General features: G+C 58.6%; 47 protein-coding genes, 4 tRNA genes and 1 pseudogene. 21 read left to right on the plus strand and 31 right to left on the minus strand.

Going from position 1 to position 50,620, the window contains the following annotated elements; translation table 11 throughout:
* Window positions 1–75: 75 nt before the first annotated feature.
* Entirely contained in the window at window positions 76–2,115 is a 2,040-nt protein-coding gene (locus EJA71_RS23295) for an NADPH-dependent 2,4-dienoyl-CoA reductase (RefSeq protein WP_158959864.1), read from the minus strand.
* A 207-nt stretch (window positions 2,116–2,322) separates the two neighbouring features.
* Here EJA71_RS23295 and EJA71_RS23300 point away from each other — a divergent pair, with 207 nt between their 5' ends.
* Both EJA71_RS23300 and EJA71_RS23305 read left to right on the plus strand, forming a co-directional pair.
* On the plus strand, window positions 2,323–3,453 hold the full coding sequence (locus tag EJA71_RS23300) for a nitrilase-related carbon-nitrogen hydrolase (RefSeq protein WP_158959866.1): 1,131 nt from the start codon (window positions 2,323–2,325) through the stop codon (window positions 3,451–3,453).
* Between the two features lie 3 nt (window positions 3,454–3,456).
* Complete coding sequence (locus EJA71_RS23305) at window positions 3,457–4,497, plus strand: AraC family transcriptional regulator (RefSeq protein ID WP_158959868.1); 1,041 nt, start codon at window positions 3,457–3,459, stop codon at window positions 4,495–4,497.
* A gap of 409 nt (window positions 4,498–4,906) precedes the next feature.
* Here EJA71_RS23305 and EJA71_RS23310 read toward each other — a convergent pair whose 3' ends face one another.
* The 11 genes from EJA71_RS23310 to EJA71_RS23360 all read right to left on the minus strand — a co-directional run bounded on the left by EJA71_RS23310 (window position 4,907) and on the right by EJA71_RS23360 (window position 15,384).
* Window positions 4,907–5,761: a DUF2242 domain-containing protein gene (locus EJA71_RS23310; protein WP_158959870.1), complete on the minus strand. Its 855-nt coding sequence runs from the start codon at window positions 5,759–5,761 to the stop codon at window positions 4,907–4,909.
* A gap of 226 nt (window positions 5,762–5,987) precedes the next feature.
* Window positions 5,988–7,859 (minus strand): SurA N-terminal domain-containing protein, encoded by a 1,872-nt coding sequence (locus EJA71_RS23315; RefSeq protein WP_158959872.1) that lies wholly within the window; start codon window positions 7,857–7,859, stop codon window positions 5,988–5,990.
* A gap of 228 nt (window positions 7,860–8,087) precedes the next feature.
* Window positions 8,088–8,360: an HU family DNA-binding protein gene (locus tag EJA71_RS23320; protein WP_003183171.1), complete on the minus strand. Its 273-nt coding sequence runs from the start codon at window positions 8,358–8,360 to the stop codon at window positions 8,088–8,090.
* 147 nt (window positions 8,361–8,507) lie between these two features.
* Entirely contained in the window at window positions 8,508–10,904 is a 2,397-nt protein-coding gene (lon, locus tag EJA71_RS23325; RefSeq protein ID WP_095189940.1) for an endopeptidase La, read from the minus strand.
* A gap of 163 nt (window positions 10,905–11,067) precedes the next feature.
* Complete coding sequence (gene clpX, locus EJA71_RS23330; protein WP_016775335.1) at window positions 11,068–12,351, minus strand: ATP-dependent Clp protease ATP-binding subunit ClpX; 1,284 nt, start codon at window positions 12,349–12,351, stop codon at window positions 11,068–11,070.
* Between the two features lie 113 nt (window positions 12,352–12,464).
* The gene (gene clpP, locus EJA71_RS23335; RefSeq protein ID WP_016775336.1) at window positions 12,465–13,100 is read right to left on the minus strand and encodes an ATP-dependent Clp endopeptidase proteolytic subunit ClpP; all 636 of its coding nucleotides are present in this window, start codon (window positions 13,098–13,100) and stop codon (window positions 12,465–12,467) included.
* A 92-nt stretch (window positions 13,101–13,192) separates the two neighbouring features.
* Complete coding sequence (tig, locus tag EJA71_RS23340) at window positions 13,193–14,503, minus strand: trigger factor (protein ID WP_158959874.1); 1,311 nt, start codon at window positions 14,501–14,503, stop codon at window positions 13,193–13,195.
* 400 nt (window positions 14,504–14,903) lie between these two features.
* Window positions 14,904–14,979, minus strand: a tRNA-His gene (locus EJA71_RS23345).
* Between the two features lie 77 nt (window positions 14,980–15,056).
* Window positions 15,057–15,141: transfer RNA gene (locus tag EJA71_RS23350), tRNA-Leu, on the minus strand.
* A 58-nt stretch (window positions 15,142–15,199) separates the two neighbouring features.
* Window positions 15,200–15,275, minus strand: a tRNA-His gene (locus EJA71_RS23355).
* Between the two features lie 32 nt (window positions 15,276–15,307).
* Window positions 15,308–15,384 (minus strand) — tRNA-Arg (locus EJA71_RS23360).
* 275 nt (window positions 15,385–15,659) lie between these two features.
* On the opposite strand from EJA71_RS23360, the gene folD reads away from it, so the two are divergent.
* Both folD and pbpG read left to right on the plus strand, forming a co-directional pair.
* Window positions 15,660–16,514 carry a bifunctional methylenetetrahydrofolate dehydrogenase/methenyltetrahydrofolate cyclohydrolase FolD gene (gene folD, locus EJA71_RS23365; protein ID WP_158959876.1) on the plus strand — a complete coding sequence of 285 codons (855 nt, stop codon included), beginning with the start codon at window positions 15,660–15,662 and terminating at the stop codon, window positions 16,512–16,514.
* 230 nt (window positions 16,515–16,744) lie between these two features.
* Entirely contained in the window at window positions 16,745–17,683 is a 939-nt protein-coding gene (pbpG, locus tag EJA71_RS23370) for a D-alanyl-D-alanine endopeptidase (protein ID WP_158959878.1), read from the plus strand.
* Window positions 17,684–17,736: 53 nt separating this feature from the next.
* On the opposite strand, the gene EJA71_RS23375 is transcribed toward pbpG, so the two are convergent.
* The 3 genes from EJA71_RS23375 to EJA71_RS23385 all read right to left on the minus strand — a co-directional run bounded on the left by EJA71_RS23375 (window position 17,737) and on the right by EJA71_RS23385 (window position 18,926).
* Window positions 17,737–17,946: a hypothetical protein gene (locus EJA71_RS23375; protein WP_158959879.1), complete on the minus strand. Its 210-nt coding sequence runs from the start codon at window positions 17,944–17,946 to the stop codon at window positions 17,737–17,739.
* A 12-nt stretch (window positions 17,947–17,958) separates the two neighbouring features.
* Window positions 17,959–18,165, minus strand: coding sequence for a DUF6021 family protein (locus EJA71_RS23380; protein ID WP_158959881.1), 207 nt, complete (start codon window positions 18,163–18,165; stop codon window positions 17,959–17,961).
* Between the two features lie 89 nt (window positions 18,166–18,254).
* Window positions 18,255–18,926, minus strand: a complete 672-nt coding sequence (locus EJA71_RS23385) for a peptidase C39 family protein (protein WP_158959883.1) — start codon at window positions 18,924–18,926, stop codon at window positions 18,255–18,257.
* A gap of 236 nt (window positions 18,927–19,162) precedes the next feature.
* Here EJA71_RS23385 and EJA71_RS27400 point away from each other — a divergent pair, with 236 nt between their 5' ends.
* Window positions 19,163–19,330 carry a hypothetical protein gene (locus tag EJA71_RS27400; RefSeq protein WP_178113741.1) on the plus strand — a complete coding sequence of 56 codons (168 nt, stop codon included), beginning with the start codon at window positions 19,163–19,165 and terminating at the stop codon, window positions 19,328–19,330.
* A gap of 79 nt (window positions 19,331–19,409) precedes the next feature.
* Here EJA71_RS27400 and EJA71_RS23390 read toward each other — a convergent pair whose 3' ends face one another.
* Window positions 19,410–20,159, minus strand: coding sequence for a TerC family protein (locus tag EJA71_RS23390; RefSeq protein WP_158959885.1), 750 nt, complete (start codon window positions 20,157–20,159; stop codon window positions 19,410–19,412).
* A 29-nt stretch (window positions 20,160–20,188) separates the two neighbouring features.
* Window positions 20,189–20,431: a hypothetical protein gene (locus EJA71_RS23395; protein WP_007965379.1), complete on the minus strand. Its 243-nt coding sequence runs from the start codon at window positions 20,429–20,431 to the stop codon at window positions 20,189–20,191.
* A gap of 133 nt (window positions 20,432–20,564) precedes the next feature.
* Here EJA71_RS23395 and nhaR point away from each other — a divergent pair, with 133 nt between their 5' ends.
* On the plus strand, window positions 20,565–21,464 hold the full coding sequence (gene nhaR, locus EJA71_RS23400) for a transcriptional activator NhaR (protein WP_158959886.1): 900 nt from the start codon (window positions 20,565–20,567) through the stop codon (window positions 21,462–21,464).
* On the opposite strand, the gene EJA71_RS23405 is transcribed toward nhaR, so the two are convergent.
* Window positions 21,459–22,622, minus strand: coding sequence for an MFS transporter (locus EJA71_RS23405; RefSeq protein WP_158959888.1), 1,164 nt, complete (start codon window positions 22,620–22,622; stop codon window positions 21,459–21,461). The two genes, nhaR and EJA71_RS23405, sit on opposite strands and share 6 nt — an antisense overlap.
* A gap of 306 nt (window positions 22,623–22,928) precedes the next feature.
* Between EJA71_RS23405 and sstT the strand changes: the two genes are divergently transcribed.
* Entirely contained in the window at window positions 22,929–24,161 is a 1,233-nt protein-coding gene (sstT, locus tag EJA71_RS23410; RefSeq protein ID WP_158959890.1) for a serine/threonine transporter SstT, read from the plus strand.
* A 160-nt stretch (window positions 24,162–24,321) separates the two neighbouring features.
* Here the strand turns inward: sstT and EJA71_RS23415 are convergent, their stop codons facing one another.
* A complete protein-coding gene (locus tag EJA71_RS23415; protein ID WP_158959892.1) occupies window positions 24,322–24,831 on the minus strand; it encodes a DUF1993 family protein in 510 nt (169 codons plus the stop codon).
* A gap of 125 nt (window positions 24,832–24,956) precedes the next feature.
* Here EJA71_RS23415 and EJA71_RS23420 point away from each other — a divergent pair, with 125 nt between their 5' ends.
* Window positions 24,957–25,604 carry a YceH family protein gene (locus tag EJA71_RS23420; protein ID WP_158959893.1) on the plus strand — a complete coding sequence of 216 codons (648 nt, stop codon included), beginning with the start codon at window positions 24,957–24,959 and terminating at the stop codon, window positions 25,602–25,604.
* A 116-nt stretch (window positions 25,605–25,720) separates the two neighbouring features.
* On the opposite strand, the gene EJA71_RS23425 is transcribed toward EJA71_RS23420, so the two are convergent.
* Both EJA71_RS23425 and EJA71_RS23430 read right to left on the minus strand, forming a co-directional pair.
* On the minus strand, window positions 25,721–26,239 hold the full coding sequence (locus EJA71_RS23425) for a cupin domain-containing protein (RefSeq protein WP_158959895.1): 519 nt from the start codon (window positions 26,237–26,239) through the stop codon (window positions 25,721–25,723).
* A 210-nt stretch (window positions 26,240–26,449) separates the two neighbouring features.
* Window positions 26,450–27,268, minus strand: coding sequence for a shikimate 5-dehydrogenase (locus tag EJA71_RS23430; RefSeq protein ID WP_158959897.1), 819 nt, complete (start codon window positions 27,266–27,268; stop codon window positions 26,450–26,452).
* Between the two features lie 256 nt (window positions 27,269–27,524).
* Between EJA71_RS23430 and EJA71_RS23435 the strand changes: the two genes are divergently transcribed.
* The 3 genes from EJA71_RS23435 (at window position 27,525) to EJA71_RS23445 (ending at window position 28,598) form a co-directional block, all read left to right on the plus strand.
* Window positions 27,525–27,884, plus strand: coding sequence for a hypothetical protein (locus EJA71_RS23435; protein ID WP_034154666.1), 360 nt, complete (start codon window positions 27,525–27,527; stop codon window positions 27,882–27,884).
* A 233-nt stretch (window positions 27,885–28,117) separates the two neighbouring features.
* Entirely contained in the window at window positions 28,118–28,312 is a 195-nt protein-coding gene (locus EJA71_RS23440; protein ID WP_158959898.1) for a hypothetical protein, read from the plus strand.
* Window positions 28,313–28,415: 103 nt separating this feature from the next.
* Complete coding sequence (locus EJA71_RS23445) at window positions 28,416–28,598, plus strand: hypothetical protein (RefSeq protein ID WP_158959900.1); 183 nt, start codon at window positions 28,416–28,418, stop codon at window positions 28,596–28,598.
* On the opposite strand, the gene EJA71_RS23450 is transcribed toward EJA71_RS23445, so the two are convergent.
* Window positions 28,595–29,656 (minus strand): AI-2E family transporter, encoded by a 1,062-nt coding sequence (locus EJA71_RS23450; RefSeq protein WP_158959902.1) that lies wholly within the window; start codon window positions 29,654–29,656, stop codon window positions 28,595–28,597. The genes EJA71_RS23445 and EJA71_RS23450 overlap by 4 nt on opposite strands.
* A gap of 155 nt (window positions 29,657–29,811) precedes the next feature.
* Here EJA71_RS23450 and yegQ point away from each other — a divergent pair, with 155 nt between their 5' ends.
* Complete coding sequence (gene yegQ / locus EJA71_RS23455; protein ID WP_158959904.1) at window positions 29,812–31,137, plus strand: tRNA 5-hydroxyuridine modification protein YegQ; 1,326 nt, start codon at window positions 29,812–29,814, stop codon at window positions 31,135–31,137.
* A gap of 173 nt (window positions 31,138–31,310) precedes the next feature.
* Here yegQ and EJA71_RS23460 read toward each other — a convergent pair whose 3' ends face one another.
* Together EJA71_RS23460 and EJA71_RS23465 are read right to left on the minus strand one after the other, a co-directional pair.
* Complete coding sequence (locus EJA71_RS23460; protein WP_158959906.1) at window positions 31,311–31,544, minus strand: hypothetical protein; 234 nt, start codon at window positions 31,542–31,544, stop codon at window positions 31,311–31,313.
* Window positions 31,545–31,636: 92 nt separating this feature from the next.
* A complete protein-coding gene (locus EJA71_RS23465) occupies window positions 31,637–32,350 on the minus strand; it encodes a FadR/GntR family transcriptional regulator (RefSeq protein ID WP_158959908.1) in 714 nt (237 codons plus the stop codon).
* A 346-nt stretch (window positions 32,351–32,696) separates the two neighbouring features.
* Between EJA71_RS23465 and EJA71_RS23470 the strand changes: the two genes are divergently transcribed.
* Window positions 32,697–34,043 (plus strand): MFS transporter, encoded by a 1,347-nt coding sequence (locus tag EJA71_RS23470; protein ID WP_158959910.1) that lies wholly within the window; start codon window positions 32,697–32,699, stop codon window positions 34,041–34,043.
* A 25-nt stretch (window positions 34,044–34,068) separates the two neighbouring features.
* Window positions 34,069–35,412 (plus strand): glucarate dehydratase, encoded by a 1,344-nt coding sequence (gene gudD, locus EJA71_RS23475; protein WP_158959911.1) that lies wholly within the window; start codon window positions 34,069–34,071, stop codon window positions 35,410–35,412.
* Between the two features lie 148 nt (window positions 35,413–35,560).
* Here the strand turns inward: gudD and EJA71_RS23480 are convergent, their stop codons facing one another.
* Window positions 35,561–36,433 carry a LysR family transcriptional regulator gene (locus tag EJA71_RS23480; protein WP_158959913.1) on the minus strand — a complete coding sequence of 291 codons (873 nt, stop codon included), beginning with the start codon at window positions 36,431–36,433 and terminating at the stop codon, window positions 35,561–35,563.
* A 160-nt stretch (window positions 36,434–36,593) separates the two neighbouring features.
* On the opposite strand from EJA71_RS23480, the gene ampC reads away from it, so the two are divergent.
* On the plus strand, window positions 36,594–37,760 hold the full coding sequence (gene ampC / locus EJA71_RS23485; protein ID WP_158959915.1) for a class C beta-lactamase: 1,167 nt from the start codon (window positions 36,594–36,596) through the stop codon (window positions 37,758–37,760).
* Window positions 37,761–37,912: 152 nt separating this feature from the next.
* Here the strand turns inward: ampC and EJA71_RS23490 are convergent, their stop codons facing one another.
* Entirely contained in the window at window positions 37,913–38,482 is a 570-nt protein-coding gene (locus EJA71_RS23490; protein ID WP_158959917.1) for a DUF4174 domain-containing protein, read from the minus strand.
* 294 nt (window positions 38,483–38,776) lie between these two features.
* On the opposite strand from EJA71_RS23490, the gene EJA71_RS23495 reads away from it, so the two are divergent.
* On the plus strand, window positions 38,777–39,070 hold the full coding sequence (locus EJA71_RS23495) for a GNAT family N-acetyltransferase (protein ID WP_256671786.1): 294 nt from the start codon (window positions 38,777–38,779) through the stop codon (window positions 39,068–39,070).
* Here the strand turns inward: EJA71_RS23495 and EJA71_RS23500 are convergent.
* The 3 genes from EJA71_RS23500 to EJA71_RS23510 form a co-directional block, all read right to left on the minus strand.
* On the minus strand, window positions 39,052–39,837 hold the full coding sequence (locus EJA71_RS23500) for a sulfite exporter TauE/SafE family protein (RefSeq protein WP_158959919.1): 786 nt from the start codon (window positions 39,835–39,837) through the stop codon (window positions 39,052–39,054). The genes EJA71_RS23495 and EJA71_RS23500 overlap by 19 nt on opposite strands.
* Before the next feature lie 227 nt (window positions 39,838–40,064).
* Window positions 40,065–41,279: an MFS transporter gene (locus tag EJA71_RS23505; RefSeq protein WP_158959921.1), complete on the minus strand. Its 1,215-nt coding sequence runs from the start codon at window positions 41,277–41,279 to the stop codon at window positions 40,065–40,067.
* A 218-nt stretch (window positions 41,280–41,497) separates the two neighbouring features.
* Entirely contained in the window at window positions 41,498–42,247 is a 750-nt protein-coding gene (locus EJA71_RS23510) for a hypothetical protein (protein WP_158959923.1), read from the minus strand.
* A gap of 344 nt (window positions 42,248–42,591) precedes the next feature.
* Here EJA71_RS23510 and EJA71_RS23515 point away from each other — a divergent pair, with 344 nt between their 5' ends.
* The 3 genes from EJA71_RS23515 (at window position 42,592) to EJA71_RS23525 (ending at window position 45,291) form a co-directional block, all read left to right on the plus strand.
* Window positions 42,592–43,740, plus strand: a complete 1,149-nt coding sequence (locus EJA71_RS23515) for an aldose epimerase family protein (RefSeq protein WP_158959925.1) — start codon at window positions 42,592–42,594, stop codon at window positions 43,738–43,740.
* Between the two features lie 232 nt (window positions 43,741–43,972).
* A complete protein-coding gene (locus tag EJA71_RS23520) occupies window positions 43,973–44,794 on the plus strand; it encodes an aldo/keto reductase (protein ID WP_158959926.1) in 822 nt (273 codons plus the stop codon).
* 26 nt (window positions 44,795–44,820) lie between these two features.
* Complete coding sequence (locus EJA71_RS23525; RefSeq protein ID WP_158959928.1) at window positions 44,821–45,291, plus strand: DUF1810 domain-containing protein; 471 nt, start codon at window positions 44,821–44,823, stop codon at window positions 45,289–45,291.
* Here the strand turns inward: EJA71_RS23525 and EJA71_RS23530 are convergent.
* Window positions 45,256–47,616 (minus strand): DNA polymerase II, encoded by a 2,361-nt coding sequence (locus EJA71_RS23530; RefSeq protein WP_178113742.1) that lies wholly within the window; start codon window positions 47,614–47,616, stop codon window positions 45,256–45,258. The two genes, EJA71_RS23525 and EJA71_RS23530, sit on opposite strands and share 36 nt — an antisense overlap.
* Window positions 47,617–47,814: 198 nt before the next feature.
* Here EJA71_RS23530 and EJA71_RS23535 point away from each other — a divergent pair, with 198 nt between their 5' ends.
* Entirely contained in the window at window positions 47,815–48,255 is a 441-nt protein-coding gene (locus tag EJA71_RS23535) for a CBS domain-containing protein (RefSeq protein ID WP_158959932.1), read from the plus strand.
* Window positions 48,256–48,383: 128 nt separating this feature from the next.
* On the opposite strand, the gene EJA71_RS23540 is transcribed toward EJA71_RS23535, so the two are convergent.
* Window positions 48,384–49,007, minus strand: a complete 624-nt coding sequence (locus tag EJA71_RS23540) for a glutathione S-transferase N-terminal domain-containing protein (RefSeq protein ID WP_158959934.1) — start codon at window positions 49,005–49,007, stop codon at window positions 48,384–48,386.
* 1,111 nt (window positions 49,008–50,118) lie between these two features.
* Here EJA71_RS23540 and EJA71_RS23545 point away from each other — a divergent pair.
* Window positions 50,119–50,620 (plus strand): annotated as a pseudogene (locus EJA71_RS23545) (energy transducer TonB); the annotation flags it as partial.

The following is a 50,620-nucleotide window of genomic DNA, read 5'->3' on the forward strand; positions in this document are numbered from 1 at the left end:
GGCTGCGATCTTTTGATCTTGATTAAAAACAAGAATCAAAAGATCGCAGCCTGCGGCAGCTCCTACAAAAGGGGATTACAGCTCAGCAGCGAGACGCGACCCTTGATTGATCGCACGCTTGGCATCCAGCTCTGCCGCAACATCGGCGCCGCCGATCAAGTGCACATTCTGCCCTGCTTCAACCAGACCATCATGCAGTTCACGCAATGGATCCTGGCCCGCGCAAATCACGATGTTGTCGACTGCCAGCAATTGTGGCTCGCCGGTTTCGCCAATGCGGATGTGCAAACCCTGATCGTCGATGCTCAGGTATTCGACGCTGTTGAGCATTTGCACCTGCTTGTTCTTCAAACCGGTACGGTGAATCCAGCCAGTGGTTTTACCGAGACCGTCACCGACCTTGGTTTTCTTGCGCTGCAACAGGAACACTTCGCGGGCCGGTGCGTGCGGCGCGGCTTTGATACCCGCGACGCCTCCGCGAGCTTCCAGTTGCGCATCGATGCCCCACTCTTTCCAGAACGCAGCACGATCCTGACTGGTGGCCACGCCTTCGTGAACCAGAAACTCCGAGACGTCGAAACCGATACCACCCGCACCAATCACTGCGACACGCTTGCCGACCGGTTTGCGTTCAAGGATGACGTCCAGGTAACTCAGCACCTTGGCATTCTCGACACCCGGAATCGCCGGCACACGCGGCGCAATGCCAGTGGCGAGAATGATTTCGTCGTAGCCGCCCTCGACCAGTTTCGCCACATCGACGCGGGTGTTCAGGCACACCTCAACGTTGGTGGTCTGCAACTTGCGTTTGAAATAGCGCAAGGTTTCGAAAAACTCTTCTTTGCCCGGCACACGCTTGGCGATGTTGAACTGGCCGCCGATTTCGCTGGCCGAATCGAACAAAGTCACCTGATGGCCACGCTCGGCGGCCACGGTGGCGGCAGACAGCCCGGCCGGGCCGGCACCGACCACAGCAATCTTCTTGATCTGTTTCACCGGCAAGTAGTTGAGCTCGGTCTCGTGGCAAGCACGCGGGTTGACCAGGCAACTGGTGAGCTTGCCGCCGAAGGTGTGGTCGAGGCACGCCTGGTTGCAGCCGATGCAGGTGTTGATTTCGTCGGCGCGACCTTCAGCGGCCTTGTTGACGAAGTCCGGGTCAGCGAGGAAGGGCCGCGCCATCGAGACCATGTCAGCATCGCCTTCAGCCAGGATCTGCTCGGCGATTTCCGGGGTGTTGATGCGGTTGGTGGTGATCAGCGGAATGCTCACCGAGCCACGCAGTTTGGCGGTGACCTTGCTGAATGCCGCGCGTGGCACCTTGGTGGCGATGGTCGGAATCCGCGCTTCGTGCCAGCCGATGCCGGTGTTGATGATGGTCGCACCGGCCTGCTCGATGGCTTTGGCCAGGGTCACGATCTCATCCCAGGTGCTGCCGCCCTCGACCAGATCGAGCATCGACAGACGGAAGATGATGATGAAGTTCGGGCCCACCGCCTCACGCACGCGGCGGACGATTTCCACCGGCAGGCGCATGCGGTTTTCGTAGCTGCCACCCCAGCGGTCGGTGCGGTGGTTGGTGTGCGCGGCGAGGAACTGGTTAATGAAATAACCTTCCGAGCCCATGATCTCGACACCGTCGTACTCGGCGGTTTGCGCCAGTACCGAGCAGGTAACGAAATCGCTGATCTGCTTCTCGATGCCTTCCTCGTCCAGCTCTTTGGGCTTGAACGGGTTGATCGGCGCCTGAATCGCGCTCGGTGCAACCTGTTTCGGGCTGTAGGCATAACGGCCGGCGTGAAGAATCTGCATGCAGATCTTGCCGCCCGCGTCGTGCACCGCGCGGGTAACGATGCGGTGCTTGAGCGCTTCTTCCTCGGTGGTCAGTTTTGCCGCGCCGGAGTACACCCCGCCCTCATCGTTCGGACCAATGCCGCCGGTGACCATCAGGCCAACACCGCCGCGCGCACGCTCAGCGAAGTACGCCGCCATGCGCTCGAAGCCACCCGGTTTTTCTTCAAGGCCCGTGTGCATCGAACCCATCAGGGTGCGGTTGCGCAGCGTGGTGAATCCCAGGTCCAGCGGGGCCAACAGGTGCGGGTAATGAGCGGCGGTCATCGGTAACTCCACAACGAACAATCACGGAAAAGTGCGGGAGCTCTGCGTCCCCCGTCAGTCATGTTCGACAGACTAAGAGTCGCACTGCTGTCACTCAATGACCGTAACTGACAACTTATTGATCCAAATGCGCAGCGCCCCTTGGCAACCCGCGCCATGAGCCCTACCCTAGTCGCCACACCCTGTACCCGGCTGTTGTTGGTTTTCATGCGCAAACTTTTGTACCTGACGTTTTCCATGGCCCTTGTGGCTGTCCTTGCTTCCTACGCCATGTGGGCGGCAGACCGGCCGGCGGGGCATTACCTGTCGGACCTGCGGATCAAACTCGCGGTCGACCAAGGCACGCCCGCCGACCGTGGCAATCTGCTGGGCATCCAGCCCGAGCTGTTCCCGACCGATTACCAAAGCCCCGAGCGTCTGCACCGCAAGCTCGCCGCCTATCTGCAGCAAGCCCAGGATCAAGGCTTGTTGAATGACAAAACCGTGGTGGTGCTGCCGGAGCATGTCGGCACCTGGCTGATGATCAGCGGCGAAAAGGATGAGCTGTATCAAGCACCCACCCTTGCCGAAGCGATGAACTGGCTGGCGGCGAGCAACCCGCTGCTGTTCGCCCGCGCCTGGCTCAGTGCCAAGGGCGCCAGTCGCCTTGACGATGCGCACCTGCGGATGAAGTCCAAGTCGATGGCCAAGGACTATCAAGCGCTGTTCGGTGGCCTGGCCAAGGAGTTTCACGTCACGCTGGTGGCGGGTTCGATCGTATTGCCCGAGCCGAGCATCCGCGATGGTCAACTCAAACCCGGCAGCGGCGCGCTGTACAACAGCAGCGTGGTGTTTGGTCGCGACGGCGTTCCGCTCGGTCAACCGCAGCGGCAGATGCACCCGATCTTCGATCAGCGCGAAGTGATCTCGGGCGAAGACAAACATGCGATCAACGTGGTCGACACCCCGGCCGGACGCCTCGGCATTCTGATCGGCAGCGACAGCTGGTATCCGGACAACTACCGCAAGCTTGATGAACAAGGCGCTCAACTGGTGGCGGTACCGGCGTTCGTGGTCGGTCACAATGTCTGGGATAAACCGTGGGGCGGCTACAAGGGCTCGAGCACCCCGGGCTCGGTCAGCCTCAAGCCCGGCGAAGTCAGCGAAGGTCAGGCCTGGCATCGCCTGACCCTGACCGCGCAACCGCCGAGCAGCAATGCCGTCGCCGGTGTCAGCGTGTTCCTGCGCGGGCAGTTCTGGGACAAGTTGAGCTCCGGGCAGAGTTTTCTCAGCGGCAATGGTCAGCAGTTCGCCGATGGCGATGCCCGTGGCGCACGCTTGTTGAACATCTGGTTGTAAACCATGAAGCCGCTGCCGATGCGCCTCGGGGATTTGTCGGTGGGTTTCGTGCACAGTCTCGCCGATGCCGTGCGCAGTCATGACGCCGACCCGCAGCCGCTGCTCGAGCAGTACGGGCTGGATGCCGCACGACTGGCCGAGGCCGGCGCACGCTTGTCGATTCCTCGTTACATGCGCCTGGGGCACAGCGCGATTCAGTTGACCGGTGATCCAGCGCTGGGTTTACGCATGGGCCAGCTCAGCCGCCTGAGCCAGGCCGGACTGGCCGGGGTCACGGCCTCACAGGCGCCCACCGTGCGTGAAGCAGCACGTTGCCTGATCCGTTTTGAACCGCTGTACGGCTCTAACTACCGTGGTCAATCAAGCTTCCATGAAGATGCCCAAGGCGCGTGGCTGCGGTTCTATTCCATCAGCCCCTACAACGCTTACAACCGTTTTGTGGTGGACTCGATCATCGCCGGTTGGCTGCATCAGCTCTCGGCCGTCAGCCGCGAACCATTGCGCGCCGAACGCATCGACATCGAATTCGACGAGCCGGATTATCGCCTGGCTTATGCGGCATTGGGCGATTGCCCGATCCAGTTTGGCGCCGAGCGCAATCAACTGCGCCTGGGGCTGAACAGCCTGGCTCAACGCAATCCCGAGCATTGCCCGAGTACCTGGCGGCATCTGCTGCAATTGTGTGAGCGGGAACTGGAGCAATTGACCCGCACCCGCAGCCTGCGCGAGCGCATCACGCAATTGCTTGGGCCGTTGCTCAATGGTGGTCGAGAACCCGACCTGGAAGAAGTGGCGGCACGCCTGAAACTGCCGACCTGGACATTGCGGCGCAAACTGACCGAGGAAGGCACGCAGTTTCGCGCGATCCTCAATGACACCCGCCGTGATCTGGCAATGACCTACATCCGCGACACCGAACTGGCATTCGGCGAAATCGCTTACCTGCTGGGCTTTGCCTCAGCCGAAGCCTTTCAGCGTGCGTTCAAACGCTGGAGCGGGCAGACACCCGGCGAATTCCGCCGTAGTCACCGCAAAACAGCTTAAAAGCAGCTGTGAGCTGCGAGCGGCAAGCCGCAAGTCAAAGCTCGGTGGCGTCGTCGGCAGGCTCGGGTTGATCCAGTTCAAAAGCCTGATACTCGAGCAGCTCTTCTTGATAATCATCCATCGCGTAATCCCCCTGCTGCTCTCTTGAATGGGCCTGAGCAAATACCCAGTGCCTCGAGCTTAACGTGCTCGTGTGAAGGAAAAGTGAAACCCGGCCTTCATGAATAAAACGTAGCAGCAGGTCAGGAAATTATCGCGGGACTTTTGTCCGGGGAATGTAACTAAATTTTAAGTCAGCCCCAAACGAAGTAGGAGTGAGCCTGCTCGCGATAGCGGAAGATCAGTCACATCGTTAATGACTGGTCTAGCGCTATCGCGAGCAGGCTCACTCCTACAGGGTATTACTGGATTATTGACCGGACGCTGGCATCGCCGGAATCGGCTCGGACGGCGGCGGGATATCCGGATTGGCCGGCGGCGTGATGGTTTCGGTTGCCGGTGCAGGCTCGGCCGTTGGCGCCGGGGTGATTGGCGCAGACTCCGTTGGTGGCACCACGGGTTCCGAACTCACTGGCGCCGCTTCTGCGGGTGCTGGCGCTGGTTCGGCAGCAGGCGCAGGGGTTGCGGCAGGCTCAGCGGCAGGCGTAGGCGTCGGCGTCAACGCGGCCGGCGCAGGCTTTGGCTCTGGCATCCCCAGATCGGCCTTCGGCTTCTCTTCGATATGCGCCGCCTTCTTCGCTTCAGCCGGCATGAACTGCTCGACCAGCGTGAAGAAACGCTCGTAGAACTTTTGTGCCGTCACTGTTTCGCTGGCGACCTTGACCATCGAATCGTCCGAAGAACCGATCGGCATCGACACCGAGCCCAACACGCCGACACCAAGGCTGGCGGAGTTGTTGGTTTTCTTCAGCGCATAACGATCCTGCAAGGCGTTGGCGAACATCGTGGCATGGTGCCCGGCGCTGCCGTCATCGGCGCAGACCACATTGAAGCTGATCTCCATATGGGTATCGCCGGTTTGCTGGAAACTCTTGTGGCCGCTGACGATTTTCGGGTCGCTGCTGGTGATGATGTAACCCTGACTGAGCAACGCGCGACGGGCTGCTTCGCAGCTGACCGCATCAGTCACCGGATAATTGCGCGAAAATGTACCGGAGTCATCGAAGTTCTCATGCTCGTACATCGGCTTGTCCTTCGAACAGCCGGCAACAGCGGTCAACAACAGCGCCAGCCCGAAAACACGCATGGGAGTGGAAATCAACATTGAACATCCTGAGGGAAAACAGTCCGGGGCGTATTGTGCAACAGATCGCGGCCCTGCGGCGTATGGATTAGTGTCTTAAAACGGTTACAACTCTATCGACAATGAATGGCAGGTAAAAGTCGCCCGCATCGTCGATCGATGAAGATCTGGTCATTAGCGGCCAGTCGACCACAAAAAAGCCCCGGCGTTGCGGCCGGGGCTTATTGTCTTGCGACTCAGTCGAGTATCAGAAACGCTTGATCTCGGCCTGAGCTTCCAACTGCTTGCGATACGCCGCGAAGTCTTGCTGACCTTCACGGGACGCGAGGAAGCGACGGTATTGAACCTTCTCTTCATCGGTCGGAGCCGCAGCTTCGTTGACGCCATTGAGGCGCACGATCATCAGGCTGCCGTCCGGCAGGGTCACGCTGGTGAACGTCGGCTTGTCCTTGGCAGCCGGTTTCGGCATGCGGAACAGGGCTTGCAGCACCGACGGATCAACGCCTTCCTGAGCGCGGGTAGCCGCTTCGGTGGCTTTCCAGTTCTGACCTTCAATTGCCTTGTCCAGCGGCGCCTTGCCATCGCGCAGATCAGCGATCAGCTTCTCGGCTTTGGTCTTGGCAGCCGCACTGGCGTGCTCTTTGGTCAGTTGAGTGCGGATGGCCGCATTCACGCTTTCCAGAGGCAGTTGCGCCGGCTTGAGGTGTTCCTTGGAACGCAACACGATCACAGTGTCCGGATCCAGTTCGATGGCGGTGCTGTTGGCACCCTCATCAATCACTTCGGTGCTGAATGCAGCAGTCACCACAGCGCGATTGGCTGCAACACCTTCGCCACCTTCACGGCCAAATGGCTTGGAGGTGTGCACGGTCAGTTTCAGGTCCGCTGCCGGTTGGGCCAGATCAGAGGCTTCAAACGCCGAGTCTTCCAGTTGCTTGGTCGCCTCGACAAAACGCTGCTCGACCTGAGCGGCTTTGAGGTCGCGGGTCAGCTTGTCTTTCAGGCTGGCCAGGGTCGGCACTTCAGGAGCTTCGACGCCCAGCAGCTTGATCAGGTGGTAACCGAAGTCAGTGCGAACCGGCTCGGAAACCTGATCCTTGTTCAGCGAGTACAAGGCTTTTTCGAAGGCAGGATCGTAAACGCCAGGACCTGCGAAACCGAGGTCACCGCCATTGTTGGCCGAGCCCGGGTCTTGCGAGAACTCTTTGGCCAGCGCTTCGAATTTCTCGCCCTTGGCCAGACGCGCCTGGACTTCTTCGATTTTCGCTTTCGCTTGAGCTTCAGTGGTCTTGTCGTTCACTTCGATCAGGATGTGGGCGGCACGACGCTGTTCCGACAGGTTGGCGATCTCTTTCTGATACGCCGCCTGCAGGTCTTCGTCCTTGACGGCAACCTGGTCGAAGAACGACGACTTCTTCAACTCGAGGTAATCGATGACCACTTGATCCGGGGTCATGAATTCCTTGGCGTGTTCGTCGTAGTAAGCCTTGACCTCATCGTCCGTCAGCTTGACGGCCGCAGGGTCAGCCTTGACGGTCAGGGTCGCAAAGTCGCGGGTCTGTTTTTCCAGACGGGCGAATGCCAGCACTTCGGCGTCAGTCACGAAACCGCTGCCCGCCACACCGGCGCGCAGTTGGCCGATCAGCATTTCCTGAGCCAGCATCTGGCGGAATTGCATGCGGCTGTAACCCAGTTGACGGATTACCTGGTCAAAACGATCGGAGCTGAATTTGCCGTCCACCTGGAATTCAGGCGTCATCAGAATCACCTGATCCAGTGCACCTTCGGAGAAAGCGAACTTGGCTTGTTCGGCGCCTTGCAGCAGCAGCTTGCGATCGATCAGACCCTTGAGGGCCGATTCACGCAGCATTTTTTCGTCGAGCAAGGAAGCATCGAAGTCCTTGCCCAGTTGTTGCATCAGCTGACGGCGTTGCATGTCAACGGCCTGGCTCAGCTCGTTCTGGCTGATTTCTTCACCATTGACCTTGGCCGCCTCATTCTTGTGAGTCGTGGCCTGGAAAATGGCGTCGAAACCGGTCAGGGCCATCAGTGCAACGATGACCCCGATAATGGTCTTGGCAATCCAGCCTTGTGAATTGTCCCTGATATTCTGCAGCATGCGTCCCCCAGAAACGGTTGAACTTCAAAATTAGGCAACCGTGGAGCGTGGGTAGAATCCGGATAGAAGAAAGGCGCATCCGAGGATGCGCCTTCTCGTAACTGGCGGAGCGGACAGGGCTCGAACCCTCGATCCCGGCGTTACAGGCAACTGTTTCAGCGACCTGCTCTACCGCTCCGCTGCCAAGTCAGGCTTGACCCCGACCCGGATGGGTAAAAACCTGAAAACTTAGTTAACAGCTTCTTTCAGTGCTTTACCGGCTTTGAAACCTGGCTTCTTGGCAGCCGGGATTTCCAGAGTCTTGCCAGTCTGAGGGTTACGACCGGTACGAGCCGGGCGATCGGTAACGGAGAAAGTACCGAAACCAACCAGAACAACGGAGTCGCCAGCCTTGAGAGCGCCAGTGACGGATTCGATTACAGCGTCCAGCGCACGGCCAGCAGCAGCTTTCGGGATATCAGCGGATGCAGCGATAGCATCAATCAGTTCCGACTTGTTCACTCTAAGTCCCCTTATATCTATTTTGAGATGATTCTAAGTTTTTTGGTGAAAGCAAAAACAGTGCTGAATGGCCTACAGACACTTAAGAGCCGCTTTATAACAAGGGCTCTAAAAAGCTGTCAAGGAAGCCCCCCAGGCAAAAACGTATTAATGCGTGCTAATTCTTTCCTTAGAGTCAGACTCACGTTTTTCGTCCTTGGCAACTATCTCGGGAGCCACATCCGGCAAGGGCTCCGGCGCGTATTGCAGCGCAATTTGCAGGACCTCGTCAATCCATTTAACCGGTTTAATCTGCAGATCCTGCTTGATATTGTCAGGAATCTCCTTCAGATCGCGCACGTTCTCTTCCGGAATAATCACAATCTTGATTCCGCCGCGATGTGCCGCGAGCAGTTTTTCCTTCAGGCCACCAATTGCCAGCACTTGACCACGCAGCGTGATTTCACCGGTCATGGCGACATCGGCACGCACCGGAATGCCGGTCAGTGCAGACACCAGCGCCGTGCACATGCCCACACCGGCGCTAGGACCGTCTTTCGGCGTCGCCCCTTCCGGCATGTGAATGTGGGTGTCGCGCTTCTCGTGGAAGTCCAGGGGAATGCCCAGGCTCTTGGCACGGCTGCGCACCACGGTGAGTGCTGCAGTGATCGATTCGACCATTACATCGCCCAGCGAACCGGTCTTGATCAACTGACCTTTACCCGGCACGACAGCGGCTTCGATGGTCAACAATTCACCACCCACCTGAGTCCAGGCAAGGCCGGTCACCTGACCGATCTGATCCTGTTGCTCGGCCAGACCGTAGCGGAATTTGCGCACACCGAGGAAGTGTTCCAGCAAATCAGCTGTCACTTTCACCGAGAAGCGTTTTTCCAGCGCGTGCTCTTTCACAGCCTTGCGGCAGACCTTGGCGATCTGACGTTCAAGGCCACGCACGCCAGCTTCACGGGTGTAGTAACGAATAATGTCGCGGATCGCCTCTTCGTCGAACTCCAGCTCGCCCTTCTTCAGACCATTGGCGGCGATCTGTTTTGGCGAGAGGTATTTGACGGCGATGTTGATCTTCTCGTCTTCGGTGTAGCCCGGCAGACGGATGACTTCCATCCGATCCAGCAGTGCTGGCGGGATGTTCATCGAGTTCGAGGTGCAGAGGAACATCACATCGGAAAGGTCGTAATCGACTTCCAGATAGTGATCGTTGAAGTTGTGGTTCTGCTCGGGATCGAGCACTTCCAGCAACGCGGACGCCGGATCGCCACGCATGTCGCTGCCCATTTTGTCGATTTCATCGAGCAGGAACAGCGGGTTGCGAACGCCCACCTTTGTCATCTTTTGAATCAATCTTCCCGGCATCGAACCGATGTAAGTCCGGCGGTGACCGCGAATTTCCGCTTCATCACGCACACCGCCGAGGGCCATACGCACGAATTTACGGTTGGTAGCATGGGCAATCGACTCTGCCAGCGAGGTTTTACCGACGCCAGGAGGACCGACCAGGCACAATACCGGGCCACGGATTTTCTTCACGCGCTTTTGCACGGCGAGGTATTCAAGGATGCGTTCCTTGACCTCTTCGAGGCCGTAGTGATCGGCATCGAGAATGTCTTCGGCACGGGCCAGGTCCAGACGCACTTTGCTCTGCGCTTTCCACGGCACTTGCACCAGCCAATCGATGTACGAGCGAACCACGGTGGCTTCGGCCGACATCGGCGACATCTGCTTGAGCTTGTTCAGCTCGGCGGTGGCTTTGGCCAAGGCGTCTTTTGGCAGACCGGCGGCATCGATGCGCTTTTTCAGCTCTTCGATTTCGTTGTGACCTTCGTCACCGTCACCCAGCTCTTTCTGAATGGCCTTCATCTGCTCATTCAGGTAGTACTCGCGCTGGCTGCGCTCCATCTGCTTTTTAACGCGACCGCGAATACGTTTTTCGACTTGCAGCAGATCGATCTCGGCATCCAGCAGCGCCAGAACGTGCTCGACCCGAGCCGACAAATCGATGATTTCGAGGATTTCCTGCTTCTGCTCGATCTTCAGCGCCATGTGCGCGGCCATGGTGTCTACCAGACGACCCGGCTCATCGATGCTGTTGAGAGACGACAGGACTTCAGCGGGGACCTTTTTGCCCAACTGCACATATTGTTCGAACTGCGATAGCAGCGTGCGCACGAACACTTCGGACTCGCGCTCAGCCGCGTCGACTTCTTCGATCAGCGACACTTCGGCACGGCAGTGGCCGTCGACTTCGCTGAAACGTTCAACGGTGCCACGCTGCTCACCCTCGACCAGAACCTTTACGGTGCCGTCAGGCAGCTTCAGAAGCTGCAGAACAGTGGCGATGGTACCTACGCGATAGAGAGCGTCTTCACCGGGATCATCATCGGCCGGGTTTCTCTGGGCCAACAGCAGGATCTGCTTGTCGCCCGTCATCGCGGCCTCGAGGGCTTCGATGGATTTCTCGCGCCCCACGAACAGCGGGATAACCATGTGCGGATAAACCACAACATCACGCAATGGCAGGAGAGGCAATTCGATGGTTGTCTTCATGATTTCGCCTCTACGGCGGCCATATGGCCGTAATCAGATGGAATTGAGCTTGAAACCAAGATGGGGGCTGCCTTGAAAAAAAACAAGCGCAAAGCGGATGTAAAAAATGACATAAAAAAAAAGAGGCCCGAAGGCCCCTTCTTTGTTGCGGCAGGGTGGACGCTTAAGCGTCCGGCGCTGCCTTGGCGGTCGGCTCACTGTTTTCGTAGATATACAGTGGCTTGGACTTGCCTTCGATCACGCTTTCATCGATCACGACTTTGCTCACCTCGGACTGCGAGGGGATTTCATACATCGTGTCGAGCAGTACACCTTCGAGAATCGAGCGCAGGCCACGGGCACCGGTTTTACGTTCCAGGGCACGTTTGGCGACCGATTTCAGCGCGTCGGAACGGAATTCCAGATCCACGCCTTCCATCTCGAACAGCTTGGCATACTGTTTGGTCAGAGCATTTTTCGGCTCGGTGAGAATCTGCATCAGCGCAGCCTCATCGAGCTCGTCCAGCGTCGCGAGGACTGGCAGACGACCAACGAATTCCGGGATCAGACCGAACTTGACCAGATCGTCAGGCTCGACTTCACGCAGGGATTCACCGACTTTCTTGCCTTCTTCCTTACTGCGCACTTCTGCGTTGAAGCCAATGCCGCCCTTGGTGGAACGGTTTTGAATAACCTTTTCCAGACCGGAGAACGCACCACCGCAGATGAACAGGATGTTACGGGTGTCGACCTGCAGGAATTCCTGCTGCGGGTGCTTGCGGCCACCTTGCGGCGGTACGGAAGCGACCGTGCCTTCGATCAACTTCAGCAAGGCCTGCTGCACGCCTTCACCGGAAACGTCCCGGGTGATCGACGGGTTGTCGGACTTGCGGGAAATCTTGTCGATTTCATCGATGTAGACAATACCCATCTGGGCTTTCTCTACGTCGTAATCGCACTTCTGCAACAGCTTCTGAATGATGTTCTCGACATCTTCACCCACGTAACCCGCCTCGGTGAGGGTGGTTGCGTCGGCGATGGTGAACGGAACGTTCAGCAAGCGGGCCAGCGTTTCGGCCAGCAGGGTTTTACCCGAGCCGGTCGGGCCGATCAGCAGGATGTTGCTCTTGCCGAGCTCGACGTCGTCAGCCTTTTTGTCACGCTGGTTCAGACGCTTGTAGTGGTTGTACACCGCTACGGCCAGAACCTTTTTTGCACGCTCCTGACCAATGACGTACTGGTCAAGGATGCCGCTGATTTCTTTAGGCGAAGGCAATTTATGCGCGCTGCTTTCGGCCTGGGCTTCCTGCACCTCCTCACGGATGATGTCGTTGCACAGGTCGACGCACTCGTCGCAGATAAAGACCGAGGGGCCGGCAATCAATTTGCGCACTTCATGCTGGCTTTTGCCACAGAAGGAGCAATAGAGCAGCTTGCCGTTGTCCTCGCCGTTGCGGGTGTCAGTCATTCGTTCGATCCAAATCCGATAGGCTTGCAACACAAGATGAAGGCTATTGCGGGCTTTTTCAAGCCCGCTGCTGATCAGACCAGCCGACCAGGCCTATTTTGTGCTGCTTATTTTTAAGCTGGGCGCTGGTTGATCACTTCGTCGATCAGACCGTATTCCTTCGCAGCTTCTGCACTCATGAAGTTGTCGCGGTTGGTATCGCGCTCGATTTCTTCCAGAGTGCGCCCGCTGTGCTTGGCCATCAGCATGTTCAGACGTTCGCGGATGAAGAGGATTTCCTTGGCATGGATTTCGATATCCGATGCCTGGCCCTGGAAACCGCCCAGTGGCTGGTGAATCATCACACGCGAGTTCGGCAGGCAGAAACGCTTGCCTGGAGCACCTGCGGTCAGCAGGAATGCGCCCATGCTGCAGGCCTGGCCGATGCAGGTGGTCGATACGTTGGGTTTGATGAACTGCATGGTGTCGTAGATCGACATGCCCGCTGTCACCGAACCGCCCGGGGAGTTGATATAGAGATGGATGTCCTTGTCCGGGTTTTCCGCTTCAAGGAACAGCAGTTGCGCACAGATCAGGTTGGCCATGTAGTCCTCTACCGGACCAACCAGAAAGATCACTCGCTCCTTGAGCAGGCGCGAATAGATGTCATAGGCGCGTTCGCCACGAGCAGATTGCTCGACAACCATCGGGACCAGGCCGCCTGCGGCCTGGATATCAGAGTTCTGCTGAATATACGAATTACGGAACATGCTCTGCAGTCACTCCCAAATAGTTATGTCTTGAATACGCATAAGCCAGCTCGAAAGCTGGCTTATGTGTGTACTTCTTAACGCAAAAACAATCAGTCGGCTGTTGGAGCTTCTACCGGCTTGACCGCTTCTTCGTAAGAGACCGATTTGTCGGTCACGCTAGCTTTCTGCAGAACAGTATCCACAACTTGTTCTTCCAGCACAACCGAACGCACTTCGTTCAGTTGCTGCTCGTTTTTGTAGTACCACGACACAACCTGCTCAGGCTCCTGGTAAGCCGAAGCCATTTCCTGAATCATTTCGCGAACGCGAGCTTCGTCAGGCTTCAGGTCGAACTGCTTGACCACTTCAGCAACGATCAGACCCAGCACGACGCGGCGCTTGGCTTGCTCTTCGAACAGCTCGGCCGGCAGTTGGTCTGGCTTGATGTTGCCACCGAACTGCTGAACAGCCTGTACGCGCAGACGGTCAACTTCGTTGGACAGCAGAGCCTTAGGCACTTCGATCGGGTTGGTGGCCAGCAGACCGTCCATAACCTGATTTTTTACTTTGGATTTGATCGCCTGACGCAGCTCACGCTCCATGTTCTTGCGAACTTCGGTGCGGAAACCGTCGATGCCGCTTTCCTTGATGCCGAATTGAGCGAAGAACTCTTCGTTCAGTTCTGGCAGCTTAGGCTCGGACACAGTGTTGACGGTCACGGTGAACTCGGCGGTTTTGCCAGCCAGGTCCAGGTTCTGATAGTCCTCTGGGAAGGTCAGGTTCAGAACGCGCTCTTCGCCAGCCTTAGCACCTACCAGACCTTCTTCGAAGCCCGGGATCATGCGGCCGGAACCCAGTACCAACTGAGTGCCTTTAGCGGAGCCGCCAGCGAATACTTCGCCGTCAACCTTGCCAACGAAATCGATGTTCAGTTGGTCTTCGTTCTGGGCAGCGCGATCGGCCACTTCAAAACGGGTGTTCTGCTTGCGCAGGATGTCGAGCATTTTGTCCAGGTCAGCGTCAGCCACGTCAGCGCTCAGGCGCTCAACGGTGATGCCTTCGAAACCGGCAACGGTGAACTCAGGGAACACTTCGAATACAGCAACGTATTCCAGGTCTTTGCCAGCTTCCAGCGACTTAGGCTCGATCGATGGCGAACCCGCCGGGTTCAGCTTCTGCTCAACCACAGCTTCGTAGAAGGAGGACTGGATCACGTCGCCTACAGCTTCCTGGCGCGCATCAGCACCGAAACGGCGCTTGATTTCGCTCATTGGCACTTTGCCTGGACGGAAGCCAGCAATCTTGGCCTTTTGGGCAGTCTGCTGCAGACGCTTGTTGACCTGAGTCTCGATGCGCTCAGCCGGCACGGTGACGCTCATGCGGCGCTCGAGAGCAGTAGTATTTTCAACAGAAACTTGCATGGATATTCCTCGTTGCACAGACGTTAGCCGGCCGTTTCCGACCCCAGAATCAAGGGCATGCATTCTAGTGGGTCAAACTCAAGAAGTCACCCTACTGAAAACGGGTAAAAAAACAGCAGGCAATTTATAGGGATCGATGCACGGATGCAGCGCGCCCCACAGGCGAATACAACCAATCACGCCAAGGCTCTGCGCCGACCTCTTCTATATATAGAAGGGACTGCATCACTCCTTGACGGCCGTTCTTGCAAGCAAGCCCGGCGGACAGTGCAGCAGCATCGAGCAACATAAATACGACGAAGCGCCCTGCCCCTGCGTCCCGAAACCGGCAATTGCCGATTTTCAAAACCGCTAAAACAAAAAAGGCGCCAGACTGTTAAATCTGGCGCCTTTCGAAATATGGGGTGGACGATGGGGATCGAACCCACGACAACGGGAGTCACAATCCCGTGCTCTACCAACTGAGCTACGCCCACCATATTGCGTAACAAAAAAGCCAAATAACTTCTTTGTTGAAACCTCACCAGCCATAAGGCACGAATGAAGCTTTAATTGGTGCGGATGAAGAGACTCGAACTCTTACGCCTCGCGGCGCTGGAACCTAAATCCAGTGTGTCTACCAATTCCACCACATCCGCAGATGAAGCCTTTGAAGCAAAAACGCCAGACCGTTAAATCTGGCGTTTTTTCGAAATATGGGGTGGACGATGGGGATCGAACCCACGACAACGGGAGTCACAATCCCGTGCTCTACCAACTGAGCTACGCCCACCATATCGCGTTACTTGTGCCAAAGCTGCCTAATGGCGCACCCGGCAGGACTCGAACCTGCGACCATCCGCTTAGAAGGCGGATGCTCTATCCAGCTGAGCTACGGGCGCCTTATTAATCTGTACTCTTAAAGGACTACAAACTAAGTGCTTTCCAGTGTCGCAGAACCTTGATTCCACTTCACCTTCTTAACCAGTGCTAGGCTGTGCCCGACAAGTGCGACGAATAGTATAGAGCGCTCCAAAGGTCGTCAAATCCTTTTTGAAAAAAATTCATTTAATTAAAGGGGTTAGCGGAATTTGCTGACCAAGCGCCTTTGCCCTCACCGCGCGACATGCGAGAATGCGTTCTCATTTTTTCCCCTCTCGATGGTTAATCACGCGCAATGACTGCACAACTAATCGACGGCAAATCGATCGCCGCCAGCCTGCGCCAGCAGATCGCCAAACGAGTTGCCGAGCGTCGCCAGCAAGGCCTGCGCACTCCCGGCCTCGCGGTGATCCTGGTCGGCAGCGATCCTGCCTCTCAGGTTTATGTCTCGCACAAGCGTAAAGACTGTGAAGAGGTCGGCTTCCTCTCTCAAGCCTACGACCTGCCCTCCGAAACCACGCAGCAAGCGCTGACCGATCTGATCGATCGCCTCAACGACGACCCTGCAATCGACGGCGTCCTGCTCCAGTTGCCGCTACCCGAGCACCTCGATGCCTCCAAATTGCTGGAACGCATCCGCCCGGACAAAGACGTTGACGGTTTCCATCCTTATAACGTCGGTCGCCTGGCACAACGCATCCCATTGCTGCGGCCATGCACTCCGAAAGGCATCATGACCTTGCTGGAAAGCACCGGTGCCGATCTGTATGGCATGGATGCAGTGGTCGTCGGCGCTTCCAATATCGTCGGTCGCCCGATGGCCATGGAACTGCTGCTGGCCGGTTGCACCGTGACCGTGGCCCACCGTTTCACCAAGGATCTGGCTGGCCACGTCGGCCGTGCCGATCTGGTGGTCGTGGCCGCCGGCAAACCGGGTCTGGTCAAAGGCGAGTGGATCAAGGAAGGCGCGATCGTGATCGATGTCGGTATCAACCGTCAGGACGACGGCAAGCTGGTCGGTGACGTCGTCTACGAGACCGCCCTGCCCCGCGCCGGCTGGATCACTCCAGTACCGGGCGGTGTTGGTCCGATGACCCGCGCCTGCCTGCTGGAAAATACCCTCTACGCAGCAGAAACCCTGCACGCGTGAGTCGTCGTTTTCAGCTCTGAAAAAACCCGCCTCGTGCGGGTTTTTTCATGCCTGAGAAAAAACTGTAACCGTTCGCCGGAAACCCCTCTTTTTACAGGCCTTTTCACGAGATTTTCAGGTGCTTAAAACAACCATCGACAGATCTTCAGCCATACTCCTAGAATGCGACGCTTTGAAGAAATAACCCGTTACAAACTAACGGAATATCCAACCTTTATGAGTTCGCCCGCGTGAAAATTCGTCTTTCGATTCTGAGCCTGTTTTTTGCTTTTACAGGCACATTCATCACGCCAACGATCAACGCTGCGGAAACCACCGCTGCCCCGCGTGATGCTTCGACATTGAAGATCGCCTCCGGCAGCGCCCTGCTCATGGATATGCAGACCAACAAAGTCATTTATTCCAGCAACCCTGACGTGATCGTGCCGATCGCCTCGGTGAGCAAGCTGATGACTGGACTGGTGGTGGTTGAAGCCCGGCAAAACATGGACGAATGGATCAATGTCGATATCAGCAACACACCGGAGATGAAAGGTGTGTTCTCCCGAGTCAAACTCAAGAGTGAACTGCCGCGCCGCGAGATGCTGCTGATCGCCCTGATGTCCTCGGAAAACCGCGCCGCTGCCAGCCTTGCGCATCACTATCCGGGCGGCTACGCGGCCTTTATTGCGGCGATGAACGCCAAGGCCAAGGCGCTGGGCATGACCAACACTCACTATGTCGAGCCAACGGGCCTCTCCGAGCGCAACGTCTCTACCGCCCGCGACTTGAGCAAGTTGCTGGTGGCTGCGAGCAAATACCCAATCCTTAGCGAGCTCACCACGACCAAGGAAAAAACCGTTTCTTTCCGCAAACCCAATTACACCTTGGGTTTCCGCAATACCGATCATCTGGTCAATAAAGCCGACTGGGACATCAAGATCACCAAAACCGGTTTCACCAATCCGGCCGGCCACTGCCTGGTCCTGGTGACGAAGATGGGCAACCGCCCGGTCGCGCTGGTCATTCTCGACGCGTTCGGCAAGTACACCCATTTTGCCGATGCCAGCCGTATCCGCAGCTGGGTGGAGACCGGCAAGAGCGCCAGCGTTCCTGCCGTGGCTCAGCAATACAAGGCCGAGAAAAACCTCAAGTCGCGCCAGAGCGGCGTGGTTGAAGCGTCCAAGTAATCCGCCACACAAGAAAAAGCCCCAAAAACTCGGGGCTTTTTTTCGTCTGTGAATCAGTCATTAGGTAACGGCATGTCTTCGTCATCGGGAATGCCATCCCCTGCGCTCGGATCCCGTGAAGGCTCAGGCGTCAGCACATTGGGCCGGGCCATCGGGTCGCGCATCGGGCTGTCCGGGTCCAGCACCGGATCGATCTCCGGCTCTGGCGTGGTCGGAACACTGTCCGGTGTTTTTTGGTCGTCGAAGCTTGAATCGGTACTCATACGCACCTCCCATCAAGGTTTCAGATTGGCCAGTGGGTCATAAGGTTTGGCAGGTTTCTTTTCATCCTCGCCGGGCTCGACGTCGAGGGGCGCCTTGGCGGGACCGACAGGATCGACCTGGGGATCATCAAGATCGGGCGAGTCCGGATCGAACCCCAAATCATCTCCTGAGGAATGCTCGGATGAATGCGGGCCTTTAGATGATGGGGAATCTTTCATATCGCCTCCTGTTTCACCCGCAAAACACGGGTTCTACACATAGGAGGCGTGCCGGGCGCAGTCGTGCCCGGCAGATGACGAACGGAAACTCAGTGCGCTGCCAGCGCCTTGCGCGCCTGCGCCGCTTCGTTTTCCTGACCGGCCTGGGCCAGTTCATCGGCCGCCTTGAGCCAGCGCTGGCGATCGACGGCAGCAGGAATCTGCGTCGGTTTCTGGATCAGGACTGCCCAGCCGCCGGACTTTTCCAGCGCCGACTCAAAGGAACTGAAGCTCATCAATTCACGCCGGTTCATGCCGGCGCGCAGCAGCACCTTCTGTTTGTTGCGATCGTAGCCGGAGAGGATGGCGTAACGCGGCTCTGCCCAAAATGCCGAACCCTCGCTGAAACGCACCATCACCGGGTAACCTGCGGCGACCTGGGTCAACAGCGCCGGTAGATTGCTGTCCAGCGGATAAACGACCATGCCGTATTCACGCGCGAGGTTTTGCAGGTTCTGCTGCAACTTGTCTTCAGCGCCCGGCAAATGCAGTGGTTTTTCCAGCAAACCCGGGGTGATCACGATGCCCTGCTGCGACAACAGGCTGGCCAATACTTGCGGCCCGCTCTGATTGGCTTGCCCACGATAGAACGTCCCGCTCAGCTCGACCCGCTCCGGCAAGCGCTTGACCTCCGGCGCCACCGTGCCCGCACATCCGGCCAACGCGACCACGCAACCGGCCGCCATCAGCGCCGCACGAATTCGAGAAAATACCTGCACCATCGTCACTCTCTGTTCAGACGCCGGTCATCGTGTTCCGGCAACGCCAGCGATCATAGGGCTGCTTGGGCTTGCGGTATAGCCTTAAGCGGCAGACCCATGGCTTGCATAGAGCAAACTGATTGGTCACCAGCGACCTTTGGTCAATAGCTTGAAACACCCCATTGGCTAGACTGTCAGTGAAATAGAGCGAATTGAACAAAAGCGGGCGCCCGATGCAGGGCGAAGAGGAGGCACAGATGAGCCTGACCATCACCATTGTAATGTTGATTGCCGGCTGGCTGGCCGTGGCCGCCGCCATGCTGTGGGGCGTGCTGCGGATTTCTCGACGCCACCATCACCCGATTCAACCAACCTCGGTCGAGAAGCCTGAGAAGCACCGCGTTCGTCACGTGACTGCGCACTGACGCGTTGAAATAAATCTGTACCCATAAAAAAGGCCCCCTGAATACCAAGAATCCAGAGGGCCTTTTGGCTTATCTAACGTTACACCTGCTCAGCCAGTTTCTTCTGCTTCGCACGGCGGGACATCATGTTCAGCACCTCAATCGCTGCCGAGAATGCCATCGCTGCATACACATAACCTTTCGGAACGTGGGCACCGAAGCCTTCGGCGATCAGCGTCATGCCGATCATGATCAGGAAGCCCAGGGCCAGCATCACCACCGTCGGGTTGTCGTTGATGAACTTGGCCAGCGGCTCAGCCGCGAACAGCATCACCAGTACCGACACCACCACCGCAATAATCATGATCGGCAAGTGTTCGGTCATGCCGACCGCGGTAATGATGCTGTCGATCGAGAACACCATGTCGAGCATCAGGATCTGACCGATAGCCGCGGCAAAGCCCAAGGTCACGGTGGAGGTCGCCGACTTCGGATCTTCCGGCGCCGGGTCCATGCTGTGATGGATCTCGGTCGTCGCCTTCCACACCAGGAACAGACCACCAGCGATCAGAATCATGTCCTTCCAAGAGAACGCCTGACCGAGAATCTCGATGACCGGCGCGGTCAACTGCACGATGAACGCGATGGTGCTCAACAGCGCCAGACGCAGGATCAACGCCATGCCGATACCGATGCGGCGTGCTTTCTGCTGGTACTGCTTAGGCAGTTTGTTGGTCAGGATCGAGATAAAGATCAGGTTATCGATGCCAAGCACGATTTCCATCACCACCAATGTGGCCAAAGCAACCCAAGCGGTGGGGCTGGCGGCGAGCTGTAACAGATATTCCATGGGTCAGTCCTGACTCTGTGTAAGACGAATTAGATGGTCTTGGAGGAAGATTCGGATTTTTCCGCGTCTTTTTCCGGTGTTTCTTTTTTCTCGATCAACCCGCCCGTGGCATCGCTCAGCGCTTGCTCCGCGGCTTTATGGGTGTCATCGATCGCTTGCTTGGCGCTCTCGGCGGCTTTACCCATCAACTGCTGGGCGCTTTTTTCGGCCTGATCGCAACCGGCCATAAGCAGTAAAGACGTAAACATCAATGCTGGGATTGTGTATTTCATGTGGCTTCCTTCGAATGAACAGACAGGGTCACAGACCGGTCGTCGATGGCTGGGCATTCTAGGGAGACAAACACTTCAGGAAAATTCGTATTTTTAGCGGCTATACTTCGGTTTTCACGAAGTGAAGATCACCATGCTCAACTACCGACAACTGCATTACTTCTGGGTTGTGGCCAAGACCGGCAGCATCGTGCGTGCGTGCGAGCAACTGAATCTGACGCCACAGACCATCAGCGGGCAGATTTCCCTGCTCGAACAAACCTATGGCATCGAGTTGTTTCGACGAGTGGGCCGGCAACTTGAGCTCACCGAAGCCGGGCGACAAGCCCTGCCCTACGCCGAGCACATGTTTCAACTGGGCGGCGAACTGGAATTGATGCTGCGCGCGCAACCCAACGAGCAGCAGATTCTGTTCCGCGTCGGCGTGGCGGACGTGGTGCCCAAATCCATCGTCTATCGCCTGATCGCGCCGACCATGGAATTGAACGAACCGCTGCGCATCACCTGTCGCGAAGACAAACTCGAACGCCTGCTCGCCGATCTGGCCATCCAGCGTCTGGATCTAGTGATCTCCGACAGCCCGATGCCCTCGCATCTCGACATCAAGGGCTACAGCCAGAAGCTCGGTGAATGCGGGATCAGTTTTTTCGCCACCCCTGAACTGGCAGCCCGATACGGTCAGGATTTCCCACGCAGTCTGCACGGTGCGCCGCTGTTGATTCCGGGCGCGGAAACCGTAGTCCGCAGCCGCTTGCAGCGCTGGTTCGCCGAGCAGCAGATTCAGCCGCAAATCGTCGGCGAGTTCGATGACAGTGCCTTGATGCAGGCGTTCGGCCAATCCGGCAGCGGGATTTTTATCGGCCCGAGCGTGATTGCCGATGAGGTCAAACGCCAATACGGCGTCGAGTTGATCGGCCAGACCGATGCGGTGACCGAGTCCTTCTATGCCATTTCGGTGGAGCGCAAGGTCAAGCACCCCGGCATCGTTGCGATTACCGAAGGTGCCCGACGGGAGCTGTTTACGGCGTTATGACGCCTCGGCGCAGATCTCGCGCGGCTTGAGCGTCATCAGCACCATGGCGAGGAACACCGACAGCAGGATGAAGCCAGCGGCGGCGAAGCCGAGGAAGCCCAGGCCCGCGCCGTCGATGACCCGGCCGCCGACCATGGCGCCCAGACCAATCCCCAGATTGGCCCCGGCGATGTTCAGCGAGGCAGCAAAGGCCGGCGCTTCCGGCGCGGCTTTCATCAGGCGCACATGGCTGACCAGGAACAACGCGGCTTGAGTGATGCCCCAGATGCCCATCGCCACCGCCAGCCCCACTGGCGAATGGATGTTCGGCACCAGCGAGACCATGCCGGCGATCATGAACGCGCAGAACAACACCGACGCGCCCAGCGGATGCTTATCGACCGCACGACCGCCCAGCGAGTTGCCGATCAGCCCGACCGCGCCGAAGGCCATCAGGCACCAACCGACCACCGTGCCGTTGAAACCGGCGAGACGCTCAAGAATATCGGCCAGATAGGTGTAAGCGGTAAACATGCCGCTGAACACCAGAATCGACAGCACGATGTGGCCGATCATCAATGGGCTGCGCAGGATCTTGAACTGCGAGCGGAAGCTGACTTGATGCTGGTGGAGACTGGTTTTCGGCAAATAAACAAACAGCAACAAAGCTTTGGCAAAGGCAATCACCGCCAGAATCCCAAAGGCACTGCGCCAGCCGAATGCGTCAGAAATCAGCGTGCCGACCGGAATGCCGAAAACCGTGGCGCAGACAATGCCGAAGCCAATTTTGGCAATCGCCCGACCGGCGAAATCCGGGCCGACGATGTCCACCGCTGTTTCGCTGGCCAAGGCCCAGAACACCGGCAAACCGAGCGCCGGGATCAGTCGGGCAATCGCCATCACCCAGATATTCGGGGCCAGCGCGGCCACGGTATTGGCCAGGCCAAACATGATCAGGATGCTGATAAACAGCTTGCGCCGTTCGAAGCGGGCGAAATATGCGGTCAAGAAAGGCCCGAACATCGCCACGGTAAAAGCGAATAGAGTCACCAGCAGACCGGCCTGCGGGATGGTGACCTCAAGGTCGCGGGCAATCGCCGGCAACAGGCCGACGATGACGAATTCTGTGGTCAGCACCGTAAAACCGGCGGCGGACAACAGAAGAATGGGCAACAGCATGCGCAACTCCAGCAAAACGACAACACCAGCGTTGACCCGGAGGCCCGCTGGCATGACTTGAAAATAAGGATGGGCAATCTTAACAGAGTGCGTCCGGGCTGACTTGCCCAAACCTGCCGAGTTTGTCGTCTGATCCGGTGGCAGATCGTCACAGGCCTGAAGGATAAGGCCTACGCTGTGATAAAGTCCGCGCCCTGAAAAACGTACACCCTGATCAGCGACGTGTTTAAGACGCTGATGTCGATTCGACTGTCGGCTCGTGCCTGCCCACGAGACCTCGCACCCTATAAAAACAGAGATGCCGTTATGACAGCTTCATCCCCTTCTCTACTGCAACGCTTGAGCAAACTGAGCCTGGTCACCCAGATCGTGATCGGCCTGATCGCCGGTATTGCGCTGGCCCTGATTGCGCCTGAGCTGGCCAAATCCACGGCATTCATCGGCAAGGTCTTCGTGTCGGCGTTGAAAGCCGTAGCACCGATTCTGGTATTCGTACTGGTGATGGCCTCGATTGCCAACCACAAGCACGGCCAGGAAACCCATATCCGCCCGATTCTGTTCCTCTATCTGCTGGGCACGTTCGCCGCAGCAGTGGTGGCCGTGGTTGCCAGCATGGCCTTCCCGTCGCATCTGGTGCTGGCGACTGAAAACGTCGCAGTGACCGCCCCGGGCGGCATCACTGAAGTGTTGCAGAGCCTGTTGCTGAGCGTGGTGGACAATCCGGTCAGCGCCCTGATGAACGCCAACTTCATCGGCATTCTGGCCTGGGCCATCGGCATGGGCATCGCGATTCGCCATGCCGGCGACACTACCCGCGAAGTGCTGGGCGACCTGTCCAACGGCGTGACCGTGATCGTCCGCGTGGTGATTCGCTTCGCACCGCTGGGTATTTTCGGTCTCGTGGCTTCGACACTGGCCACCTCCGGCTTTGGCGCATTGATCGGTTACGCGCATCTGCTGGCTGTCCTGCTTGGCTGCATGCTGTTCGTCGCGCTGGTGATGAACCCGCTGATCGTGTTCTGGAAGCTGCGCCGCAACCCGTACCCGCTGACCCTCAAGTGCCTGCGTGAAAGCGGTATCACTGCATTCTTCACCCGCAGCTCGGCGGCGAACATTCCGGTCAACCTGGAATTGAGCAAGCGTCTGGGCCTGCACGAAGACACCTATTCGGTATCGATCCCACTGGGCGCCACCATCAACATGGCCGGTGCGGCGATCACCATTACCGTGCTGGCGCTGGCAGCCGTGCACACCCTGGGCATCGCCGTGGACATCCCAACCGCAATCCTGCTCAGCGTTGTGGCAGCGATTTGCGCCTGTGGCGCTTCGGGTGTGGCCGGTGGTTCGCTGCTGCTGATTCCGCTGGCGTGCAGCCTGTTCGGCATTCCGAGTGAAATCGCCATGCAGGTCGTGGCAGTCGGTTTCATTATTGGTGTGTTGCAGGATTCCGCCGAAACCGCGCTGAACTCGTCGACGGACGTGCTGTTCACCGCCGCAGCGTGCCTGGGCGAAGAAGCGAAAGCCCAACGTACTGCGTAACCCTCTTACCCTGTGGGAGTGAGCTTGCGCGCGAAAGAGGCGGGTCAGTTAACATCATTGTCATCTGACCCACCGCATTCGCGAGCAAGCTCGCTCCCACAGGGAAAACAAAAGCCCGCCAAGGCGCAAACCTTGGCGGGCTTTTGTGTATCTGGGTGTTTTAGAACGCGCCCATGTAATCGCGTTTACCCACTTCAACACCGTTATGACGCAGCAGTGCATACGTGGTGGTGACGTGGAAGAAGAATTGCGGCAGACCGTAAGTCAGCAGGTAAGCCTGACCGCTGAAGCGCTTCTCTTTCGGAGTGCCCGGACGGGTGATGATTTCGATGCCTTCCTTGCCATCGATCTGCTCTGGCTTGATCTCGCCGATGTAGGCCAGCACCTTGGCGATCAAGGCTTGCAGCTCGGCGAAGGTGGTTTCGGTATCGTCGTACTTCGGCACTTCGACTTCAGCCAGACGCGAGGAAACGCCTTTGGCGAAGTCCACAGCGATCTGTACCTGACGGGTCAACGGGAACATGTCCGGGAACAGACGCGCTTGCAGGAACGCGTTCGGGTCGATGTTTTTCTCGGTGGCGTGGGCTTCAGCCTTTTTCAACACATCGCTCAAAGCGTTGAGCATTTGTTGAAAAACCGGGACGGATGCGGCGTACAGGGAAATGGTCATGGCAGTCTCGTGTGATGGCTGGGTGGAACAAGGAGGCGATTATAGCCATGCTTGATGACCACACGGCTTGCCTTTTGTTTGGCAAGGATTAGGCTAGGCGCCTTCGACTGCAGAGGGAACGCGCGATGACCACAGAACCAGAATCCACCTTCGACGAGCCTCGGCTCAATGCCACGGAAATCCGCATCCTCGGCTCGTTGATCGAAAAACAGGCGACCAGCCCGGAAACCTATCCGCTGACACTCAACGCTTTGGTCACCGCGTGCAATCAGAAAACCAGCCGCGAACCAGTCATGAACCTGACCCAAGGCCAGGTCGGCCAGAGCCTGCGTGCCCTCGAAGGTCGCGGCTTCGCCAAACTGGTCATGGGCAGTCGCGCCGACCGCTGGGAGCACAAGGTCGACAAGGCGCTGGAACTGGTGCCGGCCCAGGTGATTCTGAGTGGATTGATGTTTCTGCGCGGCCCGCAAACCGTCAACGAACTGCTGACCCGCAGCGGTCGCATGCATGATTTCGAAGATGCCGAACAGGTGGTGCATCAACTTGAACGCCTGATTGCGCGCGGGCTGGCGGTGTTGATTCCGCGTCAGGCCGGTCAGCGTGAAGATCGTTACACCCATGCGCTGGGTGATCCGGCGGACATCGAAGCGATCATGGCGGCGCGGCAGAATCCGTCGGATCGCGGTGCGAGCAGTGGCGTCTCGATCGAGCGCATCGAAGAGCTCGAGGCGCGGATCGCCGCGCTGGAAGAACGCCTGGCCCGCCTCGAATAGCCACCGCGTAACCCCTGTAGGAGTGAGCCTGCTCGCGATAGCGGTGTGTCATCCAAAGATTATGTGACTGACAAACCGCTATCGCGAGCAGGCTCACTCCTACAGGGATCTGCGCGTTACTCGCCATCCCAGTAATCGACGCCATCCGCCTGCCGTGCTACCGCAACAAAACCTGAGGCATGACCCTCGGCATCAATCGTGAAGTTATCCATCACCGCATATTTGTTCGAATCCGGGTATTCGCAAATTTCCGGCTGCTGTTGAGTACTCACTGCCAGATAACGCAGTTCGGCCTGACTGGTATTGATGATCTGATGCGCCTTCTCCGGTCCGCCCGGCGGGCAGGCAATCACATCGCCTTCGCGGATCGGAAAATGTTCGGCACCGAGACGCACCTCGCCCTCCCCGGCCACCACGTAAAACATTTCTTCGTTGACCCGATGGCTGTGAAACGGGCTGCCGCGCATGCCCGGCGGTAGCGCGTACAGACGATAACCAAGTTTTTGCGAACCCAATTGCTGGCCGATACGGGCCATGCGCTGCTGATAGCGCCCGGCGGTTTCGCCTTCCGGGGCGAGGGCTTCGGGCAGGGGTTCGAGTGCGACCTGATGCAGGTTGAGAATGGGTGGGTGCATGGGGGCCTCGGTCACGGTTTTTATGGTGGGCAAGTCTGTGCTTGCTGGGGAGGCAGTATAGGCAGCAGGATAAACCGAGGTGAATTCATCGCTGGCAAGCCAGCTCCCACAGGTAACCGGTTGGAACACAAAAATGGGGACACCCGCAAATCCTGTGGGAGCTGGCTTGCCAGCGATGGGACCGGTAGGGCCCCTACACAACTCACAGAATCAGCTGCGGGCAAACGCCACCGCCGCCGCAAACTGCGCTTCATTCGGGCGCACGCCGGTGTACAGCACAAACTGCTCCAGTGCCTGGATCGCGATCACTTCCAGGCCGGTAATGACCTTCTTGCCCTCGGCCCGGCCACGCACGATCAGCGGCGTCTCCGATGGAATCGCCACCACATCAAACACGGTGTCCGCCGCTTTGATCACGTCCGGCTCGAATGCCAGTTGCCCCGCCTCAGGCCCGCCGTCCATGCCCACCGGCGTCACGTTGATCAGCATCCGCGGGCGCTCGTCGGCCAACTCCGCCTGCCAGCGATAGCCCAGCGATTCCGCCAGCGCCCGCCCTGCCCGCTCATTGCGCGCAACGATCAAACCGTTTTTATAGCCGCCATCGCGTAAGGCACTGGCCACTGCTTTGGCCATGCCGCCGCTGCCGCGCAGGGCGAAAGTCGATTCTTTGGGCACCGCGTGGGTTTTCAGCAACTGCTCGATGGCAATGTAATCGGTGTTGTACGCCTTGAGGTGGCCGCTGGTGTTGACGATGGTATTGATCGACTGAATCGCCGCAGCGGACGCGTCCAGCTCATCGACCAGCGCAATGCAGGCTTCCTTGAACGGCATCGACACGCCGCAACCGCGAATCCCCAGCGCGCGAATCCCGCCCACGGCGCCGTTCAAGTCCTGGCTGCTGAACGCCTTGTAATAGAAATTGAGGCCCAACTGCTCATACAAATGGTTATGAAAACGCAGACCGAAGTTACCTGGGCGTCCGGACAGGGACATGCACAGTTGGGTGTCTTTGTTCGGGTTCATCTGCATGAAACTTCTCCTTCAAACGCACTTTCGGATAGACGGGATTAGCCAGCCCATCGGGTTCTGAACGATCATAGAGGCCTGTTTTAAACGTATCGCGCGGCCCTTGCGCGGCTCGGTAAACAAACCGGTACAGACCTTACACAAAATTTACCCAGTGGCTGTGCTGAATTTCAGAATTTCGCTGTCTTAGAAGTATCCCCGCGACAACTGTGGGCCTGGTGCAGGCCCTGCCGCCGGGTCGAAGAACCGAGGAATTATCATGATTCGTAAACTCCCTATCGTGGCCCTGCTGATTGGTGCATTCGCTGTCGCAGGGCAAGCAGAAGCCCATGGCGGCAATTACTGGCAAGGCCCGGCAGTGTTTGGCGCGATCGTCGGCTCGGCCATCATCGGCTCGGCACTGATCAATCAGGATCGCCCGGTTTATGTGCAGCAGGCGCCGGTGTATGCCGCGCCGCCACCACCGGTCTATGTGCAGCAGCCACCGCCACCGGTCTACTACCAGCCAGCGCCGGTTTACGTTCAGCAACCGGTCTACGTGCAACCGGCCCCGGTGTATTACGGCCCGCCTCGCGGCTACTACGGTCGCCCGCACTACTACGGTGGTCCGCGCTGGTAATGGCAGAAACACAAAGCCCCGCTTTTACAGCGGGGCTTTTTTATGACCGTTGGTCGGCCAACGTCTGAAAAAATCGCGCCAACGTCGCTGTGAGGACAGTTTCAGCGGCTAAAGTCGGCATGATGGATTGACCGTTATGTAGATTTCCACAAAACGGTCATCGCTTTGTCATGACGGAACCGCACTCTGAATCCGTCCGTAAACAACAGGTTGATAAAAACAAGGACGACTGTATGCCAACACAAAACCCGCACCGCACCGTCGGCCTGTGCACCTCCAGCAAGGTGTACGGCGCGCTGACCGAGCTCAAGCACCTGGAAGGCCATCGCTGCGCGAAATTTCTTTCGCTGCTGGCCGAAAACCTTGTGCACAAAGGCCTGCTCAACGAGCGCGAAGTCATGCACATGCTCGATCAAGTGGTCGATTGAAGCCAGACCTCACTGGCATCAATGACCACTATCGAAACGGTTGATTGTCGCAAAATCCCGCGAGTCCCTAAGGTAGCCCCATAGATTGATGGAGGTACTTTTCATGGCTCAGGTTCAAATCATGTCAGTCATCGGCAGCGCCGTTCCCGCTTCGCTCAGAGCGTCGGGATTGCTCGCCTGCTGGTATCTGGTGCGCGACGGCGAGCCAATCAGCGGCCCGCTCACTTCGCTGCCCGCCGCGCAGGCCTTGTCACAACAAATGGTCAGCGCTGCTTTTCATGCCTAAGGCAGTTGCACCTTGGGTTTGGTCTCGGCGAACAGCGCCCAGCTCGACATGAACAGCGCCGCGATCAGCGGCCCGATCACGAAACCGTTGAGACCAAACACCGCCAGGCCGCCCAAGGTCGAGATCAGAATCATGTAGTCGGGCATTTTGGTGTCCTTGCCCACCAGGATCGGGCGCAGCACGTTATCCACCAGCCCGATCACAAAGATCCCGAACAGTCCCAGCACCACGCCCTGCCAGATCATCCCGCTGAGCAGGAAGTAAGCCGCCACCGGCGCCCACACGATCCCCGCGCCGACCGCTGGCAACAGCGACAGAAACGCCATCAACACCGCCCACAGCAACGCGCTGGGGATGTCGAGAAACCAGAAAATCGCCCCACCCAACGCGCCCTGTGTCACCGCGACCACCAGATTGCCCTTCACGGTCGCCCGCACCACCCGGTTGAATTTCAGTTGCAGACGACGCTTGTGATGTTCTTCCAGCGGCACGGCGCTGCGCACTTTGCGCGCCAGTTCGGCGCCGTCGCGCAAAAAGAAAAACAGCAGGTACAGCATGATGAAGAAACTCACCACGAACTCGAACGTGCCCTGGCCAAAACTGAACGCCTGACTGGCCAGCACCTGGCTGCCCTGCATCGCCGATTTGACGATTTTTTCGCGCAGGCCATTGAGTTCGCCCATGCCGAAGCGGTCGAGCAAGTGCTGAAAGTACGGCGGCAGGCTGTGCTTGAACTGCGCCAGATACGCAGCAATATCCAGCTCGCCGCTTTCGATGTTCTTGTAGACCGTCGCCCCTTCCTGCACCAGCAGCACACTGAGGATGATCACCGGCAGAATCGCAATCACCAGACAGATCGACAAGGTGCACAGGGACGTCAGGTTGCGCTGCCAGCCGAATTTCGCCTGCAGCCGGCGTTGCATCGGCGCAAACACAATACCGAGAATCACCGCCCAGAACACCGCGCCGTAGAACGGCAAGAGGATCCAGATAAACGCCACCGTGACCAGCAACAGCAGCACGGTGAGGGATTTGAATTGAAGACTTTTTTCGTTCATGTCCGATCCATGTCAGTCAGGCGTCCTACACGCCCCGATGCTTAGTCAACCGGGGCCTGCACGAGTGCCATCTTTATTCATGGAGCATAGATCCAGATCAACAAACCCTCGCCGCATCTGACTTACCCTGCTGCGCTTTTGCGACCGACACCGCCATGACCCCGACCCTCGCCACCCCGGAACTGCTCGCCCCCGCCGGCACCCTGAAAAACATGCGTTACGCGTTCGCCTACGGCGCCGATGCGGTCTACGCCGGCCAGCCGCGCTACAGCTTGCGGGTGCGCAACAACGAATTCGATCATGCCAATCTGGCGCTGGGCATTCACGAAGCGCAGGCGCAAGGCAAACGTTTCTACGTGGTGGTCAACATCGCCCCGCACAACGCCAAGTTGAAGACGTTTCTCAAGGACCTGGCGCCGGTGATCGAGATGGCGCCGGATGCGCTGATCATGTCCGACCCGGGGCTGATCATGCTGGTGCGCCGGCACTTCCCGCAGATGCCGATTCACCTGTCGGTGCAGGCCAACACGGTGAATTGGGCGAGTGTCGAGTTCTGGCAGCAACTGGGGCTGAGCCGGATCATCCTGTCGCGAGAATTGTCGCTGGAAGAGATCGGCGAAATCCGCGAACAGGTGCCCGGCATGGAGCTGGAAGTGTTCGTCCACGGCGCGTTGTGCATGGCCTATTCCGGGCGCTGCCTGCTGTCGGGCTACATGAACAAGCGCGACGCCAACCAAGGCACCTGCACCAATGCCTGTCGCTGGAAATACTCGGCGCAGGAAGCCACGCAAAACCAGCTCGGCGAAATCGTCCAGACCTTTCGACCCGGGCCAACCCTTGGCCTCGGCACGCCCACCGATCAGGTGTTTCTGTTGCAGGAAGCCAATCGTCCTGACGAATTGATGCCGGCGTTCGAAGACGAGCACGGCACCTACATCATGAACGCCAAGGACCTGCGCGCCGTGCAACACGTCGAGCGTTTGACCCGCATGGGCGTGCATTCATTGAAGATCGAGGGCCGGACCAAATCGCATTTCTACTGCGCGCGCACCACCCAGGTGTATCGCCGGGCGATTGATGACGCAGTGGCGGGTCGTGAGTTTGACCGCAGCTTGATGACCGATCTGGAGTCGTTGGCCCAGCGCGGCTACACCGAAGGTTTTCTGCGTCGCCATGTGCATGACGAATATCAGAACTACCTGAACGGCAGCTCAGTCTCGGAGCGCCAGCAATTCGTCGGCGAACTGACCGGCGAGCGGCGTGATCGTCTGGCCGAGGTCAAGGTGAAGAACCGCTTTGCCCTTGGCGATCATCTGGAACTGATGACCCCCAAAGGCAATTTCCATTTTGATCTGCATGAGTTGCAGAGCGCAAAAGGTGCAGCGATCGACGTGGCGCCGGGGGATGGGCATACGGTGTATCTGCCGATTCCGGATGCAGTGGATTTGCGGTTTGGGTTGTTGATGCGGGATCTGCGCTAGACCTGCGCGGCGGTTTGATCGGTGATTTTTTTGTTGAAGCGGATGCCGTCATCGCTGGCAAGCCAGCTCCCACAGGGTTCCAGGGTGCACATGGTTGTCATGTACATCCGCCTATCCTGTGGGAGCTGGCTTGCCAGCGATGGGGCCGGCAAATCCGACACAACTGTCAGGGCTCAGCGCCGATCATCCGACAACGGCGTCGGCTCGTCCGCCGGCGGAACGTCTTCATCATCCGGCGCCGGATCCTTCCAGTCTTCGGGCCGGTCGGCATCGCTCAGCGGATCCTGGCCCGGGGGCATGCCCATCGGAGAATCATGATCCGCCAACGTCGGCTCATCGGTTCCGGGCATCGGCCGGTTCGGATCGGTGGGAAGAACGCCACCCTGAAACAGCAAGTCGTTAGCCATGACACACCTCACCAAGGAGGTCCGGAAAACCCGGGCCATATCACTTGGAAGTGCCCCCGTGATCGCCGTGCTATCGAACAGACCAACGGCGATCAACCCTGCGCCGAGAAGCGGTCACGGCTGTTGGTCAAGTGCAGCCACATCGCTGCCCGCGCTGCATCCGCATCCTGACGCTTGATCGCATTCAGAATCGCCTCGTGCTCCAGATGGGCCAGTTGACCGAGTTTGCTCAGATCCGCCGCACCGCGCTCGGCGGCGTTGAGGCGGTTGCGCGGGATCATCGCACTGCCCAGGTGCTGCATGATCTCGCTGAAGCAGACGTTGCCGGTGGCTTCGGCAATCAGCAAATGAAAGCGTCGATCCGCTTCGACGCAACTGTCGTTGTTGTCCAGCAGGCGCTGATAGTCATCCAGGGCCTGGCGCATCTGCAGCAGTTGCTGCTCGCTACGCCGTTGCGCGGCCAATGCGGCGGCTTGGGTTTCCAGGCCCAGGCGCAGTTCAAGAATGCTGCGTACACCGAGCGCCGTGTCGACATTCAGGCGCAAGCCCTGCTCCGCTGCGCGTTCGATCACGAATGTGCCGATGCCATGCCGCGTCTCGACCAGCCCCGATGCCTGCAATTTGGAAATCGCCTCGCGCACCACGGTGCGGCTGACGCCGTGCTCCTGAACGATGGAATTCTCCGACGGCAGTTTGTCGCCGGGGGACAAATGGCCGAGCAGGATGCTCTGGGTGAGTTTCTCCACCAGGTCATGGGCAAGGTTGTGCGCGCGTTTACGGGCGGGGGCGTCGAGGTCTTCTTGCATGGTCGGTTCCGGTGATCGGGTCTTGCGGATCGTAGCATCGTGAGAGAACAGATGAGCTGGATTTTAACGCCCTAGCTTGTATGACAACACTCAAATTTAGCGAAGGTAATTCAGGCACATCTGATCATCAAACCTGTGCTCCGGAAAAAATGCATCGGACCTTGCGCCCCATTAAAGCCCACAAACATTGAGATAAAATACAGAAAAGCATAAAAAACCGGCCTTCCAGACAAAATTAATCGGCCCTCCCTACTTGTAGGACAAAAAAACGCAGTTGTATGATGTCTATCAACAACGCAGCACCCAGCCCTACCCCGCATAAAAATAATCAGTGGGAGAAAACCAAGTGAAAACCTCCGTCTCCGGGATGAACGAGGGCGTCGATTCGACACTCGCCTCGGCCATCTCGAAAGTGAAACGCCACGTCCTGCCGCTCTTCGTGATCATGTTCATCGTCAATTACATTGACCGGGTGAACATCGGTTTCGTCCGCACCCACATGGAACACGACCTCGGTATTGGTGCCGCCGCCTACGGCTTCGGCGCTGGTTTGTTCTTCATCGGTTACGCGCTGTTCGAAGTCCCGTCCAACATGCTCCTGCAGAAAGTCGGCGCACGAATCTGGCTGACGCGGATCATGTTCACCTGGGGTCTGGTCGCCGCCGGCATGGCGTTCATCCAGAACGAAACCCACTTCTATGTGTTGCGCTTTTTGCTGGGCGTCGCCGAGGCCGGGTTCTTCCCTGGAGTGATCTACTACTTCACCCGCTGGCTGCCCGGCGCCGAACGCGGCAAGGCGATTGCAATCTTCCTCAGCGGCTCTGCCGTAGCCTCGTTGATCTCCGGCCCGTTGTCCGGCCTGCTCCTGCAGATCAACGGGCTGGGCATGCACGGCTGGCAATGGATGTACTTCATTGAAGGGATGTTTTCGGTGTGCCTGTGCGTCTTCGTCTGGTTCTGGCTCGACGCCAAACCCCACGACGCGAAATGGCTGACCCGCGCCGAACAGGACGCACTGGTCAACGCCATCGACGCAGAGCAAAAGGCCCGTGAAGCTGCGACGCCGATCCGGCCATCGATGGGCAAACTGCTCAAGGATCGCCAGATCATTCTGTTCTGCCTGATCTATTTCTTCATTCAATTGACCATCTACGCGGCGACCTTCTGGCTGCCGAGCATCATCAAGAAAATGGGCGAGATGAGCGACTTCCAGGTCGGCCTGTTCAACTCGATTCCGTGGTTGCTGTCGATCATCGGCATGTACGCCTTCGCCTCGTTCTCGGCCAAGTGGAAACATCAGCAGGCGTGGGTCGCCACCGCGCTGCTGATCGCCGCTGCGGGGATGTTCATGTCCACCACCGGCGGGCCGATCTTCGCCTTCGTCGCGATCTGTTTTGCCGCGCTGGGTTTCAAATCGGCATCGTCGTTGTTCTGGCCGATTCCGCAGGCCTATCTGGATGCACGCATCGCTGCAGCGGTGATCGCGTTGATCAACTCGGTGGGCAACCTCGGCGGCTTCGTCGCGCCGACCACGTTCGGCTTGCTCGAAGAACACACCGGTTCGATTCAGGGCGGCCTCTATGGTCTGGCCGCGACCTCGATCATCGCCGCCATCATTGTTTTCTTCGCGCGCACCACACCGAAACCTGCGGCTGAAATTGCCGTGGTTGAAGCTGCGCCAAAGCACGCCTGAACTCTTTATTAAAAGGATAAAAACCATGACCGCACACGACACCGCCAAAGCCCCGATCATCACCGACATGCAAGTCATCCCGGTGGCCGGCCACGATGGCATGTTGCTCAATCTCAGCGGTGCCCACGGGCCGTTTTTCACCCGCAACATTGTCATTCTCAAGGACAACGCCGGCCACACCGGTGTCGGTGAAGTGCCCGGTGGCGAGCGCATTCGCCAAACACTGGAAGACGCGCGCAGCCTGGTGGTCGGCAGCCCGATCGGCACGTATCAAAAGATCCTCAATCAGGTGCGCCAGACCTTCGCCGACCGCGATGCCGGTGGCCGTGGTTTGCAGACCTTTGACCTGCGCATCACCATCCATGCGGTCACCGGGCTTGAAGCCGCCCTGCTCGACTTGCTCGGCCAGCATCTTGACGTGCCGGTCGCAGCGCTGCTCGGTGAAGGGCAGCAACGCGATGAAGTGAAGATGCTTGGCTATCTGTTCTACGTCGGTGATCAACGGGAAACCGACCTCGCCTATCGCAGCGAACCGGACGCCGACAATGACTGGTTCCGCGTGCGTCACGAGAAGGCGATGACGGCCGAAGCGGTGGTGCGTCTCGCCGAAGCGGCGCATGCCAAGTACGGTTTCAAGGACTTCAAACTCAAGGGCGGCGTGCTCAGTGGCGATGCCGAAATCGAAGCGGTGACCGCACTGGCCGAGCGCTTCCCCGACGCGCGCATCACCCTCGATCCGAACGGCGCGTGGTCACTGAAAGAAGCCATCCGTTTGTGCCGCGATCAGCATCACGTTCTGGCTTACGCCGAAGACCCGTGCGGTGCAGAAAACGGTTATTCCGGACGTGAAGTGATGGCCGAATTCCGCCGCGCCACCGGGCTGAAAACCGCCACCAACATGATCGCCACCGACTGGCGTGAGATGGGCCACGCGATTCAGTTGCAATCAGTGGACATTCCGCTGGCCGACCCGCACTTCTGGACCATGCAGGGTTCGGTGCGCGTGGCGCAGATGTGTCATGAATGGGGCCTGACCTGGGGCTCGCACTCCAACAACCACTTCGATATCTCGCTGGCAATGTTCACCCATGTCGCGGCTGCCGCACCGGGCGACATCACCGCTATCGACACTCACTGGATCTGGCAGGACGGCCAGCGCTTGACCAAGGCGCCGCTGCAAATTGTCGACGGTCTGGTGCAGGTGCCGAAAAAACCGGGGCTGGGTGTCGAGCTGGATATGGATCAGGTGGCCAAGGCGCACGAACTGTACAAAGGCATGGGCCTCGGCGCGCGGGATGACAGCGTGGCGATGCAGTTTCTGATTCCGGGGTGGAAGTTCGATAACAAGCGGCCGTGTCTGGTGCGGTGAAACAAGGCTGGGTTGAATCAGATTTTGTATTCTGACAAATGAACCTGTGGGAGCTGGCTTGCCAGCGATAGCGGTGGGTCAGCCGACATCGATGTTGACCGGTCCGGCCCTATCGCTGGCAAGCCAGCTCCCACAGGGACGATGTGAGTCAGACAGAGATCTGTAGCAGCCAGTTTTTAAAGGCGAGCATCGCCGCCGTTTCAGGCCGCGACTGCAACCGCGTCAACCAATAACTCCCCGTCGTGATCTCAACCGCAAACGGCTGGCAGATCACCTCCGCCGCCAGCTGCCGGGCAAACATCAGCGGTGGCGCCAACGCCACCCCGCCACCCTGCAACGCCGCTTCCATCATCGCCAGCGACGAATCGAACACGATGCTTTGCGGCGGTGCGGCATGCGTCGCCAGTCCGGCGGCCTGAAACCATTGCGGCCATTCATCGGTGCGATAGGAACGCAGCAGGGTTTGCTGCAACAGATCCCCCGGCGCCTGCAATTGCCGAGCGATTTCCGGCACACACAACACCGACAGCGGTGCCTCCAGCAAACGCGTCGCCTCGATGCCATGCCACGCCCCGGCGCCAAAGCGGATCGCGTAATCCAGCCCTTCCGCCGCCACATCCACGCGGTTGTTGTTCGTCGACAAACGCAAATCTATCAGCGGATGTTTCGCCCGAAAGTCCGCCAGCCTCGGCAACAGCCAACCTACGGCGAAGGTGCCGACCGCGCCAACGGTCAACATTTCGCGATACTGTCCTCCAGCGAGGCGCTCGAGCATCTGCGCGATGTGATCGAACGAGGTGCTCAGCACCGGCAGCAAGGTTTCGCCTTCGCTGGTCAGCATCAGCCCACGGGGCAGGCGTTTGAACAAGGTCACGTTAAGTTGGGCCTCCAGGCTTTTGACCTGATGGCTGACCGCCGCTTGCGTGACGCACAGTTCCACCGCCGCGCGGGTGAAGCTCAAGTGGCGCGCCGAGGCTTCGAAGGCGCGCAGTGCATTGAGCGGCAATTGAGGTCGAATCATGCCCAGTCCCAAATTTTTCTAATGGCTCGTGCGAGATTTCATCGTTTGCCGAACCTCGCGACACTGCCTAAATTGGCGGCGCTGATCAGCCGCGCAACGAACAAATCGCCCGCAGTGTAGCGGGATAACACTACCAACACTCATGGAGAGTGGTTCATTCATGTCATCCCTTCAATCGAGCAAAGTCATTCCCTGCGCCGCTTTTGGCCTGTTGTTCGGCGCCACGTCCTGCCTGGCCGCCGTACCCAGCGACGCGCAACTGCAAGCGCTGGTCAACGATGCGGTGACGCCGGTGATGCAACAACAGGACATTCCCGGCCTGACCGTAGCACTGACCATCAGCGGTCAGGCGCATTACTTTAACTACGGTGTGGCGGCGAAAGACACCGGGCAGAAAACCAGCGAAAACACCCTGTTCGAAATCGGCTCGGTGAGCAAAACCTTCACCGCGACGCTCGCCGGTTACGCCCAGGCCACCGGCAAACTGGACCTGTCGACCAAGGCCAGCGCGCTTTGGCCTGAATTGAAAGGCAGCGCCTTCGACCACATCAGCGTGCTGCAACTGGGCACCTACAGCGCCGGCGGCTTGCCGCTGCAATTCCCGGCGCAATGGGATTCGACTGACAAGATGCTCGGCTATTTCCAGCAGTGGAAACCGATCTATCCGGCAGGCAGCCACCGCCAGTATTCCAATCCAAGCCTTGGACTGTTCGGCTATCTGGCAGCAAAAAGCCTCGGCCAGCCGTTTGATCAAGCGATGACGCAAACCCTGCTGCCGAAACTAGGCCTGCAACACACCTACCTCAGCGTGCCCGCCACACAGATGGGCCTGTACGCTCAGGGCTACAACAAGGATGGCAAACCAGTCCGCGTCACCCCAGGCGCGCTGGATGCGCAAGCCTACGGCGTGAAAACCAGCGCCGTGGACATGCTGCGTTACGTGCAGGCCAACCTGAGGCCTGAAACGCTGGAAGCGTCCTTGCAAAAAACCATCGCCAACACGCACACCGGTTACTACACGGTCGGCGACATGACTCAAGGTTTGGGTTGGGAAATGTACCGCTACCCGATCAGCCTCGACCGCTTGCTCGCCGGCAACTCGACGGAAATGGCCATGGAAGCGCACAAAGTGCAGTGGCTGAATCCGCCGCAACCGCAGCCGCATGACGTGCTGATCAACAAGACGGGATCGACCGGAGGCTTCGGGACATACGTGGCGTTTGTGCCGAGCAAGGATGTTGGCATTGTGATCATGGCCAACAAGAACTTCCCGATTCCTGAGCGGGTGAAAATCACTCATAAAATTCTCAGCGCTGTGGCTGACTGAAAAGCAAAAGATCGCAGCCTGCGGCAGCTCCTACATCGACCGATGTGAAAACCCGATCCTGTAGGAGCTGCCGCAGGCTGCGATCTTTTTGCAGGCAAAAAAAATGGGCGATCTTGCTGAGATCGCCCATTTTTCAACGCTCGCTTATGCGATCAATCATCCGGCATTTCCGGCGGTTTGCTCGGTTTCGCAGGCTTGGTCGGCTTGGCGTTCTTCGCACCTTTCGCCGGCTCCGGCTCGGCAGCGGCTGGTGCCTGAGCCGCAGCCGCGGCGGCCGCTTCTTTCTCGGCCATGGGCATGGCGTCGATGGTGTCGAAGATTTTCTTCAGGTCCAGCGCTTTCGCTTCATCCCCCGATGCGGAGAGTTTGGTTTCGCCGTCCTTGCCCACCAGGAACACTTTCGGATACGCCCCGGCACCCAGCTTCAGCGAGCGCAGCAGCGCCATGGTGTCTTGCTGGCCCATGTCCTTGCCGTCGAGTTGGCCGGACATGTTGAGGATGGTGTAGACCTTGATGTTGCGGTCGGTGACGCCCTTTTTGTTCGCGGGGTCTTCCAGCGATTTCTTGAGGGCGACCCACACGGGATCGACGGTGCTTTGTGCGATCACGATCAGCGGTCGGGCGCGGCCCAGATCTCCAGCAATGGGCGAATCGTTGTCAGCGGCGAACAAGGGGCCGGCAATCGCCAGCAAGAGTGTCAGGGTCAGTGACCTGATGAGCATGCGCATCTCCTTTTGATATCCACGCTCTAATGATTGCGCATCGTGGCGATTGTTCCGGGAGTGACCGGCAAATATGTCTCGCCTAGTCAGAAGCTTAGGACAGGCACGACATTGCGCAACATCACAGACGTGATCGCAACCCGGATTTGATTACCTTTTATGACCGCATTAGGGTGGCTGCTCTGCCAACGAAATGGAGTTCAGCCGCATGCACATCGATTACCTGTGCGATCACCCCGAATTGATCGAAGAACTGGCCACCCTCAACTTTGAGGAATGGGGCGAGTTTCGCGCTTGCTCGGTGGGGCATTACTGATCGAGAGCGATCTGAAACTGCGGCCAAACCTGACGCCTTGGCTGGCCGGGGTTTATGTGAAGGCTGAGGAACGCGGTTGCGGGATTGCTTCGCAACTGGTCAATCGAGTGGTTGCTGAAGCGACGGCGCTCGGTGTGCGGGAGTTGTATCTGTACACCGACACGTCGCAGTCGCTGTATGCGCGACTGGGTTGGCAGGTGCTTGAGGAGCTGATTTACGAGGACTTGCCAGTGACGGTGATGAAATACACCACTCAGAACGCCAGTTTGTAACCGATCAACACCAGCATCGTCGCCAGGCACGGGCGCAGCACTTCATCGGAGATACGCCCGGTCAGGTGGCTGCCGAGCCAGATGCCTGGCAACGAGCCGACCAACAGGAAACCCAGTACACCCCAATCCATGTTGCCCATGCTCGCGTGGCCAAGACCGGCAACCAGGGTGAGCGGCACGGCGTGGGCGATTTCGGTGCCGACCAGACGACGGGTCGGCAGCAGCGGATAGAGGATGAACAGCGCGACGGTGCCGAGGGCGCCAGCGCCAATCGAGGTCAGGGCGACCATGGTGCCGAGGACCAGACCGGTGATCACCGTCAGCACATTCAGGCGCGAGCCGCTCGGGTTGTAGTTGCCGCCGGCGCGTTTGTGGGCGAAGTCGAGCAAGCGTTTCTTGAAGAAAATCGCCAGCGCCGTAGCGAACAATACAAAGCCCAAAGCCTGTTTGATGATGGCGTTCATCGCATCCGGCGCGGTGTGCAGGGTGCTGAGGAACCATAAGGTCATGGCCACCGCCGGCACGCTGCCGAGGGTCAGCCAGCCAGTGATGGCCCAGTCGATATTCTTGTTTTTGCGATGAACGAGCACGCCGCTGGATTTGGTAATGGCGGCGTACAGCAGGTCAGTACCCACTGCGGTTGCCGGGTTGATGCCGAACCACAACAGGATCGGCGTCATCAACGAACCACCGCCGACACCGGTCATGCCGACAATAAAACCCACCACCAGCCCGGCAATCACCAGGCCGAAATTCGCCAATTCCATTAACACGTCCAGAAAAACGACAGGAAAAATCTGGCCCGCAGCATAGCGATTTTTCTTATAACCACATATATCGATGCGGTCTATCGTTATGCCATATCGAATTCAACGCAGGGACCTGTGGGAGCGGTCTTGCCCGCGATGAGGTTTGTCAGTTAGCTGATCCATTGACTGACACACCGTAATCGCTGGCAAGCCAGCTCCCACAGGGAATGTGTGATGCACAAAACTCAGTGCACTCGCCGCCCCGGTTTGAAACTGTGGGTTTTGTTGCTCCACACGGTGGCCAAGGCAATCAGCGACAGAATCAACAACGCCCACGGAAACGACATCGCCCCCGCCCGATCCAGCAACAAGCCGCCGAACAAACCGCCACCGGCAATTGCCACGTTCCACGAGGTGGTGAGCATCGCCTGCACCACGTCGACGTGATCACCCGCCGAGTCCGCCGCTGACGTCAGCAACAAGGTGGCCGAGCCGCCAAACGACAAGCCCCACACCGCCATGCACGCATAAATGACCAGTGGTGATGGCACCGCCAACGCCAGCACCAATGCAGTCAAGGCAAACACCGCGAGGCTGATCAGCGTCAGCCAGCGCAACCAGCGATCCACCAGCAAGCCGATGATCCAGATGCCGCCCAGCGAACACAGGCCGAACACCAGCAGCACCAGATCGACGCGGTCAGCCAGCCCGGCCTGCGTCAGAAACGGCGCAATGTAGGTGTAGAGAATGTTGTGCCCGAGCATCCACGTCAGCACCACGAATAGCACAGGGCGCACGCCGGGCAGGCGTAGCGATTCGAGCAACGGCAGGCGTTCTTCGCTGGTTTGTCCCGGGCGATCCGGCACCGAGATGACGATCCACGCCGCCAGCACCAGGGCCAGCGCCGACATGATCCCGAACGACGCGCGCCAGCCGATCAGATTGCCCAGCCACGTGCCCGCCGGCGTGCCCAGTGACAACGCCACCGGCGTGCCGAGCATGGCAATCGCCAGCGCCCGCCCCTGCTGATGCACCGGCACGATACCGCGCGCGTAACCGGCCATGATCCCCCATGACAGCCCCGCCGCCATTCCGGCGAGAAAACGCGAGGCCAGGGTCAGTCCGTAGTGACTGGAGAACGTGGTGATGGTGTTGAACACCAGGAATCCGCCAACCGTCATCAACAACACTCGCCGCCGAGGCCAGCCGCGTGTGGCGACCGTCAGCGGAATCGCCGCAACAATCGAGCCCAGCGCATACAGCGTAACCAGTTGGCCGGCGAGCACTTCGCTGACGTTGAGCCCGGCGCCGATTTGCGGCAGCAACCCGGCGGGCAGGGTTTCGGTGAGGATGGCAATGAAGCCGGTCATCGCGAACGCCAGCAACGCGGCATAGGGCAATTTGTCCGCACGGGCGGTGCGCTCGACACGGCTGAAATCGGCGCTTGCGGGGTCGGTCATGACAGGTGCAGCTCCATGTTGATCAATAACGGTGACGGATTGTATACAAAAACAACCTTCACTATTGGATCAATGTGCACCACAAAAACTTGTGGGAGCTGGCTTGCCAGCGATGAGGCCGGACCAGGCAACATCGTTTTGCCTGACCCACCGCCATCGCTGGCAAGCCAGCTCCCACAGGTTTTGTGCTGCATTGATTGTCATCCGCTCCACCGGTCTCACTGCACCGGCAGGAAATTCAGAAACAACAAACTCTGCGCGTAATTCAAACCAATCCGCCGATAACGCTCATCAAGCATCTGCGTGATCAAATCCAGTCGCGCAACGATCTTGCCGAACTCGGTGGCGAAACTCAGGTTGGTGCCCTCCTCCGAGATCTCATTGGAAAACAGCAGTGGCTGGCCGGCGGTGTTCTGCCGTTGCGACAGAATCCACGTGGCTTTTTCGATATTGCGCGCGGCGTTGTGAACGAACGTCGGGTTGATCGCGTCCATCATATAGAAATCGGTGCGATTGCCGTGGGCGGTGACCAGCATGCTGCCGATTGCGTAGATGAACGCGCCGACACGGTCACCGCGAAATTCCGGGCTCATCGCGTAGCTGAGCGCTGCCAGATCCTTGCGTCCGCCCAGCACCGGCAGCGGCTGTTGCTGCTCGATGGCCATGCGTACCTGTTTCACCGCCGCATGGATGTTGAGAAAGCCGGACTTGCGCAGCTCGTCCGGGTTGCGCAAGTACAACTTGCCCTGCAAGCGGTAGAGGCTGTTGAGGTTGTCGCGCATCGCCAGGGTCGCCATGCGGTCGACGCTGGTCTGCAAGAATTCCTGCGGCTTGCCGTCACGCATCTGGTTGAAGAAACCGTTGCCGTCCTGATGGCTGCAACCGCTGAACAACAGCGACGACAAACAGACGAGCAACACGCACGGACGACGAAAGAAAGGGGCAATCAGATGAAAAGCGCTCGGCATGAATTCTCGATCAGGCACGTTCCTGTGCGGCGGGGGTCACCGCATCCTGGCCATGGATAGAGCCGCCGATTGCGAAAAAGTGCAGTGGTGCAGATGACCAGCCGACCTCCGGCACCTTCGCCACAACCAATTAGTCTGTCTTTATGGTTGAAATAAACGATTCATCAGCTATAAATTTCCTTCCATAGAACAAATAGCATGACTAGTACCCATGTAGGAGCTGCCGAAGGCTGCGATCTTTTGATCTTGCCTCTGAAAATCAAAGTCAAAAGATCGCAGCCTTCGGCAGCTCCTACACGGCATCGGCGCCATTTTGAAAACAACAACAAGAAGGAAGGTCTACCATGCTGCAACCCCGTCACCTGCTCTCCGGCCTCGGACTGTCCCTGATGATCGCCACCCTTTCCGCCAATGCGGCGGGCCTGACCGCTGAACACAAAGCCTTCGGCAAAACCAATGACGGTACGCCCGTCGAGCAATACATCCTGCGCAACAGCCACGGTATGCAAGCCACCGTCATCACTTATGGCGCGACCCTGCAATCGCTGAAAGTCGCTGACAAGCACGGCAAGTTCGACGACGTGGTGCTCGGTTTCGACGATGTGCAGGGCTATCAGAAAGGCACCGCCTACTTTGGCGCGACCATCGGCCGCTTCGGCAATCGCCTGGCTGACGGGGCGTTCGAACTCGATGGCAAGCGCTATCAAGTGCCGCAGAACGACAAGTCCAACGCGCTGCACGGCGGCACTCAGGGCTTTGACAAGAAAGTCTGGAAGGCCGAGGAAACCAAGGACAAGGATTCGGTCGGCGTGACCCTGACCTATCTGTCGGCGGATGGCGAAATGGGCTTCCCCGGCAATCTCACCACTGAAGTGACTTATCGCCTCACTGACAACAACGAACTGCGCATCGATTACAAGGCCAGCACCGACAAGCCAACGGTGCTCAACCTGACCAACCACAGCTACTTCAACCTCGCCGGCGCCGGCAATGGCGACATTCTCAAACAGGTCGCCACCCTGCACGCCAGCCATTACACGCCGGTGACGGCCAAACTGATTCCAACCGGTGAACTGGCGCCCGTGGCCGGCACGCCGATGGATTTCACCCAACCAACGGCGATTGGCACGCACATCAAGGCGGATCACCCGCAGCTGAAATTCGCTGAACCGAAACAGGGCGGCTTCGATTTCAACTGGGCGCTGGACACCAAGGGCGATATCAAACAAGTCGCCACTGAAGTCAGCGATCCGCAATCCGGTCGCGTTCTGCAGCTGTTCACCACGGAACCTGGCGTGCAGTTCTACACCAGCAACTTCCTCGACGGCACGGTCAAAGGCAAGGGTGGCAAGGTGTATCCGCACTGGGGCGCGTTTACCCTCGAGACTCAGCACTATCCGGATTCGCCGAATCAAGCGAATTTCCCAAGCACGCGGCTTGATCCGGGGCAGAGCTATGCCCACAGCGTAGTACTCAAATTCTCCGCAAAATAACCCGCCCTCACAGTGCCTGATCGTTCCCATGCTCCGCGTGGGAATGCCTCAAGGGACGCTCCGCGTTCCAGCTCGCGAAGGGACGCGGAGCGTCCCGGGCTGCATTCCCACGCTGAGCGTGGGAACGATCGAGCTAACGATCAAGCTACGTCTGTTGTGAAAGCATTCGGAACGATCTGGTCTATCCTGCTGCCCATTTAAAAGTATCGACACTTTCGGATGGGAGGTTTGAATGCGTACCCTTGAATTGGCTGGCGTGCAGGTTCCGGTGATCGGTCAGGGCACCTGGCGCATGGGCGAAGACCGCTCGGCGCACAAGCGCGAAGTCGCGGCCCTGCGCACCGGGATCGAGCTGGGTATGACCCTGATCGACAGCGCCGAAATGTACGCCGAGGGCGGCGCCGAAAGCGTGGTCGGCGAAGCCATCACCGGTTTGCGCGATCAGGTGTTTCTGGTCAGCAAGGTCTACCCGCACAACGCCAGCCGCAAAGGTATCCCGCAGGCCTGCGAGCGTAGCTTGCGCCGGCTCAACACCGACTACATCGATCTCTATCTGCTGCACTGGCGCGGTCAGTACCCGCTGGAGGAAACCGTCGAAGCGTTCGAACGCCTGCGCGAGGACGGCAAGATCGGTCGTTGGGGCGTGTCGAATTTTGATGTCGACGATCTCGAAGAACTCTCCAGCTCGGTCTGCGCGACCAATCAGGTGCTCTACAACCTCGAAGAACGCGGCATCGAATTCGATCTGTTGCCGTGGTGCCAGCACCAGCGCATGCCGCTGATGGCTTACTGCCCGATCGGTCAGGGCGGCGCCATGCTTGCCGAACCGGTGCTGAAAGACATTGCCGCTCGTCACGGCGTGACCCCGGCACAGGTTTCGCTGGCGTGGATTCTGCGTCAGGATGGCGTGATTGCGATTCCCAAGGCTGTGCGACCCGAGCACGTGCAACTCAATGCACAAGCGGCGCAGCTGCAACTGGAGGCAGGGGATCTGGCGGCGCTGGACCACGTGTTTCAAGCGCCACAACGCAAGCAGCGGCTGGCCATGGTCTGAGCCGCTGCCGACTGGCGGGCTTGGTTATGAGAAGCACTGATCAGCACGACCCGTTCAACCTGCAACGCTTTGTTCAGGCCCAGGAACCGGTGTTCGAGCGCGTGCAACGCGAACTCGACGAAGGCCGCAAACGCAGCCACTGGATGTGGTTTGTCTTTCCGCAGTTCGCGGGCCTGGGCGGCAGTGAAATGTCCCGGCGCTTCGCCATCGGTTCAGCCGAGGAAGCCCGGGCTTATCTGGAGCATGAACTGCTCGGCGCGCGGCTGCGGATCTGCACGCAGTTGGTGCTGAACGTGCAGCAGCGCTCGATTGCGCAGATTTTCGGCCACCCCGATGACCTGAAATTCCATTCCTCGATGACCCTGTTCGCGCAGTTTGGCGCTGAGGACAGCCTGTTCAACCAGGCATTGGAGCGCTACTTCCACGGCATCCTCGATGAATGGACGCTGCAATTGCTCGACTCAAAACAGGCCCAGTTGCCCACCGATCAGGGTTGAAAAATCGTCGTCGACAAACGGCAGAATCGCGTCCGCCACCGGTTGCAGTTGCCGGGTGATGTAGTGGTCGTAGTCGATGGCGGCGCGGCGCACTTCCAGCGGCTCGGGGCCGGCCAAGGTGATCACGTAACTGATCCAGCCGCCGTTCTGATATTGCCGTGGGCGGCCGTGTTGCGCGTTGTAGTCGTCGGCCAGACGCGCCGCGCGTACATGCGGCGGCACGTTGCGTTCGTAGTCGTCGAGGGTGCGGCGCAGGCGCTTGCGGTAGACCAGCCGATCATCGAATTCCCCGGCGAGGGTTTTGCGCACGTAGTCACGCACGTAATCCTGATACGGCTTGCGCTGAAAGATTCGCTCGTACAGTTCCTGCTGAAACTGCCGGGCCAGCAGCGACCAGTCGGTGCGCACGGTTTCCAGGCCTTTGTAGACCATTTCATCGCTGCCGTCGGCACGGGTCACGAGGCCCGCGTAGCGCTTCTTGCTGCCCTCCTCCGCGCCGCGAATGGTCGGCATCAGGAAACGTTTGTAGTGAATTTCGAATTGCAGCTCGAGGGCGCTTTCCAGGCCGTATTCCTCGCGCACATGCTCGCGCCACCAATCGTTGACGTGCTTGACCAGCGCATGGCCAATGTTCGCCGCCTCTTCCTGCCCGTGCGGACGGCGCAGCCAGACGAACGTCGAGTCGGTGTCGCCGTAGATCACCGCGTGGCCCTGCTCCTCGATCAGCTTGCGCGTGCGCAGCATGATTTCGTGACCGCGCAGGGTGATCGATGAGGCCAGCCGTGTATCGAAGAAGCGGCAACCGCTGGAGCCGAGTACGCCATAGAAGGCGTTCATGATGATTTTCAGCGCTTGCGACAACGGCGCGTTGTGCTCGCGTTTGGCGGTCTCGCGGCCCTCGGCGACCCGTGAAACGATTGACGGCAGGCAATGGCGGTTGCGTGAGAAGCGTGCGCCACGGAATCCCGGCACCGAATCGGTGTCGTCCGGGTGCTGCAAGCCTTCGATCAACCCGACCGGGTCGATCAGGAACGTGCGAATGATCGACGGATACAGGCTCTTGTAATCAAGTACCAGCACCGATTCGTAGAGGCCCGGTTGGGAGTCCATGACGAAACCGCCGGGACTGGCCTGCGGCGGATTGGTGCCGAGGTTTGGCGCGACGAAACCTTGTCGGTGCATCAACGGCATATACAAATGCGTGAACGCCGCCACCGAGCCGCCGCTGCGGTCCGCCGGCAAACCGGTGACGCTGGCGCGCTCAAGCAAAAACGTCAGCAGTTCGGTCTTGGCGAAGATCCGCGTAACCAGTTCGCAGTCCTTGAGGTTGTACTTGGCCAGCGCCGGTTTGTCCTCGGCGAACATGCGGTTGATCTCGTCCATGCGCTGGTACGGGTTGTCGATGGCTTTGCCTTCGCCGAGCAGGGTTTGCGCGACGTTTTCCAGACTGAACGACGGAAAACTCCAGGTCGCCGAACGCAGGGATTCGATGCCGTCGATGATCAGCCGCCCCGCCGCCGAAGCGAAGTAGTGATTGCGGCTGCCGTGCTCGCGCCACTGCATCTCTTCGCCGCCACGGCCGATTTTCAGCGGCACGCCGAGGCGCCGGGCGTGTTCATGAAGGATGCGCAAATCGAACTGCACGACGTTCCAGCCGATGATCGCGTCGGGGTCGTGCTGTGCGAACCAGTCGTTGAGTTTCTTCAGAATCAACGTGCGCGAGCCGCAGTATTCGAGGTCGAAGTCGACGATGCTGGCGTCGCCGTTCGGCGCACCGAGCATGTACACCTGACGCTGACCGCAGCCTTCCAGGGCAATCGAATACAGCTCGCCGGTTTCGGTGGTTTCGATGTCCAGCGAGACCAGCCGCAGCGTGGGTCGGTAATTCGGCGCCGGTTTCAGGTGGGCGTTGAGCAACACGCCTTCGGCATCGGCAGTGCCGCTGAAAAACACCGGGGCGGTGATGAAACGCTCCATCAGGTAGCGTTCCGGCGGGCGCACGTCGGCCTCGTAGACGTCGACACCGTTGCGGTTGAGCGCGGTTTCCAGGCGCATCAACTGACCGTGTTGCTGGCAATACAGACCCAGCACCGGGCGATGCTGGAAATCCTGCAACTCCAATGGCCGCAGTTCGACGTTCTTTTCGTCGTGCAGCAGGCGTTCGGCGACGGCGCGCTGTTCGGCGGGGATAAACGCCACCGACGGTTGGTGCGGCAAGCGCACACGGCGCGGCCCGGCGTCGGTCGCCAGCCAGAACTCGACTTCGGTGCCGGCAGCGGTATCACGCCAATGCCGGGTCAGGACGAAGCCCTGCGGTAAATCCACCACTGCAACCTCGGAAATTGAAACAGGGAGGCATTCTACGCGGCATTACCCGGGATGACGCTGGCGATAAATCGCATCCAGCCGTGGAAAAACCCGGCAAATGACGTTTTTTGCGTGTTATCTGCCGCTTTGCCACCTTGCCCTGCGCGCTTGCGTCTACGATGCTTGGATAACAACGACAACACCTGAGTAACCGCCATGAAGACCGTCGCCCAACTGCTCAAGCTCAAAGATCAGAAAAATCAGGAAGTGCACCAGATCAAGCCTGATCACATGGTGATCGAAGCGCTGATGAAGATGGCCGAGAAAAACGTCGGCGCCTTGCTGGTGGTCGAAGACGAGCAAGTGGTCGGCATCATCAGCGAACGCGATTACGCACGCAAACTGGTGCTGCATGGTCGTTCATCGGTCGGCACCCCGGTGCGCGACATCATGGTGTCGAACGTGATCACCGTGGACACCCATCAAACCGTCGACACTTGCCTGGGCATCATGTCCGACAAACGCCTGCGTCACTTGCCGGTGGTAGAGAACGGCAAGTTGATCGGCTTGCTGTCGATTGGTGACCTGGTCAAGGAAGCGATTGCCGAACAGGCCGAACTGATCAAACAGTTGGAGCAGTACATTCGCGGGGAGTAACTCCCCCTCCCTGTGATCGTTCCCACGCTCCGCGTGGGAATGCCTCCTGTGACGCTCTGCGTCACGCGTTGGGACGCAGAGCGTCCCGGGCTGCGTTACCACGCAGAGCGTGGGAACCATCATCTCAGTCAGGACGGCCAATGCCGGGCGAAGACCGGCGCCAGCACCGGGTGTCGGTCAATGCGCTGCAACCACGCATAAAACCCCGGCCGACTCTGGCGCAAATGCTCCCGACTCCCCGCCCAACGCGTCACCACCGCCGCCAGCACATCCAGCGCGCCCGGCGTTTCGTCATCCAGATACAACTCGGCGGAAAACTGGTCGGCGAACACCTCCCAACTCCAGTGCAATCGCTCACGGGCGCCAGCCATCAGGTTCTGCCGCGACGCTTCGTCGGGCATCACCAGCCAGCGCTCGGGATAATCGATGACGCCGACCGCCGTGTAGCAATTGCTGACGATATAGACCATGCCGCGAATGGCCTGATCGCGGTCGGCCGCCTCAATCGGCAACAGCTGCGACTGCGGAAACGTCAGGCCAAGATGAATCAGAATCGCCGCGCTTTCGGTCAACGCACTGCCGTCGGGCAGTTGCAACGTCGGTATCTGCTTCAGCGGATTGAGTTTGGCCAACGCTTCGGCGGCCTCGGCGCTGGCTTCGATATCAATGAAGCGGTAGGCGATCTGGCACAGCTCCAGCGCCGCTTCAATCGCGGCTGCGCCCGAATTTCTGTGCCCGTAGAGCTGGTACATAGCCGATCCCCCGAATTAAGCCTCTGCCAAGGGTAGATGGCGGCAGGCCCGGTGTAGAAAAATTGTGCATGTGTATCGGTTTTGGCACGTTTTTCCCATGCAATCGCGACTTGCGAATTCAAACCTCGCAAAACAGCGCTGATGGTGCCCATCCCGCACCAAGAGCAATCATCGAACGCTATCCGCGTTCTTGTAAGGTGCGATACCGAACCAAAAGTTCGTGTGTCCGAGCTGGCAACAAGGAGTTCACCGCGTGAATCTTCAAACGCTTTGCCGCATCACCCTCTCTTCGTTTATTCGTGCACAACGCCGCGTTCATCTGAACAGTCCCGGCGGCCTTTGCACTTACTTTATTACCTGACGCCACAATCGCACGCTGCATTCGGCAATGAGTCATTCGCCGATGGCGGCATGCTATTTATTTTTTAAATATGACTCGAACAGTTATTGCGCAAACGGCGTATTAATTGGACGGCAGTGAGATTGTCGAACAATAACTTTCGGCCTATTGGCAAGTGCACCAAAACTGTTCCACTGAATTGAATCACTCAACACTTCAACATCGGTTTCATTTAAACAACAACAAGGAACATACCCCGTGACCCGCTAAAACATTGGCCCGCACCAATTCAGTCCGCCGCGCACCAGCAAGTGCCGTGGCCGCCAGCCAAGCAGCCGCTCTATCCCGCCGATCAGCCGGATATCGCGCTCAGCCTGACTCGCCTGTAAAAAAGCTCCGCCAACCGGAGTTGCGGCAATCTGCGCCCCGGTGAAAAACTGCACCAATGGCAAAACTTATATAAATGCGACATGCGTAACACTGGTGAAATAACAGTTCTACATTTCGGCAACGTTTGGCACAGCGGTTGCTATGTGTAACAGCCATGAGACACCAGAAACGGTCTCCCTTAATAAAAGAACAACCGGGGAATGGGTAATGAACACACGAAGTCGATGGCGCTGAGCCAGTAAGTTTGCACAAGCCTTGTTAAAGGGATAGATCAACTATCGGCTTCTGCACACCCATAAGAAAGTTGTAATCACCCACTCGAACATGGCGCACATGTTCGGACGGCACCTTATTGCCCTTCATCAACCCGAGGGAGCTTTAATGAACGATGCGGTAAAGCACAGAACCCTGCCGGGGCCGTTGCGGGATGCACCGATCCCGCCGCCCTCGGACAGGCCGGCCTTTAAAGCCAATACCTCGCAACCCGGCGGTTTGAACAAACAGCAGATGGTGTTGCTGGTGGCTGTGTCGGCGCTGATACATGGCGGCGCCTGGTGGTTTCTTCAGCAATCGCGAACCGAGCCATTGCCGACGCCACCGCAGATCCCGGAAATGACCGTCGAGCTGACCAGCCCGACGCCACCGGCACCGCCCACACCGGAACCGCCACCCCCGCCTCCGCCGCCACCGCCTCCGGAACCTGAACAACCGGTGGAAGACGAGGACGCGGTCAAGCCACCGCCGAAACCGGTAGAGAAACCCAAGCCGATCGAAAAACCGAAACCGGTCGAAAAGCCGAAACCGGTGAAAAAGGTCGAGCCGCCGAAAGCTCCGCCCGCCCCGGCGCAACCTGCTGCGCCCGCCGCACCGGCCACGCCCAGCG

It is taken from the genome of Pseudomonas sp. PB106, from assembly GCF_009764645.1.
GTDB lineage: Bacteria > Pseudomonadota > Gammaproteobacteria > Pseudomonadales > Pseudomonadaceae > Aquipseudomonas.

Coding starts and splice junctions, on each gene's coding strand:
- EJA71_RS23295 (WP_158959864.1), bottom strand. CDS start 2,115: ATGACCGCCGCTCATTACCCGCACCTGTTGGCCCCGCTGGACCTGGGA.
- EJA71_RS23300 (WP_158959866.1), top strand. CDS start 2,323: ATGCGCAAACTTTTGTACCTGACGTTTTCCATGGCCCTTGTGGCTGTC.
- EJA71_RS23305 (WP_158959868.1), top strand. CDS start 3,457: ATGAAGCCGCTGCCGATGCGCCTCGGGGATTTGTCGGTGGGTTTCGTG.
- EJA71_RS23310 (WP_158959870.1), bottom strand. CDS start 5,761: ATGTTGATTTCCACTCCCATGCGTGTTTTCGGGCTGGCGCTGTTGTTG.
- EJA71_RS23315 (WP_158959872.1), bottom strand. CDS start 7,859: ATGCTGCAGAATATCAGGGACAATTCACAAGGCTGGATTGCCAAGACC.
- lon (WP_095189940.1), bottom strand. CDS start 10,904: ATGAAGACAACCATCGAATTGCCTCTCCTGCCATTGCGTGATGTTGTG.
- clpX (WP_016775335.1), bottom strand. CDS start 12,351: ATGACTGACACCCGCAACGGCGAGGACAACGGCAAGCTGCTCTATTGC.
- clpP (WP_016775336.1), bottom strand. CDS start 13,100: ATGTTCCGTAATTCGTATATTCAGCAGAACTCTGATATCCAGGCCGCA.
- tig (WP_158959874.1), bottom strand. CDS start 14,503: ATGCAAGTTTCTGTTGAAAATACTACTGCTCTCGAGCGCCGCATGAGC.
- folD (WP_158959876.1), top strand. CDS start 15,660: ATGACTGCACAACTAATCGACGGCAAATCGATCGCCGCCAGCCTGCGC.
- EJA71_RS23375 (WP_158959879.1), bottom strand. CDS start 17,946: ATGAGTACCGATTCAAGCTTCGACGACCAAAAAACACCGGACAGTGTT.
- EJA71_RS23380 (WP_158959881.1), bottom strand. CDS start 18,165: ATGAAAGATTCCCCATCATCTAAAGGCCCGCATTCATCCGAGCATTCC.
- EJA71_RS23385 (WP_158959883.1), bottom strand. CDS start 18,926: ATGGTGCAGGTATTTTCTCGAATTCGTGCGGCGCTGATGGCGGCCGGT.
- EJA71_RS27400 (WP_178113741.1), top strand. CDS start 19,163: ATGAGCCTGACCATCACCATTGTAATGTTGATTGCCGGCTGGCTGGCC.
- EJA71_RS23390 (WP_158959885.1), bottom strand. CDS start 20,159: ATGGAATATCTGTTACAGCTCGCCGCCAGCCCCACCGCTTGGGTTGCT.
- EJA71_RS23395 (WP_007965379.1), bottom strand. CDS start 20,431: ATGAAATACACAATCCCAGCATTGATGTTTACGTCTTTACTGCTTATG.
- nhaR (WP_158959886.1), top strand. CDS start 20,565: ATGCTCAACTACCGACAACTGCATTACTTCTGGGTTGTGGCCAAGACC.
- EJA71_RS23405 (WP_158959888.1), bottom strand. CDS start 22,622: ATGCTGTTGCCCATTCTTCTGTTGTCCGCCGCCGGTTTTACGGTGCTG.
- sstT (WP_158959890.1), top strand. CDS start 22,929: ATGACAGCTTCATCCCCTTCTCTACTGCAACGCTTGAGCAAACTGAGC.
- EJA71_RS23415 (WP_158959892.1), bottom strand. CDS start 24,831: ATGACCATTTCCCTGTACGCCGCATCCGTCCCGGTTTTTCAACAAATG.
- EJA71_RS23420 (WP_158959893.1), top strand. CDS start 24,957: ATGACCACAGAACCAGAATCCACCTTCGACGAGCCTCGGCTCAATGCC.
- EJA71_RS23425 (WP_158959895.1), bottom strand. CDS start 26,239: ATGCACCCACCCATTCTCAACCTGCATCAGGTCGCACTCGAACCCCTG.
- EJA71_RS23430 (WP_158959897.1), bottom strand. CDS start 27,268: ATGCAGATGAACCCGAACAAAGACACCCAACTGTGCATGTCCCTGTCC.
- EJA71_RS23435 (WP_034154666.1), top strand. CDS start 27,525: ATGATTCGTAAACTCCCTATCGTGGCCCTGCTGATTGGTGCATTCGCT.
- EJA71_RS23440 (WP_158959898.1), top strand. CDS start 28,118: ATGCCAACACAAAACCCGCACCGCACCGTCGGCCTGTGCACCTCCAGC.
- EJA71_RS23445 (WP_158959900.1), top strand. CDS start 28,416: ATGGCTCAGGTTCAAATCATGTCAGTCATCGGCAGCGCCGTTCCCGCT.
- EJA71_RS23450 (WP_158959902.1), bottom strand. CDS start 29,656: ATGAACGAAAAAAGTCTTCAATTCAAATCCCTCACCGTGCTGCTGTTG.
- yegQ (WP_158959904.1), top strand. CDS start 29,812: ATGACCCCGACCCTCGCCACCCCGGAACTGCTCGCCCCCGCCGGCACC.
- EJA71_RS23460 (WP_158959906.1), bottom strand. CDS start 31,544: ATGGCTAACGACTTGCTGTTTCAGGGTGGCGTTCTTCCCACCGATCCG.
- EJA71_RS23465 (WP_158959908.1), bottom strand. CDS start 32,350: ATGCAAGAAGACCTCGACGCCCCCGCCCGTAAACGCGCGCACAACCTT.
- gudD (WP_158959911.1), top strand. CDS start 34,069: ATGACCGCACACGACACCGCCAAAGCCCCGATCATCACCGACATGCAA.
- EJA71_RS23480 (WP_158959913.1), bottom strand. CDS start 36,433: ATGATTCGACCTCAATTGCCGCTCAATGCACTGCGCGCCTTCGAAGCC.
- ampC (WP_158959915.1), top strand. CDS start 36,594: ATGTCATCCCTTCAATCGAGCAAAGTCATTCCCTGCGCCGCTTTTGGC.
- EJA71_RS23490 (WP_158959917.1), bottom strand. CDS start 38,482: ATGCTCATCAGGTCACTGACCCTGACACTCTTGCTGGCGATTGCCGGC.
- EJA71_RS23500 (WP_158959919.1), bottom strand. CDS start 39,837: ATGGAATTGGCGAATTTCGGCCTGGTGATTGCCGGGCTGGTGGTGGGT.
- EJA71_RS23505 (WP_158959921.1), bottom strand. CDS start 41,279: ATGACCGACCCCGCAAGCGCCGATTTCAGCCGTGTCGAGCGCACCGCC.
- EJA71_RS23510 (WP_158959923.1), bottom strand. CDS start 42,247: ATGCCGAGCGCTTTTCATCTGATTGCCCCTTTCTTTCGTCGTCCGTGC.
- EJA71_RS23515 (WP_158959925.1), top strand. CDS start 42,592: ATGCTGCAACCCCGTCACCTGCTCTCCGGCCTCGGACTGTCCCTGATG.
- EJA71_RS23520 (WP_158959926.1), top strand. CDS start 43,973: ATGCGTACCCTTGAATTGGCTGGCGTGCAGGTTCCGGTGATCGGTCAG.
- EJA71_RS23525 (WP_158959928.1), top strand. CDS start 44,821: ATGAGAAGCACTGATCAGCACGACCCGTTCAACCTGCAACGCTTTGTT.
- EJA71_RS23535 (WP_158959932.1), top strand. CDS start 47,815: ATGAAGACCGTCGCCCAACTGCTCAAGCTCAAAGATCAGAAAAATCAG.
- EJA71_RS23540 (WP_158959934.1), bottom strand. CDS start 49,007: ATGTACCAGCTCTACGGGCACAGAAATTCGGGCGCAGCCGCGATTGAA.